At 61.3% G+C, this 57671-nt stretch carries 47 protein-coding genes and 1 riboswitch (1 of these 48 running past the window's edge); of the genes, 26 read left to right on the top strand and 21 right to left on the bottom strand.

Annotated elements, in window-relative coordinates:
- The 8 genes from RWT78_RS06525 to RWT78_RS06490 all read left to right on the top strand — a co-directional run.
- A protein-coding gene (locus tag RWT78_RS06525; RefSeq protein ID WP_314674784.1) for a CocE/NonD family hydrolase crosses the window boundary here: on the top strand, positions 1–1545 show its 3' portion. Its footprint begins 483 nt before the window's first position; 1545 of the gene's 2028 nt are visible here — the last part of the coding sequence; its start codon lies off the left edge, out of view; the stop codon is at positions 1543–1545.
- A 62-nt stretch (positions 1546–1607) separates the two neighbouring features.
- Positions 1608–2852 carry a DUF6986 family protein gene (locus RWT78_RS06520; protein WP_007733914.1) on the top strand — a complete coding sequence of 415 codons (1245 nt, stop codon included), beginning with the start codon at positions 1608–1610 and terminating at the stop codon, positions 2850–2852.
- A 3-nt stretch (positions 2853–2855) separates the two neighbouring features.
- Positions 2856–3842 (top strand): allantoicase, encoded by a 987-nt coding sequence (gene alc, locus RWT78_RS06515; RefSeq protein ID WP_064443813.1) that lies wholly within the window; start codon positions 2856–2858, stop codon positions 3840–3842.
- 16 nt (positions 3843–3858) lie between these two features.
- Positions 3859–4788, top strand: coding sequence for an allantoinase PuuE (gene puuE / locus RWT78_RS06510; protein WP_314674782.1), 930 nt, complete (start codon positions 3859–3861; stop codon positions 4786–4788).
- 169 nt (positions 4789–4957) lie between these two features.
- Positions 4958–5869: an SDR family NAD(P)-dependent oxidoreductase gene (locus RWT78_RS06505; RefSeq protein ID WP_075834235.1), complete on the top strand. Its 912-nt coding sequence runs from the start codon at positions 4958–4960 to the stop codon at positions 5867–5869.
- A gap of 1 nt (position 5870) precedes the next feature.
- Entirely contained in the window at positions 5871–6791 is a 921-nt protein-coding gene (locus tag RWT78_RS06500; RefSeq protein ID WP_030535274.1) for a hypothetical protein, read from the top strand.
- Entirely contained in the window at positions 6788–8275 is a 1488-nt protein-coding gene (locus RWT78_RS06495) for an NAD(P)/FAD-dependent oxidoreductase (protein ID WP_030535275.1), read from the top strand. Before RWT78_RS06500 ends, RWT78_RS06495 begins: the two co-directional genes overlap by 4 nt.
- A 75-nt stretch (positions 8276–8350) precedes the next feature.
- On the top strand, positions 8351–9103 hold the full coding sequence (locus RWT78_RS06490) for a MerR family transcriptional regulator (protein ID WP_030535276.1): 753 nt from the start codon (positions 8351–8353) through the stop codon (positions 9101–9103).
- 43 nt (positions 9104–9146) lie between these two features.
- Here the strand turns inward: RWT78_RS06490 and RWT78_RS06485 are convergent, their stop codons facing one another.
- Positions 9147–9902, bottom strand: a complete 756-nt coding sequence (locus RWT78_RS06485; RefSeq protein WP_314674793.1) for a class I SAM-dependent methyltransferase — start codon at positions 9900–9902, stop codon at positions 9147–9149.
- 82 nt (positions 9903–9984) lie between these two features.
- A complete protein-coding gene (locus tag RWT78_RS06480; RefSeq protein ID WP_399551409.1) occupies positions 9985–11235 on the bottom strand; it encodes an MCE family protein in 1251 nt (416 codons plus the stop codon).
- A 338-nt stretch (positions 11236–11573) separates the two neighbouring features.
- Between RWT78_RS06480 and RWT78_RS06475 the strand changes: the two genes are divergently transcribed.
- Both RWT78_RS06475 and RWT78_RS06470 read left to right on the top strand, forming a co-directional pair.
- Entirely contained in the window at positions 11574–11885 is a 312-nt protein-coding gene (locus tag RWT78_RS06475) for a helix-turn-helix transcriptional regulator (protein ID WP_007733929.1), read from the top strand.
- Between the two features lie 98 nt (positions 11886–11983).
- On the top strand, positions 11984–13159 hold the full coding sequence (locus tag RWT78_RS06470; RefSeq protein WP_003939751.1) for an MFS transporter: 1176 nt from the start codon (positions 11984–11986) through the stop codon (positions 13157–13159).
- Here RWT78_RS06470 and RWT78_RS06465 read toward each other — a convergent pair.
- The 3 genes from RWT78_RS06465 to RWT78_RS06455 form a co-directional block, all read right to left on the bottom strand.
- A complete protein-coding gene (locus RWT78_RS06465; protein ID WP_003940161.1) occupies positions 13126–13854 on the bottom strand; it encodes an aspartate/glutamate racemase family protein in 729 nt (242 codons plus the stop codon). The genes RWT78_RS06470 and RWT78_RS06465 overlap by 34 nt on opposite strands.
- Before the next feature lie 5 nt (positions 13855–13859).
- Positions 13860–15434, bottom strand: a complete 1575-nt coding sequence (locus RWT78_RS06460; protein WP_314674772.1) for an NCS1 family nucleobase:cation symporter-1 — start codon at positions 15432–15434, stop codon at positions 13860–13862.
- Positions 15435–15542: 108 nt separating this feature from the next.
- Positions 15543–16268, bottom strand: coding sequence for a GntR family transcriptional regulator (locus tag RWT78_RS06455; RefSeq protein WP_064114424.1), 726 nt, complete (start codon positions 16266–16268; stop codon positions 15543–15545).
- Between the two features lie 196 nt (positions 16269–16464).
- Here RWT78_RS06455 and RWT78_RS06450 point away from each other — a divergent pair, with 196 nt between their 5' ends.
- The gene (locus RWT78_RS06450; RefSeq protein WP_276116164.1) at positions 16465–18798 is read left to right on the top strand and encodes a LuxR C-terminal-related transcriptional regulator; all 2334 of its coding nucleotides are present in this window, start codon (positions 16465–16467) and stop codon (positions 18796–18798) included.
- An 88-nt stretch (positions 18799–18886) separates the two neighbouring features.
- Positions 18887–21247 (top strand): LuxR C-terminal-related transcriptional regulator, encoded by a 2361-nt coding sequence (locus tag RWT78_RS06445; protein ID WP_314674767.1) that lies wholly within the window; start codon positions 18887–18889, stop codon positions 21245–21247.
- On the opposite strand, the gene RWT78_RS06440 is transcribed toward RWT78_RS06445, so the two are convergent.
- Positions 21222–21458 (bottom strand): hypothetical protein, encoded by a 237-nt coding sequence (locus tag RWT78_RS06440; RefSeq protein WP_314674765.1) that lies wholly within the window; start codon positions 21456–21458, stop codon positions 21222–21224. The two genes, RWT78_RS06445 and RWT78_RS06440, sit on opposite strands and share 26 nt — an antisense overlap.
- Before the next feature lie 190 nt (positions 21459–21648).
- A complete protein-coding gene (locus RWT78_RS06435) occupies positions 21649–22188 on the bottom strand; it encodes a C40 family peptidase (RefSeq protein WP_003940018.1) in 540 nt (179 codons plus the stop codon).
- 919 nt (positions 22189–23107) lie between these two features.
- Here RWT78_RS06435 and RWT78_RS06430 point away from each other — a divergent pair.
- The 3 genes from RWT78_RS06430 (at position 23108) to RWT78_RS06420 (ending at position 25420) form a co-directional block, all read left to right on the top strand.
- Complete coding sequence (locus RWT78_RS06430) at positions 23108–23413, top strand: DUF6412 domain-containing protein (RefSeq protein ID WP_029256089.1); 306 nt, start codon at positions 23108–23110, stop codon at positions 23411–23413.
- Positions 23414–23525: 112 nt separating this feature from the next.
- Positions 23526–24494 (top strand): membrane protein insertase YidC, encoded by a 969-nt coding sequence (yidC, locus tag RWT78_RS06425; protein WP_314674758.1) that lies wholly within the window; start codon positions 23526–23528, stop codon positions 24492–24494.
- A gap of 50 nt (positions 24495–24544) precedes the next feature.
- The gene (locus tag RWT78_RS06420) at positions 24545–25420 is read left to right on the top strand and encodes an oxidoreductase (RefSeq protein WP_314674756.1); all 876 of its coding nucleotides are present in this window, start codon (positions 24545–24547) and stop codon (positions 25418–25420) included.
- A 78-nt stretch (positions 25421–25498) separates the two neighbouring features.
- Here RWT78_RS06420 and RWT78_RS06415 read toward each other — a convergent pair whose 3' ends face one another.
- The 6 genes from RWT78_RS06415 to RWT78_RS06390 all read right to left on the bottom strand — a co-directional run bounded on the left by RWT78_RS06415 (position 25499) and on the right by RWT78_RS06390 (position 31745).
- Positions 25499–26506 carry an NADP-dependent oxidoreductase gene (locus RWT78_RS06415; RefSeq protein ID WP_007733944.1) on the bottom strand — a complete coding sequence of 336 codons (1008 nt, stop codon included), beginning with the start codon at positions 26504–26506 and terminating at the stop codon, positions 25499–25501.
- Positions 26503–26931: an organic hydroperoxide resistance protein gene (locus RWT78_RS06410; RefSeq protein WP_003939720.1), complete on the bottom strand. Its 429-nt coding sequence runs from the start codon at positions 26929–26931 to the stop codon at positions 26503–26505. The genes RWT78_RS06415 and RWT78_RS06410 overlap by 4 nt, the downstream gene beginning before the upstream one ends.
- Positions 26928–27389 carry a MarR family winged helix-turn-helix transcriptional regulator gene (locus tag RWT78_RS06405; protein ID WP_003940568.1) on the bottom strand — a complete coding sequence of 154 codons (462 nt, stop codon included), beginning with the start codon at positions 27387–27389 and terminating at the stop codon, positions 26928–26930. Before RWT78_RS06405 ends, RWT78_RS06410 begins: the two co-directional genes overlap by 4 nt.
- A gap of 78 nt (positions 27390–27467) precedes the next feature.
- The gene (locus RWT78_RS06400) at positions 27468–28850 is read right to left on the bottom strand and encodes a condensation domain-containing protein (RefSeq protein WP_003940563.1); all 1383 of its coding nucleotides are present in this window, start codon (positions 28848–28850) and stop codon (positions 27468–27470) included.
- Complete coding sequence (locus RWT78_RS06395; RefSeq protein WP_314674750.1) at positions 28850–30316, bottom strand: condensation domain-containing protein; 1467 nt, start codon at positions 30314–30316, stop codon at positions 28850–28852. Before RWT78_RS06395 ends, RWT78_RS06400 begins: the two co-directional genes overlap by 1 nt.
- Positions 30249–31745, bottom strand: a complete 1497-nt coding sequence (locus RWT78_RS06390; protein WP_193594991.1) for a condensation domain-containing protein — start codon at positions 31743–31745, stop codon at positions 30249–30251. The genes RWT78_RS06395 and RWT78_RS06390 overlap by 68 nt, the downstream gene beginning before the upstream one ends.
- Before the next feature lie 470 nt (positions 31746–32215).
- Here RWT78_RS06390 and sthA point away from each other — a divergent pair, with 470 nt between their 5' ends.
- From sthA to RWT78_RS06375, 3 genes are all read left to right on the top strand, one after another.
- Positions 32216–33628, top strand: a complete 1413-nt coding sequence (gene sthA, locus RWT78_RS06385) for a Si-specific NAD(P)(+) transhydrogenase (RefSeq protein ID WP_151098153.1) — start codon at positions 32216–32218, stop codon at positions 33626–33628.
- 151 nt (positions 33629–33779) lie between these two features.
- Positions 33780–34682 carry a hypothetical protein gene (locus tag RWT78_RS06380; protein WP_054188915.1) on the top strand — a complete coding sequence of 301 codons (903 nt, stop codon included), beginning with the start codon at positions 33780–33782 and terminating at the stop codon, positions 34680–34682.
- A 93-nt stretch (positions 34683–34775) separates the two neighbouring features.
- Positions 34776–35639 (top strand): bifunctional 2-polyprenyl-6-hydroxyphenol methylase/3-demethylubiquinol 3-O-methyltransferase UbiG, encoded by an 864-nt coding sequence (locus RWT78_RS06375; RefSeq protein WP_054825522.1) that lies wholly within the window; start codon positions 34776–34778, stop codon positions 35637–35639.
- A 579-nt stretch (positions 35640–36218) separates the two neighbouring features.
- On the opposite strand, the gene RWT78_RS06370 is transcribed toward RWT78_RS06375, so the two are convergent.
- Positions 36219–36653: a hypothetical protein gene (locus tag RWT78_RS06370; protein ID WP_314674741.1), complete on the bottom strand. Its 435-nt coding sequence runs from the start codon at positions 36651–36653 to the stop codon at positions 36219–36221.
- Positions 36654–36703: 50 nt separating this feature from the next.
- Positions 36704–37705, bottom strand: a complete 1002-nt coding sequence (locus RWT78_RS06365; RefSeq protein ID WP_218960020.1) for a helix-turn-helix domain-containing protein — start codon at positions 37703–37705, stop codon at positions 36704–36706.
- Positions 37706–38069: 364 nt separating this feature from the next.
- On the opposite strand from RWT78_RS06365, the gene RWT78_RS06360 reads away from it, so the two are divergent.
- Positions 38070–40589, top strand: a complete 2520-nt coding sequence (locus RWT78_RS06360) for a LuxR C-terminal-related transcriptional regulator (RefSeq protein WP_064443817.1) — start codon at positions 38070–38072, stop codon at positions 40587–40589.
- Between the two features lie 6 nt (positions 40590–40595).
- On the opposite strand, the gene RWT78_RS06355 is transcribed toward RWT78_RS06360, so the two are convergent.
- The gene (locus RWT78_RS06355) at positions 40596–41351 is read right to left on the bottom strand and encodes a MerR family transcriptional regulator (RefSeq protein ID WP_030535291.1); all 756 of its coding nucleotides are present in this window, start codon (positions 41349–41351) and stop codon (positions 40596–40598) included.
- A 321-nt stretch (positions 41352–41672) separates the two neighbouring features.
- Here RWT78_RS06355 and RWT78_RS06350 point away from each other — a divergent pair, with 321 nt between their 5' ends.
- The gene (locus RWT78_RS06350) at positions 41673–45128 is read left to right on the top strand and encodes an indolepyruvate ferredoxin oxidoreductase family protein (RefSeq protein WP_042921773.1); all 3456 of its coding nucleotides are present in this window, start codon (positions 41673–41675) and stop codon (positions 45126–45128) included.
- A gap of 94 nt (positions 45129–45222) precedes the next feature.
- Here the strand turns inward: RWT78_RS06350 and RWT78_RS06345 are convergent, their stop codons facing one another.
- From RWT78_RS06345 to RWT78_RS06335, 3 genes are all read right to left on the bottom strand, one after another.
- On the bottom strand, positions 45223–45882 hold the full coding sequence (locus RWT78_RS06345; RefSeq protein WP_314674737.1) for an LppP/LprE family lipoprotein: 660 nt from the start codon (positions 45880–45882) through the stop codon (positions 45223–45225).
- A gap of 93 nt (positions 45883–45975) precedes the next feature.
- Positions 45976–47643 (bottom strand): amidohydrolase, encoded by a 1668-nt coding sequence (locus RWT78_RS06340; RefSeq protein ID WP_314674735.1) that lies wholly within the window; start codon positions 47641–47643, stop codon positions 45976–45978.
- A 16-nt stretch (positions 47644–47659) separates the two neighbouring features.
- Positions 47660–48910, bottom strand: coding sequence for an MFS transporter (locus RWT78_RS06335; protein WP_007733614.1), 1251 nt, complete (start codon positions 48908–48910; stop codon positions 47660–47662).
- A 216-nt stretch (positions 48911–49126) separates the two neighbouring features.
- Here RWT78_RS06335 and RWT78_RS06330 point away from each other — a divergent pair, with 216 nt between their 5' ends.
- A complete protein-coding gene (locus tag RWT78_RS06330; protein WP_003940262.1) occupies positions 49127–49756 on the top strand; it encodes a TMEM175 family protein in 630 nt (209 codons plus the stop codon).
- Here RWT78_RS06330 and RWT78_RS06325 read toward each other — a convergent pair.
- Positions 49753–50337, bottom strand: a complete 585-nt coding sequence (locus RWT78_RS06325) for an ABATE domain-containing protein (RefSeq protein ID WP_042451313.1) — start codon at positions 50335–50337, stop codon at positions 49753–49755. The two genes, RWT78_RS06330 and RWT78_RS06325, sit on opposite strands and share 4 nt — an antisense overlap.
- A 102-nt stretch (positions 50338–50439) precedes the next feature.
- Here RWT78_RS06325 and RWT78_RS06320 point away from each other — a divergent pair, with 102 nt between their 5' ends.
- The 5 genes from RWT78_RS06320 to RWT78_RS06300 all read left to right on the top strand — a co-directional run bounded on the left by RWT78_RS06320 (position 50440) and on the right by RWT78_RS06300 (position 55603).
- Complete coding sequence (locus RWT78_RS06320; protein ID WP_314674729.1) at positions 50440–51342, top strand: NAD(P)-dependent oxidoreductase; 903 nt, start codon at positions 50440–50442, stop codon at positions 51340–51342.
- Complete coding sequence (locus RWT78_RS06315; RefSeq protein WP_314674728.1) at positions 51339–52205, top strand: MFS transporter; 867 nt, start codon at positions 51339–51341, stop codon at positions 52203–52205. Before RWT78_RS06320 ends, RWT78_RS06315 begins: the two co-directional genes overlap by 4 nt.
- The gene (locus RWT78_RS06310) at positions 52199–52537 is read left to right on the top strand and encodes a hypothetical protein (RefSeq protein WP_314674726.1); all 339 of its coding nucleotides are present in this window, start codon (positions 52199–52201) and stop codon (positions 52535–52537) included. Before RWT78_RS06315 ends, RWT78_RS06310 begins: the two co-directional genes overlap by 7 nt.
- A 12-nt stretch (positions 52538–52549) precedes the next feature.
- A complete protein-coding gene (locus RWT78_RS06305) occupies positions 52550–53065 on the top strand; it encodes a hypothetical protein (protein ID WP_019745018.1) in 516 nt (171 codons plus the stop codon).
- Between the two features lie 114 nt (positions 53066–53179).
- Positions 53180–55603, top strand: coding sequence for an ATP-dependent Clp protease ATP-binding subunit (locus RWT78_RS06300; RefSeq protein WP_314674722.1), 2424 nt, complete (start codon positions 53180–53182; stop codon positions 55601–55603).
- A gap of 50 nt (positions 55604–55653) precedes the next feature.
- Here the strand turns inward: RWT78_RS06300 and RWT78_RS06295 are convergent, their stop codons facing one another.
- Positions 55654–57546, bottom strand: a complete 1893-nt coding sequence (locus RWT78_RS06295) for an FAD/NAD(P)-binding protein (protein ID WP_314674720.1) — start codon at positions 57544–57546, stop codon at positions 55654–55656.
- A gap of 4 nt (positions 57547–57550) precedes the next feature.
- A riboswitch (SAM riboswitch) is annotated at positions 57551–57644 on the bottom strand.
- Between the last annotated feature and the right edge of the window lie 27 nt (positions 57645–57671).

Genomic DNA, 57671 nt, shown 5'->3' with positions numbered 1-57671 from the left:
TACACGCAGGTAGTGGTCGACGCTCGTGGAACCGGCTTCTCCCAGGGTAATTGGGACGTGCTCGGTAAGCGCGAGCAACAGGATTCGGTCGAGGTCATCGACTGGATGAGCAAGCAGGGATGGTCCGACGGGAAAGTAGGGATGGCGGGCATCTCGTACTCCGCGATCAACTCGGTGCAGGCGGCGAGCAACAATCCATCTGCACTGAAGGCGATCTTCCCGGTCGAACCTGGCAACGATCTGCTGCGCGACATCGTCGGAACCGGTGGTGGCCTCGGAGTCGGGTTCATGCCGTTGTGGTTGACCGCGGTCAACGGGCTCAAACTCATCCCGAACGTTCAGGACATCCTGCAAGGAAACTTCGATCCCCTGTGGTTGGCGAGCCGCCTCGAGGATCCGGGAACGCTGATTCCCGAACTGGTGCAAGCGATGACGGCTCAGAGAATCGAGGACGTGTCACCGTCGACTCTGCAAGTCGCGCAAGACGGGCAGTTCTATCAGGACCGAGCCGCTGACGTCGGCAACATCGCCGTTCCGACGATGGTTTACGGCGGTTGGCACGACATCTTCGCCAACAGTGAGCCGCGGATCTACAACGGAATCGATCTGCCGCCCGGGCAGAAGCAGTTGATCATGGGGAACGGCTATCACGTCACTCCCGGTGGAGGATTCGGCAAGGACGGTGCGCCGCCGCGCCTCGACGTGCTCGAACGTGCGTGGTTCGACAAGTGGCTCAAGGGCATCGACAACGGAATCGATCGTTACGGTCCGGTGACGATGTTCCAGCAAGGCGGCGGATGGATCACGGACGATCAGTTCCCGCGAGCGGGCGCGAGCTACGAACGTATGTATCTGAACTCTGCGCCCAGCGGTACTGCCGCCCACGCATCGTATGACGGTTCGCTGACGAATGACCCGCCCAGTGCCGCAGCGCGATTGACAGTCGCACCAGGACTGCGAGGCTTCTGCTCCGGTGACGGAACTCAGGGAACTGCCGGGATCTCCGTGGTGCTCGGTGCGACGTGTTCCAAGGATTCCCGATTCCAGGAAGCGGAGGGCCTGACGTTCACCGGTGAGGCAGTGACGGAGCCGACCTCACTCTCGGGCCCGATCAACGTCCATCTCGAGACAGTCCTGGACGCGACGGACGGATTCTGGGCAGCGACGGTCAACGACGTAGCACCGGACGGAACATCGACACCGATCACGAACGGCGCTCTGACTGCGTCGCTGCGGGCAGTCGACGATTCGAAGAGCACTCGCTCGGCCAACGGTGACTACAGTGAACCGCACCACTATCTGACGATCGACACGCGTCAGCCGGTGGTTCCCGGTGAGGTCACCACCGTCGACATCAACATGCTCCCGACGGACGCAGTGCTGCAACCGGGGCACCGGCTCCGCGTCGACGTCTACGCTGCCAGCGTGCCGCGATACCTGGCGCTCGGCCCGATGCTCGCCGACAGCCAACTCAAACCGCAGCACATCGAGTTGGCTGCGGATCGGCCGAGCTTCGTCAACGTTCCGTTCGTCGGGGGCCGCTGACTCGGACTGGATCGGCGGTGTGAGAACCTGCGGGCTCGCGGACGTTCTGAGAAGATCGTCCGATGACAGAATCCCGACTCTCCGCCGCCGTCCACGATCGTCTGGACGGACTTCTGGATCCGGTGGACGAGCGGCTCGCGGCGCAGTACCCGGGAAACCGTGACGAGATCCAACCCGTGCACACGATTTACGTCAGTGCCGCGGATGCAACCGTCGACACCCCTCGACTCTGGGGTGAGCAGGCGATCGCGCTTCTCGATTCCCATGCTCATGTGTTCGCCGATCTCGACACGGAGAATGCGCTCGCTGATGTGCGAGTTCAACTCGGCCGCAAGCCGGTCCAAGACTTTCGGATCGATTTCGAGGACGGGTACGGACGCCGCAGCGACGAAGAAGAAGACGATGCAGCGACGTCGGCCGGACAGACGCTTGCCGCGCTCAGCGCTGATCCTGCCGGGCCGAACTGGAGTGGCATCAGGTTCAAGGGGTTGCCGGCCGGTGAGCGTCGGCGCTCGATCAGGACGCTCGAGCTTGTGCTCGACGCGGCCGGCGGAGTGCCGGACGGATTTGTCTTCACCGTTCCCAAACTGCGCGCGGTGGAGCAGGTCACGGCGACGGTGTTGCTCTGCGAAGAGCTGGAGAAGGCGCACGGACTCGAGCTCGGTTCGCTTCGGTTCGAGTTGCAGATCGAGAGCCCGCAGGCGGTCATCGCGGCCGACGGAACGGTGGCAGTTGCTCAGGCCATCCATCGCGGTGCCGGTCGTCTGACCGGTTTGCATTACGGCACTTACGATTACAGTGCAGCTTGCGGAATTGCATCGCGTCATCAGTCGCTCGAACATCCGGTGGCAGACCACGCAAAGGCTGTCATGTTGGCTGCTGCCGCGCAGACCGGCGTCTGGGTGTGCGACGGGTCGACTCAGGTCGCGCCCGTCGGGAGCGCCACGGCGATCCGCGACGCGATCACTCGGCACCATCGCCTCGTCACGCGGTCCCTGGAACGCGGTTACTACCAGGGGTGGGACATGCACCCCGGGCATCTGGTCACCCGCTGGCTCGCCACGTTCGGCTTCTATCGCAACGCGCTCGGCGCCGCTGCCCCACGCATCCAGTCGTACCTGGGGCGCCAAGGTGGCGACGTGATGGACGAACCTGCAACCGCCCAGGCGCTCGCAGCGGTGGTACTGCGCGGGCTCGACGCGGGGGCTTATCCGGAATCCGAAGTTCTCCGGCTCGCCCCGAGCGCCGACACCAACGCACTCCGTCACCTCGTAGGACGCACCACACCGATCACAGGAGAACACTGACCGATGAGCACCACCGAATTCACCTTGCTGCCCGATCTCGCACTGCGCACCCTCGGCGGAGCCGTCATCTGGGCGAACGACGAGGCGTTTGCCGAGCGTGAGGCCCTGATCCGCCCAGGCAAGGCCGGGTACCAGCCGGCGACGTTCGGTCACAAGGGGCAGGTGTACGACGGTTGGGAGACGCGTCGCCGCCGGGTGGCAGGCCATGACGAGGCGATCGTCCGACTCGGTGTTCCCGGAGTGGTGCGAGGCGTCGTGGTCGACACCGCGTGGTTCAAGGGCAATTACCCGCCCGAGATCTCGGTGGAAGCAATCTCGGTCGACGGGTATCCGGATCCCGCCGACCTGGCCGGATCCGGCGAGTGGACAACCATCGTCGAGCGCTCGACCGTGCGCGGTGACTCGGAGAATCCGTTCTCGGTGGCGTCGGAGCAGCGGTGGACGCACGTCAAGCTGACCATTTACCCGGACGGCGGCGTGGCAAGATTCCGTGTTCACGGCGAAGCGCGGCCGGACCCGCGTTTCCTCGATGCCGGGCCGTTGGACCTCGCAGCACTCGAAAACGGTGGCCGCGTGACCGATTGCTCCAACATGTTCTACAGCTCACCGCAGAACATCCTGTTTCCCGGACGCGCTGCTTCGATGGGTGACGGGTGGGAGACCGCCAGGCGCCGCGACAACGGAAACGACTGGGTGCAAGTACAACTCGCAGGTGAAGGCGTGCTGAGTTTCGTCGAGATCGACACCTCGTACTTCCTCGGAAACAGTCCAGGTGAGGGTGCTCTGACCGGGCGGACGTCGGAGGGGGAGTGGATCGAACTGTTGCCGCGCACGACGCTGCGTCCGGATACGCGCCATCGCTTTCCGATCGATTCCGAAGTCCAGGTCACCGATGTTCGTCTGGACATCTTCCCGGACGGTGGCCTGGCGCGGCTGAGAGTCTTCGGCGTACTCACCGACGCTGCTCGCGCTGTGATCTCCGGGCGCTGACGGTAAAGTTGTTGGCATGAGCGACTATCCGCGCGACGACTATCCCCGGGACATGGTGGGGTACGGCCCTCATCCGCCGCATCCGCACTGGCCCGGCGACGCGCGGATAGCGGTTCAGTTCGTGCTCAACTACGAAGAGGGAGCCGAGAACAACGTCCTGGACGGGGACGCGGCTTCGGAATCATTTCTGTCGGAAATGACTCCGGCAGAGGCATTTCCGAATCGACACATGAGCATGGAATCGCTGTACGAGTACGGCTCACGGGCCGGGTTGTGGCGTGTACTGCGAACCTTCGAGCGGCGAAACCTGCCTCTCACGGTCTTTGCGGTGGCGCGGGCGATGCAGCGTAACCCCGAAGCAGTCAGTGCTTTTCAGGAGTTGGGCCACGAGATCGCGTGCCACGGATTACGTTGGAAGTCTTACCAATCCGTGGACATCGAGCGCGAACGCGCTGACATGGCCGAGGCAGTGCAGATTCTGCGAGATCTGACGGGTTCGGCGCCTCTCGGTTGGTACACCGGACGCGATTCACCGAACACCCGCGAATTGGTCGTCGAGCACGGCGGCTTCGTCTACGACTCCGATTCGTACGCTGACGATCTGCCGTACTGGGTCGACGTTCCGCGTGGCGCAGAATCGGTGAAGCACCTGGTCGTTCCGTACACCCTTGACACCAACGACATGCGTTTCGCCTCTCCCGCAGGATTTCCCAGCGGTGATCAGTTCTTTGCGCACTTACGCGATGCCTTCGACGTGCTGTATGCGGAGGGGACGGCCGGATCGCCCAAGATGCTCTCGATCGGGTTGCACTGCCGAATAGTCGGCCGCCCTGCCCGTGCGGCCGCTCTCGAGCGATTTCTGGACCACGTGCAGTCACACGAGAAGGTCTGGATCGCGCGGCGCATCGACATCGCCGAGCATTGGAAGACCGCGCACCCCGTTTAGGTCACGGTCGGTCGACAAAAGACTTCATTCGAGCAGTCCGGGTACTGGTTCGACTGCCGCGTATTCCGCCATCGAATTCTAGGCCATTGACAACTGGCACGGTTGTGGATGACTCTTTGGAGATGGAGAAACACACAGCAGTCGAAGCGTCTTCAAGGTGAGCCGACCGGTGCCGACCAAGAAACCGACCAAGAACCGCGGATCGAAGTCGTCCCACAATGCCCGCGCAGTGGTGACCGGCGCCGGCAGCGGAATCGGCCGTGCCTTTTCGTTGGAGTTGGCGCGCAGAGGCGGTGAGGTGATCTGCGCGGATATCTCGCTGGAACGGGCCAAGGAAACAGTGGCACTCATCGATGAGATCGGTGGTACCGCGCACGCCGTCAAATGCGATGTGTCAATTCGTGAGCAGGTTCAGGACCTGGCGTTGTTCGCGGAACTCGAACTTGCGGGTCCGCTTTCGTTGGTGATCAACAATGCCGGGGTGGGTATCGGTGGAAAACCGGTGGGCCAGATCGGTTTCGACGATTGGGAGTGGGCACTCGGGATCAATCTGTGGGGTGTCGTGCACGGCTGTGAGATATTTGCTCCACAACTGCGTGCGAGCGGCGCCGGGGGATTCATCAACGTGGCCTCGGCTGCTGGGTTTGCGGCTGCGCCGCTGATGGCGCCCTACAACGTCGGTAAAGCCGCCGTGATGTCGCTCTCGGAGACCTTGTCCGCTGAACTTGCCGGTACGGGAGTGCGGGTGACGGTGCTGTGTCCGACCTTCGTCAAGACAAATGTTGCTCTCGACGGCCGAATCACCGCGGAAGCAACACAATTGGCGCAAGCGTTGATGCGGCGAACCGGCTTTTCGCCGGAGCGCATCGCCGTCACCACTCTCGACGCCTACGACAAGGGTCGACTCTACGTGGTGCCGCAGTTCGATGCGAAGGTGATCTGGCGACTCAAACGGTATCTGCCCGTTGCATACACGTGGGGCTGTGGAGTTCTCAATCGCTTTGCACCGAAACAGAAGTCGGGATCATCTGGAAATTCGGCGGCGCCGGAGACGAACTCGCCGAGCACGAAAGGAGCGTGACATGTCCTTCGATTTCGACGGCATGCTGCACAAGATCAAGGACCGCCAATGGGCTCTGGTGGACATCGACTGGGATGCTCCGGGCGCCGAGACGATCAGTCCAGAGCTTCATGCGAAGCTGAAACCGTTCATGTCGGACCTGATGTGGATCGAGAACGTCGGTGCCCGTGGCTTCGCTGCGATGGCTCTCAAGGCGCCGACTGAAACTCTCCGAGACATCTATCGGCATTTCCACGCCGAGGAACAGAAGCACGCCAACGCCGAACTCGCGCTGATGCGTCGGTGGGGAATGCTCGACGGCGACGAGATGCCCGAGCCCAACATCAACGTCAAGCTCGTCATCGACTGGCTGGACAAGCATTCCGACGGTTTGTCGCTCTCGATTCTCGGGACCGTCATACCGATGCTCGAGGTGGCGCTCGACGGAGCCCTGGTCAAGTTCATCATGGACGAGATCGAGGATCCGGTCTGTCAGGCTGTGTTCAAGAAGATCAATGCAGACGAGTCCAGGCATCTGGCGGTCGATTTTGCGGTGATCGAGATGCTCGGGCACTCGACGACGCGCAAGCTCGTTGTCGAAACCGTCGGCGCCTGGTTGAATCCGGCGTTGATCATCGGGACACTTCGCTACATCCCGCTGCTGAACAAGATGCGCGACAACATCGTCGACATGGGAGTGAACGAGGAACGGCTCTACACCGCTATGAAGCGATTCAGGAACGTAGGCGAACGGAGTCCGGCCGCGCTCCGCGTCCCGATGTATCGGGTGGTGAAGTGGCACGGCAACATGGTCATCAATCGCAACCATCCCTACCATCTGCTTGCCGATCGGATGGTCAAGGTCACTGGCCGACTTTCCGGCAGCAGGCTCAATTCCGAGCCGACCTGGGCCAAAGAACTTACGTACGAGCCACTCGCATGAGTACTGCCGAGCCACTGTCAGTGGCGATCATCGGTGGAGGTTTCGCAGGAATCGGAGCGGCGATTCGGTTGAAGCAGAACGGTATCGAGGACTTCGTCGTTCTCGAACGCGGCACGGAGGTCGGCGGGACGTGGCGCGACAACACGTATCCGGGAGCTGCGTGCGACATTCCGTCCCGTCTGTACTCGTACAGTTTCGCCCCGAACCCGGACTGGTCGCACACCTACTCGGCCAGCGCGGAGATCCTCGGCTACATCCGAACGATGGTGAAAGAGTTCGGCCTCGAGCCGAAGATTCGGTTTCGGTGCAACGTCACGGGCGTCGAGTGGGACGAGCAGACAGGTGTCTGGGCGATCGCGCTCGAGGGCCGTGAAGCGGTCATTGCCCGGACCGTCGTCATGGCGTCCGGTCCGCTGGCGAACGTCAGCTTTCCTGCTGTTCCGGGTTTGGAGAGCTACGAAGGACACAAGATTCACAGTGCTCGCTGGGACCATGACTACGACTTCACCGACAAGCGGGTCGCAGTGATCGGAACCGGGGCCAGTGGCGTCCAGATCGTCCCTGAACTCGTGAAAACTGCACGATCAGTGAAGGTTTTCCAACGAACACCGGGATGGGCATTGCCGCGAGCAAACCTACGCACCCGATCTCGCACGAAGGATCTGTACCGTCGTCATCCGGTCGTCCAGACTCTGGCGCGTCGGGCTTGGTACTGGGGACACGAATCGGTAGCTCTCGGGGTGGTGTGGGAATCCCCGTTGACGAGGGTGGTGGAAACAGTCGGGCGTCTTCATCTGCGCATGCAGGTGAAGGACCCGTGGTTGCGGCGACAACTCACTCCCGACTTTCGCGCAGGGTGCAAGCGGTTGCTGATGACCAGCGAGTATTACCCGGCTCTCCAGCAAGACAATTGCACACTCGTGACCTGGCCGATCGCGAGATTGGCGCCACATGGCATTCGCACGGTCGAAGGGATCGAGCATCAATTCGACTGCATCGTCTTCGCCACCGGCTTCGACGTTTGCAAGACCGGAACACCGGTCCCCATCATCGGCCGGGACGGACGTGTGCTCGCTCAGGAGTGGAAATCCGGGGCGCGTGCGTACAAGAGCATTGCGGTATCCGGTTATCCCAACCTGTATTTCACCTTCGGACCCAACTCGGGTCCGGGGCACAGTTCCGCCCTTGTGTACATGGAAGCGCAACTCGACTATCTCGCCCAAGCGATCAAGATCGTTCTCGAGCGCGACCTCAAGGCACTCGATGTTCGTCAAGATGTCGAAGATGCGTACAACGTCGAGTTGCAGCGTCGGCTGTCGAAGACCACGTGGAACTCGGGATGTTCGAGTTGGTATCTCACCGACGAAGGATTCAATGCCACTATGTTTCCCGGTTTCGCGACCCAGTACGTGAACCAATTGAAATCGGTGGATCTTCGGGACTACACGACCACGGTGCGCGAGAAAGACACCGCGCAGACCTGATCCCGGGTTCTGATCGGCCTGGTGTTGCCACTAAGTTGGAATCGTGACGACCGACGCGGCAGAGGAGACGAGGCGGTGACCGAGTACCGCATCGACGATCTAGCGCGCGCTGCGGGCACCACCTCGCGGAATGTACGGGCATATCAGGAACGTGGATTGCTTCCTCCGCCGGAGAAGCGTGGGCGGGTAGGCATCTACGGCGACGCGCACCTCGAACGCCTCAAGCTGATCGACACGCTTCTTCAACGAGGTTTCACCACTGCGCATATCGACGACTTCATCACCGGGTGGGAAAGCGGGAAAGACCTGACAGAGGTGCTGGGTCTGCAGCACGCGGTCACCGAACCATGGTCCCGCAGCGACACCGTGAGTATCGAGATGGCCGTCGTACGCGAGTTTCTCGGGGGAGATGCAGATGGTCAACTGGATCGTCTCGTAGATCTCGGACTGGTACAGATCGAAGGAGAGAACTGCGTTTTCACCGATCCTGCTTTGCTCAGCGGATTTTCGAGTCTCCTCGACTACGGTTTCACTCTCGATCAACTGGTCGATGTGCACGAAAAGCTTCACAACGCTGTGGACGGGATCGCCAAAGACCTGATTCAGGCGGCGAAGGATCGCATCGTCGATCAGCACGGGGTCGGTTGGCTCCCGGAGGGCGACGAGGTTGCCGGAACAGCCGAGATGCTCCAGACGATGCGTGAACTCGGTGTGGCGTCGGTACATTCGGCACTGGCCCGGGCACTCGACGCGAACCTTCAGCGTGAACTCGGCGACTATCTTGCCGCTGCGATCGGCTCGCGGAGCGACGCCGACGAGTCCGACTAGCAGCATCGATCACGTTCGGGATGTGCGGCCCGTCGCGGTGCGCTCAGCTCTTGCGTGCCTCGATCAGGAATCGACTCGAGTGCGCGACAAAAGATCCGTCGCGACGGATCTGCTGATCGAGTTCGCGGAGCCGGTCCCGATACTGCGCGACGGTGAATCCCGGAACCATCCAGATCACCTTGCGTAAGAAGTAGACAACGGCGCCGATGTCGAAGAATTCCATGCGCAGACGCTCGAAACGAAGGTCGACGACGGTGAGCCCGGCCTCAATCGCGTCGGCAGTTTCGTCCTCGTGGTGCCGTCCGCGACGAGCCTGCGGCTGAGGACCGAGAAAGTACTCGACCAGTTCGAACACGCTGGCGTGACCCACATGTTGAGCGAAGTACGTTCCTCCCGGTTCGAGTACCCGCGCGATTTCGGTCCACCACACCGTCGCTGGGTGTCGGCTGGTCACCAGGTCGAAAGCCGAATCGGCGAACGGTAGCGGCGGCTCGTCCGGATCGGCGACCACCACCACACCTCGAGGACGCAGAAGGGCGGTGGCCTTGGCGATGTTCGGTGGCCAGGATTCGGTTGCTGCCATCACCGGCGGGAGTGACGGTGCAGCGGCGAGGACTTCGCCGCCGCCGGTCTGGATGTCCAATGCGGCGCCGGCGCGGCCGAGACGTTCACCCATCAGCCATTGGTACCCCCACGACGGACGCTGCTCCGTGGCGCGTCCGTCGAGCCACGAGAAATCCCACCCGTCGACGGAGGCGGATTCCGCTTCGGCGACAAGTTCGTCGAAACCTCGTGACATGCTCTGTGACTCGCCTTCAGGCGTTCCTTCCGACATCACATCATCATCGTCGCGGAGGGTCGACGGTGCCAGTTGCTTACGGCTACTTCGGGGTGGCGCCGAGCATCGGTGCGAGTTGAGTGGCAATCGGGTTCAGGTTGAGCTTGTCCGGGTCCACCTTGGGCTTGCTGTCCCACGGTTGCGAGGTGTTCGGGTCGGCGAACGCGATGCGGTTGGCGCTACGAACTCCCGTTTCGCTGCCTTGAGGTGCCTGGCAGTTGGCGGCAGTGTTCAACGGGAAGTTCTGCGTCGTGTCGTCGAAGTTCGGGTCCTTGCGCTTCATCTCGTCGAGGATCGCCATGGTCCCTTCGTAACCGACGGTGCACGAGAGCGGGTTGTTGGTCTCGAGTACCAAGCCCAGATGTACTGTGCCGTCTCCCGGTGCAACGGTGGGCGCCGCCCCGGCGAGCGCAGGCAGGAAGAGCAGGAAGGGCTGCAGCGAGGGCAGTGTCGGTGCGGCTGCCGCTGCAACGGCGGAGAGGTTGGAGAGGTTGGTCGTGAGCGCGGGGCCGGCTTCGGTGACGAGAGAGCCGACTTGTTCGCTGGCCGGTATGCCGTTGTCGATCACGCGTCGGATGTCGGGGTCGCTGGTGCGCAATTGCGCCGTCAGTGCGTCGAGGTCGGTGCTGAACTGCTTGATCGCCGACGATTGATCGGACTGGGTCGTGAGCACCGTCTGGCTGTCGCGGATCAGTCCGAGGGTCTGGGGAAGGGTGTCGAGGCCCGACTGGGAGATCCCCGACAGCGAGTCGGCAAGTATCTGCAGATCTTCGCCCTTGCCGTTGAATGCCGCGCCGAGTTCTTTCGCGACGGTGTGGAGTGCGTCGACCGGAACGGAGTGCACCAGACCGTTGGCGCTGGTCAAGACATTCTCGATCGGGATCGGCGTGGTTGTGTCGCCCACGGCGATCACCGAGCCGTCTTCGAGGAACGGGCCCTGGTCGGTATCGGGCTGAAGGTCGACGTACTGCTCGCCGATGGCTGAGCGATTGGCCACCACGGCCCGCGCGGATGCGGGAATCTGCGGAGCACTGCTGTCGATCAACAGGTCGACTTCGATTCCGTCGGACGTGAGCGACATGTCACCGACGCGTCCGACGGGTACACCGCGATAGGTCACTTCGGCGTTGGTGAAGATGCCACCGGACGTCGCCAGTTCGGTTTTGACCGTGTATTGGCCGAATCCCAGAAGGTTGTCCAGCCGTACGTATTTCGCTCCGACATAGATCAAACCCAGGAGTGCAACCACGACGAGGGCGACCAGCTGCCATTTGGCGAGCTTCGACATCACCATGAGGTGACGACCCTGAACTGATGCGGTGTGTTCATGGTTCGACTCCCGAATGACAAGCCGGGTACGGCTGGTGTTGAGCGAATTGTGTTCACCCACGGACGTTCTGAGGTGAACCGGAAACTTCCGGCAATTCGTTGTTGGCGATAACTATAAACAAGTCGTCACAGATAGAAAGTCGGCGCTGAGATTTCCGCAGGTCGTCGAAACGTAAGTGTCACAGCTCACTTCGAATGCGTCGATGTGACGCAGACGGCTTTCGGTCTGGATCGGACTTGACTTCGCCAAACATATCCACAAAAGTAGATGCGTTCCGGTTGTCGTGCAGAGGGGTGTGGTCCATGGATGCTTTGGCGATCTTCAAGGCGCTGTCCAACCCGACTCGCCTGCAGATCATGGAGTGGCTCGCGCACCCGGCGAAGTATTTCGACGAGGACTCGTATACGCAGCAGGATCTCGGGTTTCACATCGGAGTCTGTGTCGGTGACATCCAGGGGCGATCGGGACTTGCCCAGTCGGTGATCTCGGGGTACCTGCAGGGCATGAAAGATGTGGGTCTGCTCGAGTCCGAGCGCATCGGGAAGTGGACGTATTACCGACGAAACGAATCCGTGATCGGCGAGTTCAGGGAATTCGTTCGCGAAAAGCTGTAGCGGCCGAATTGCCCTCGTCGGCCGGTTTGTTCAACCAAATATATCTACATATCTAGATATGTAACTGTCTTGTGTGACGTAGTAGTGAGGAGTGTGTCGTGAAGTCGAAATTGTTGATACCGGTTCTGGCGTTGGGTGTATTCGGAATCATCACTACGGAGATGGGCATTATCGGGGTTCTGCCTCAGATCAGCGAAAAGTTCGGTATCACCGCGTCGACTGCCGGATGGTTGGTCGGTGTGTTTGCACTCGTCGTGGCGGTGACCGGTCCGTTCACAACGCTGATCACCTCGGGAATCAACAGGAGAACCGTTCTGTTGGTAGCGATTGCAGTCTTTGCGGTCTCCAATGTGGTGTATGCGACCACATCGAGTTTCGAGGTGATGTTTGCATTTCGGATCATCCCCGCCGTGGTTCATCCGGTCTTCTTCGCTGTCGCGCTTGCAAGTGCGGTTCGTCTGGTATCGCCGGAACAGGCGACCGCCGCGGTGACCAAGGTATTTGCAGGCGTCACAGTCGGATTCGCGTTCGGCGTGCCCTTGACGTCCTATTTGGCCGAGAACTTTTCGGTGTCGACAGCATTCGTGTTCGGCGCCGTGGTCAACGTTCTCGCGTTTCTCGGGATTGTCGTACTTCTGCCCTCGGCTCCTGTGACACAACGCCTGTCGTACGGTGCACAGGTCGGGATACTTCGCCGGCCGCGCGTGTGGTTGACCATTCTTTCCGTCACCTTCGTCTTCGCAGCCATGTTCTCGGTGTACGGATACTTTGCCGAATACCTCGGCGAAGTGACCGGCATGAGCGGATCGTGGATCAGCGCGATGCTCTTGGCTTTCGGTGTCGTGATGATCTTCGGCAACTTCGTCTTCGGGGCTCTGCTCGCCAAGGGGGTGGTGCGCACGGTTGTGGCATTTCCCTTGCTGTACATCGTCGTCTACGTGATGCTCTATCTGGCGGGCCCGTACTTCGGCGCGATGGTTGTAGCCGTGTTGGTTTGGGGTGTAGTGCATTCCGGTGGACTGGTGGTTTCGCAGAGCTGGATGGGGCGAGACGCAGTCGACGCGCCTGAATTCGGCAACAGCCTTTTCATCTCGTTCTCCAACCTGGGGATCACGCTCGGCACTGCGGTCGGTGGACTGTTTCTCGCGCATTTCGAAACCCGCCAATTAGTCTGGGCTGGAGTATTGTTCGCGATCCTGGCGCTGCTGGTGACAGGTGTTCGACTCTCGCTCAGGCACGCTCACAGCGAGAACGGTGTCAGTGTACCGGTGTAGTTCTTGGGAAGTGGCCGTGCGAACTCGCCGCGCGAACTGGTCGACAGTCCGAGGGTGACCAACGACTGAACCATCGTGACCCCAGCGGCAACGCCGTCGACTACCGGGACACCCAGTTCGTCGGACAAGTCCTGGCACAGGTCCGCCATGCCGGCGCAACCCAGCACGAGGACGTCCGAGTCGTCTTGCTCCAATGCGTCGAAACAGGCTTCCAAGATCACCTTTCGCGCGTCGGGATCACGATCGAGTTCCAGAACCGGAATCTCGCAGGAGTGGATACCCCGGCACCGAGCCTGCATGCCGTACCGGTCCACCAGATCGGCTGCGCGGCCGCGGGTTCGACCGAGAGTGGTCACGATGCTGAATCCGCGACCCAGGAAACTTGCGTAGTTCATTGCCGCTTCGGCAACAGCTACGACGGGGCCCTTGGCCAACTCTCGGGCTGCATCAAGACCTGGGTCACCGAAGCAAGCGATGACGTAGCCGTCGACTTCGTTCTTTTCTCCGGCGGCGATCTCGGTCAGGATTCCGGGGACGCTGAGAACTTCGTCGTAGTGGCTTTCGATCGACGCGGGACCCATGGCAGGGCTGACGGCCTCGACGAATGTGCCCGAGCCTGCGACGGTCCGGGCACATTCCTCGATCTTGGCGGTCATCGCCCACGTGGTGTTGGGGTTGATCACCTTGATTCTCATGACGATCAGTCGACCGTCACAGTGTCGGGAGAGGAAGCATTCCGGACAGCTGAGGAAGAGCGCGCGGCGAGTAGGTAATAGACGGTGAATCCGAGCCCACAACCGATGAACCAGCTGTACTGCGCTGCGGTGTACATCCCGGTGAGGTCCTTGCCCAGGACCGGGACCATCGCGACGACGGCTCCCACCACGGTGGCGATCACTGCAGCAGGGTTGTATCCCTTGCTGTACCAGTAGGTTCCGGTCGGCGACATGCTGAACAGTTCGTCGACGCTCACCTTCTGCTTGCGCACGAGGTAGTAGTCGGCAATCAGAATTCCGAACAGCGGACCGATGAAGGCTCCGAGGGTTTCGAGTGTGTAGTGAATGACGTCCGGATTGTTGTACAAGTTCCACGGCGTGATGAGGATCGAGCCGATCGCTGCGATCATTCCGCCGGCGCGCCAGCTGATCTTCTGCGGACTCACGTTGGAGAAGTCGAAGGCCGGGGAAATGAAGTTGGCCACGATGTTGATGCCGATCGTGGCGATGGTGAAGGTGAGCGCGCCGAGAACGATGGCGAAGGTGCTGTCGATTCGTGCAACGGTCGCAACGGGATCGGTGATCAGTTCGCCGTACACCGGCAGCGTCAACGATGCAGTGACGACGACCAACACCGAGAATACGAGGAAGTTCAACGGCAAACCGAGGAAGTTGCCCTTCTTGACGGCAGCGAACGACTTTCCGTAGCGGGAGAAGTCGCCGAAGTTGAGCATCGGTCCGGAGAAGTACGAGACAACCAGAGCGATCGCACCGAGCATGACCGGCACGGCGTCGAAACCCGAGTACTTGACGTCGCCGAGCGTGAGATCGACGGCGCTCCAGCCTGCCTTGTAGATCAGGTAGCCGCACAGCATGAACATCACGACATACACAGCCGGCCCGCAGAAGTCGATGAAGCGGCGGATCGATTCCATGCCTCGCCAGAAGACACAGGCCTGAAGTACCCACAGGAGCATGAAACTTCCCCAGCCCAGTGCGGAGAGTCCGGCGAATCCGTAGTCTTCGACGACGGCATAGGGCGCGAGTGACGGAAAGAGTTTGATCAGTACGACATCGAGGGCTGCTGAAGCGAGGAAGGTTTGAATTCCATACCAAGCCACGGCAATCAGGCCACGAATGATTGCCGGGATGTTCGCGCCGAGGACGCCGAACACGCTGCGGCAGATCACCGGATACGGCACGCCGGTAACTTGGCTGGGCTTGGCGACGAGATTGCAGAAGAAGTAGACGATCGTGATACCGACCAGCAGGGCGACGAGTACTTGCCAGCTGGCCAATCCCAGTGCGAAAAGACTACCGGCAGTGACATATCCGCCGACGCTGTGTACGTCGGACATCCAGAAGGCGAAGATGTTGTACGACGACCAGGTCTGCTGGCGAAGCGGCGCCAAGTCCTCGTTGGTCAAACGAGGGTCGTAGCCCGGCTTGATCAGGCCGCTTCCGACAGGGTGACCCGCGGCTTCGACAAGGTCACCCGATCCGCTTTCCTTTGGGGGAGTGGGGGTAGTGGTCGTTCGGGACGGAAGAATGTCGGTCATGACAGCTCCTGTGCATCAGTGCAGGAAATCAGCGGACGGTGCCACGAGCTCTCAGCGTCAGTGATGAAAACTGTGTTGAGAGAAAGGTATCGATGCTGTGTTGCACGACTATTGCGCGATCGGTATATCTTTTTCGGCCAATAGACCGGTGTCTGTCGGTAGAGTCGCGATCACGGTATCGAGTCGGCGATGATGGATTTCGGAAGCGCTCAGAAGTGCGGATGCGTCCCGACGCAGGAATGCGTCCAGCATCGCGGTGTGATCCGAGTGCAGAACCCGGCGATCGACGCCGGCAACATGGACCATCGGCTGTACTGGTTCGGTGATATTCCAGGCAGCTTCGAACATGTGCAGAAGTCGAAGCATCTGAGACGGTCGGGTCAGTGCGAGATGAAAGTTTCGGCTCTCGCAGTGATAGGACTGAGAGTCGTCGTAGCGCAATGCGATCTCCAAACGGGAGTTCACCTCGACGGCGTGTTCGTGATCCTCTTCGGTTGCCTGCTCGACGGCGACGGCCAATGCAGCTGATTCGAGAGTTTCGCGGACGATGTACATCTCTCGCAGTTCTGCCGGCGTCAGCTGAGCAACGGTGTAGCCGAATTGATGTCGATGGTCGACCAAGGACTCTCCGACCAGTGTTTTCAGTGATTCCCGCACAGGTATTCGACTGACACCGAACACATCAGCCACGTCGCCGAGAGGAATCGGGGTACCCGGAGGCGCCGAACCCGACAGAATCACTCGCCGCAGTTCGTCGAGGATCGTTTGTTGTGGACTTCCGGGAGCATCGATTACCAGTTGCGTCAGCAGTACCGATCTACGGCGCGGCGGCATGTCGCTCTCCCTTCGTCTGTCTGCCAGAGTAGGAATACGTTGTTTCGTCTGCGTGACACCGGTGTGGCCGTCGTGCATCTCGCACTCGGGGGAGAACAAGTGGGCTCCGATCACATGCTCGCGTGAGTGCTGCTCGGGAGACCGATCGTGGGGGTAGCGTTGTTGTGTAGTGGTATGGCAGAAAGCGAGTCGGTCGATGGCATCCGCTGTGCGCTCAGAAGCCGACCAGCGAGTTGTCGGCAACCTGCCCTTGGAGCTGACGAGTTTCGTCGGTCGTCGGCGTGAGTTGGCCGACGCCAGAAGATTGTTCGAGACGTCCCGTTTGTTGACACTCACCGGGATCGGTGGCGTGGGCAAGACACGGCTCGCGATCCGACTTGCGGGCGCGTTGCAACGGGTGTTTCGAGATGGTGCCTGGTTGGTGGAACTGGGGGAGCAGACAGATTCGGATCTCCTCGAAGATCATGTCGCCGTGACCCTTGGTGTCCGGTCGGTCTCGTCGGCGGACCCGCTGCAGGCATTGATCGACTACTGCGCCGATCGGAGTCTGCTGTTGGTGCTCGACAACTGTGAACATCTGGTCGATGCCGTCGCTGTGTTCGTAGGCGCGATCCTACGGCGATGTGCCGGCGTCAAGATCCTGGCGACGAGCCGCGAATCGCTGGGCCTGGGCGGTGAGGTGACGATGCGCGTTCCCTCACTCACCACACCGCAGCAACAGCCGCCCGAATTCGAGGGAATTGCCCAGTACGAATCGGTGTCGTTGTTCACCGAGCGTGCGGCTTCCGTCGTACCTGGTTTCACCCTCACCGAGGAGAACAAGCGCGCCGTTGCGCATATCTGTCATGACTTGGATGGACTCCCACTTCCGATCGAGCTGGCGGCAGCTCGCCTGCGTGGTATGTCTGCTGAGCAGATCATGAACAGGCTCTCGGATCGATACCGACTTCTTACAACGGGTGGACGCGACGTTCCGAGTCGTCAACAGACGCTGCGATTGTCGATCGATTGGAGTTACGACCTCTGCTCGCCAACCGAACAGCAGTTGTGGGGGAGGTTGTCGGTGTTCTCGGGTGGGTTCGATCTCGACGCCGCTGAGGGCGTGTGTGGGCAGGACATGAATTCGACCGAAGTGCTCGATCTCGTCACCGCGCTGGTCGAGAAGTCCATCCTGATTCGTGAGGAAACCGACGGGGATGTTCGGTACCACCTCCTCGACCTACTCCGGGAGTACGGACATGAAAAGTTGGAGTCCGCCGGTGAGTATTCCGCTCTGCGTCGAAGCCATCGTGATTGGTTCGAGGCACTGGTCGTTCATGCGGAAGCCGAGTGGATCAGTGGCCGGCAAGCTGCCTGGATCGCAAGGCTCGGTCGTGAACAGCGCAACGTCAACGATGCGTTGGAGTACTCGATTTCCACTGCCGGAGAGGCGCGATCTGCAACGCGAATGGTCGGTGCGTTGTACAGATTCTGGCTTGCAGGTGGATTACTTGTGCAGGCGCGTTATTGGACGGATCGAGCCTTGAATGCAGAGGATCGAGAGCTGGATCCGTTCCGAGTGGATGTCTTGGCCATCGACGCCGTGAATCACGCGATGCAGGGGGAACTCGAACGGGCAGAAGAGTTGGTCGACGAGAGTTGGCGCCTGGCAAACGACTTGGCGGATGTGCGCTCGCGCGGCTTGGCGGCGTGGGGAGACGGATACGTCGATACCTTCAGAGGTAACTTCGATACCGCTACAGCCAAGCTGGAATCCGCGTTGACGCTGTTTCGACTCGACAAGAATCTGCTGCATGTGGTGATCGGCCTGGACACCTTGGGAGTCGCGTACTTCCTGTCCGGAGCCCTTGATCGCTCGGTGGAGTGCAACGAAGAGACTCTCGCGATCACCGTGCCCGCTGACGAGATGATGTTCCATGCATTTGCGCTGGGAACCCTCGGGCTCGTGAGCTGGCTTCGAGGTGAATTGGATGGCGCAAGTGATTATTTGACTCGAAGTCTGAGAATTCTCGATGCCCCGATGAACTCGGCGTGGTGTATCGAACCGTTGGCTTGGATTGCTGCAGCGCAACGTGATTGGAAGCATGCAGCGGTTCTGCTCGGTGCGGCAGCCATGTATTGGCAGAAGGTCGGGGGACGGCTGGCGGGCCTGCCGGGTTTGTCAGCTCATCACGAGGCTGCTGCAGAGACTGCTCGCAAAGCCATGGGTGACGATGCTTTCGACAAGTCGTTTCGCAGCGGATTTGCGATGTCCGAGGGTGAAGCTGTCGCATATGCGCTCGACAAGCGCTCCAGTGTCACGACTGCGTCGTCGGCTGAAGGGCCTCACCTCACTCCTCGTGAGCAGCAAGTTGCGGAACTGGTTGCCCAGGGACTGACAAATCGCGCTATCGCAAACCATCTCGTCATCTCGCTTCGCACGGCTCAGGGGCATGTGGAGCACGTGCTGACCAAATTGGGTTTCACCTCCAGAGCACAGATCGCGGCGTGGTTCGTGTCGACCGAGCAGGAGACGGACTCCCGAGGCTGATACCGCGGGCAGTGGTGAGCGCTTCTCCGGGTGCAGTGCGCGGGGGTAACGTTGATTTGTAGTGGAATCGCAGAAAGCGAGTCGGTCGATGGCATCCGCTGTGCGCGCAGAAGCCGATAATCGGATTGTCGGCAACCTGCCGCTGGAGCTGACGAGTTTCGTCGGCCGGCGGCGTGAGTTGGCCGACGCCAGAAGATTGTTCGAGTCGTCCCGTTTGTTGACGCTGACCGGCGTCGGGGGCGTGGGCAAGACGCGGCTCGCGATCCGGCTTGCGGGTGCGCTGCAGCGGGTGTTCAGCAACGGTACCTGGTTGGTGGAGTTGGGGGAGCTGTCGGATCCGGATCTGCTCGAAGAGCATGTCGCCGTTACGCTGGGGGTGCGGCCGGTTTCGTCGTCCGATCCGCTGCTGGCACTGATCGACTATTGCATCGATCGGAGTCTGCTGTTGGTGTTCGATAACTGTGAACACCTGGTCGATGCCGTCGCCAGGCTTGCCGGGGCGATCTTGCGTCGATGTGCCGGCGTGAAGATTCTGGCGACGTCGCGGGAGTCTCTCGGTGTGGGCGGCGAGGTGACGATGCGGGTTCCTTCTCTCACAACGCCGGAACTGCGGGGGCCGCGCGCTTACGACGGGCTGGCTCGGTACGAGTCTGTTTTGTTGTTCGCAGAACGAGCTGCGACTGTGGTGCCGGGTTTCGTGCTGACCGAGGACAACAGGAGTGCCGTTGCCCGTATCTGCCACGATCTGGACGGATTGCCGCTGCCGATCGAGTTGGCGGCTGCTCGCCTACGGGGTATGTCCGTGGAGCAGATCATGGATCGGCTCTCGGATCGATACCGCCTTTTGACGTCTGGTGGACGCGACGTACCCAGTCGGCAGCAGACTCTCCGATTGTCGATCGATTGGAGCTACGACTTGTGTTCACCTCCGGAGCAGCAGCTGTGGGGTCGGTTGACCGTATTCTCCGGTGGGTTCGAGCTTGACGCGGCAGAAGGAGTGTGCGGGCAGGATTCGAGTTCGACGGAAGTGCTCGATCTCGTCACTGCGTTGGTCGAGAAGTCCATCCTGATTCGGGAGGAGATCGACGGCACTGTTCGCTATCACCTGCTCGACCTTCTGCGGGAGTACGGACGAGAGAAGGCCGAGTTCTCGAACGACTACGTGGAACTTCGACGGCGCCACCGTGATTGGTTCGAGTCGCTGGTCGTTCGTGCGGAAGTCGAGTGGATCAGCGACCGGCAAGCGGTGTGGATTGCACGGCTGGGTCGTGAACAGCACAACGTCTACGACGCGCTGGAGTTTTCGATCTCGACGCCGGGCCAGACCCGATCAGCGACACGAATGGTAGCGGCGCTGTACCGATTCTGGGTTCTCGGCGGTCGAATCGGTTCGGCGCGGCATTGGGCGGATCGAACCCTGAGAGCTTCCGATGGGGAGCCGGACACGTATCGCGTGGAAATTTTGTGTATCGACGCCGTAGCGCATGGGATGCAAGGTGATCTCGCCCAAGCGCGCGGACAGGTCGAGGAGAGTTGGCGCCTTGCCGAAATCATCGGAGACGTACGTTCTCGAGGCTTGGCTGGATGGGCGGACGGATATGTCGACACGTTCAACGGCGAATTCGGCAGTGCTGCAGGAAAGTTGGAGTCTGCCGTTACGCTGTTCCGGACCGCTGAGAATCTGGAGCACAAAGTAGCCGGTTTGGTCACCCTCGGGCTCGCTTGCATCTTTACCGGCGCCCTGGAGCGGTCGGTGGAGTGTTTCGACGAGTCTCTTGCAATCACCGGTGCGTTGCACGAAACGATGTATCAGGCGTCGGCGTTGAGCAACCTAGGGCTTGTGTATTGGTATCGCGGTGATCTCGAGCGCGCGCGTGACCATTTGGCGAGAAGTTTGCGGACCACGGATGCTTCAATGAACTCGGCGTGGTCTATCGAACAGTTGGCGTGGATTGCTGCAGCGCAACGTGATTGGAAGAATTCTGCGGTTCTGCTCGGCGCTGCAGCCATGTACTGGAAGCAAGTCGGGAGTAGGCTCGCGGGGCTTCCGATCTTGTCACCCCACCATGACAAGGCTGCAAACGATGCTCAAAAGGCATTGGGTAAGAGTGCTTTCGACAAGGAGTTTCACCGGGGACTTGTGATGACCGAGGGTGAAGCTGTCGCGTACGCGCTCGACGAGCATTGCGGAGTCCCGAACACATCGTCGACCGAGGCGATTCGACTTACTCGGCGTGAGCAGCAAGTTGCGGAACTGGTTGCTCAGGGACTGACCAACCGCGCAATCGCAGAAAACCTTGTCATCTCGGTACGCACGGCCCAGGGGCATGTGGAGCATGTACTCACCAAAATGGGTTTCACCTCGCGCGCGCAGATCGCGGCGTGGGTGGTATCGACTGCGCAGGAGCGTGACTCGCGCGAGGTCAATAGTTCAGCAGGCCGGAACTGATGTCTGATTGCAGTGCTCCGCCGACGTCGCCGCATAGGCAGAACACCGGGTAGCGCTTGCCGTGTTCTCGCCGTTGAAACGACACTCGCAGCGGTCCAGTCGCATCCACGCGCGGGGATTCCGTGAGCAAGGTGTACAGCCACGGCCCTTCGTCCAATTCGACGATGGCGAGAACGGTAGTAGGGTCGCCGTGAACCGTTCGCCAGGACACGACAGTGCCGTCTCCGCAACACCGCGTTACGTCCAACCGTGCCCCACGACACCTGGTGCAGACCGCGCTCGCTGGGGAGAGGATTGCATCACATTCCGGGCAATGGGGGAGTGTCAAGCATTCGGATCGTGATGAGTGCCCCGAATGTCGTTGCAATACAAGACGTTTTGTCAAGCTGACGCGATACATGTCAGTAGCGCCGGGCGAGATAGTATGGCATCGAGTCCACGGGTGCGCGTTTGACCGACTCCCCGGACGTCGGGGCGTGAACGACCTCACCGCCTCCGGCATAGATCCCCACATGTTCCCCGCCGTAGTACAGGACCACGTCACCCGGCTGGAGGTCGTCCCGGGAAACCGGAGCTCCGCCGACAGCCTGGTCGTAGGTAGTTCGCGGAATCGAAACGCCCGCTTGTGCATAGGCCCATCGAACGAGGCCGGAGCAGTCGAACGAGTCCGGTCCGGTCGCGCCCCAGACGTACGGGGCGCCGATCTTGGACTCCGCGGCTGCCAATGCGCGGCCTCCATCCGAGGAAGCGAAAGCTGACACTTTCGCCGGATTCGTCACGACGGAAACTCCGGCGGTGTTCCAGTCCGGATGCAAGGGGGCCTGAGCGTTCGCGGTGTCGATACTGACGGCAAGGGTTGTCAGTGAAAGAGCGCCGATGACAAGCGCCCTTCCGAGTGCATTTTTCGTCGTGCGGGGGTTGGTAAATCGGTGGTGCGACATTTCTCGTGTTGCCTTCGCGTCGGTGCGTCCCGAAGCAGGTATCCGGCTGGGCGTGATCGGGCTTCGGCTTGTGACACACAGCCTGGTTTCGCCTCGACGTGTTCGCGCCGGTCAGTTGGACGGGATGCATACCTGTTTTCGAGTGGCATGTCGGCAATCGTGACGTCTCGCGAAGTGGCAGAAGAAAGAAGTAGGTAACGATGCAGGTACTACGGTCGTCGCCGCACCTGCGGTGGACGGCAAGATCGAGTGCACCAGTGATCGTGTCATCCCGCGCGCAAGGTCTGATGTTGTCTGCGCTGCTTTGGGTGACCCCGAGGTCCGTGACGTTCGCGGCAATCACAATTGTGGCTGATCGACGTCGCGGAGCTGTTGGCCAGGTTCGGACGGAATCACTTGCCGGACGATCTGTCGGTCAGTGCGGCACCTGTTCTGTTTTGAACTGTGTCTACTGCAAGAATTATGGATCTCAATATCTCGAGAGTGTTCGACACATTGATGGCGCAGGGCAGCGTCACCGGCGCGGCCGAGCGATCGAACTTGTCGATACCGGCTACCGGTAGGGCATTGCGCGTCTCCGGCGTGCGATGGGTGACCCGATCTTTGTTCGTGCCGGCGTGGGTTGGTGCCGACATCCTTTGCTGTGCGCGCAGCGCCTCAGGTTCGATCGCTCCGGGAAGGGTCGCAAGGCCTGTTGATCGATCGCGAGAACTTCGACGGACTTTCGTGATCCGAATCAAGGAGGGCACGGCGGCCGGCCTCACCCCGGCTCCGGTCAGGCGATTCGCAGCGGGAGCGCCGAACGCTCAACAGTGGCACGGTCGGATGGACCACGATCCTGCGCACAAATGGCTGCGCGAACAAGTACGTGAGGCAAGCGTCTGGCTGGATTCGGCAGACGTTCTGTACTCTCGCAGTCATGCAACAGCGGAGCACAGGAACGGTGACACGGTCACTGTTGCTGCTTCTGCTGCCGTTCATCGCTCTTCTCGCAGTGCCTCCGCTTGGTTCCTCGGGTAGCGCCGCGGTGCTGGGAACTGCGATTGCCGTCTTCGTGGTCGCTGCGCTCGCAACTTCCTCGAAGTACGAACTTCTGCAACTGTGCGCGGTTTCGGCCACTGGCCCGTCTGATGACGAACGCTGCCTGCGTGGTGCTTTCCGCAGGCAGAGCAGCCCGGACGCGCCCGGTCGTCCGCAACCTCGAGCTCCGGGAATCGGTCTGTAGATCGGCAGTCGGCGGGTGTGAACTCGTCGTAGGTCGGTCAGACGTCTTGCGTCCACGACCATTCCCGCGCTCTCATCTCTCTGAGCGTGCCTTTCGGTGAGGTTCATTCGTCATGCTCGATTTTGTCTACTACCCCGTGTCCGGAATCCTCTGGTTCTGGCACAAGGTCTTCTCACTGGTCTCCGGATCACCCGACAACGGCGTCGTGTGGGCGTTGTCGGTCGTATTTCTCGTCTTCACGCTCAAAGCCCTGCTGTTCAAACCCTTCGTCAAGCAGGTCCGCACTCAACTGGTGATGCAGAAGCTGCAACCTCAGATCAAGGCGTTGCAGAAGAAGTATTCGGGTGACCGGCAGAAACTCACTGTAGAGATGGCCAAGCTGCAGAAAGAACATAATTACAGTCCGTTGCTCGGCTGTCTGCCGATGCTGGTTCAGGCACCGGTGTTCATTGGTCTTTATCACGTCCTGCGATCGTTCAATCGGACCGGAGCGGCATCGCACGTCCCGTTTCTGAGCCCGACCGAACCGATGTCGGTGGCGGACAACGCGAACACGGCCAACTACTTCTTCAGTGCCTCGGACGTGCAGTCTTTTCTCGACGCCAAACTGTTCGGCGCACCGTTGTCCGCCATGATTTCGAGCCCGGCAGCACAACTGGAAGCATTCGGCGACGTCAGCCGTATCTCCATCATTCTGGTAGCGGTACCGCTGATGATATTTGCCGCCGTCGCTACACATTTCACATCGCGGGCATCCATCGCGCGCCAAGTGGACACCGGAACCGTCAACCCTCAAACAGCGATCATGAACAAGCTCGCATTGTGGGTGTTTCCGGTGGGGGTGATCGCTTTCGGTGCGTTCGCGCCCGTGGCGATCCTGCTGTATTTCGTGAGTAACAACTGCTGGACGCTGGGACAACAGCATTTTGTGTACGGACGCATCGCTGCGGAGCAGAAGGAAGCCGAATCGTCGCCGACTCCCGGAATGACCGCGCCCCCGTCGCCCAGAGTGGCTGCACCGCCGCTGCCGGGCGCCAAGCCCATCCGCGCCAAGCCCATCCGCGCCAAGCGCAGGCGATGACGGAAAGCGACCCCTCCCTACCGGCGAGTAAGGCACGTACGCTGGAAAGCATGACCAAATGGACCGCAGAAGACGTAGTCGATCAGACCGGCCGCACATTTGTCGTCACGGGGGCGAACAGCGGACTGGGTGAGGTAGTCGCACGAGCGCTGGGCAAAGCCGGGGCCGACGTCGTCCTTGCCTGTCGTGACACCACGAAGGCCGACGCCGTAGCCGCCGACATCGGGCCCAACGCGGTTGTCCGCAAATTGGACCTCTCGGATCTGTCGTCGGTACGAGCCTTTGCCGACGCAACGGAGAAGGTCGACGTCCTGGTGAACAACGCCGGCGTGATGGCGGTTCCGTTCCGCCGGACGGTCGACGGATTCGAAATGCAGATCGGCACAAACCATCTCGGACACTTCGCGTTGACCGGATTGCTGAAGGACAAGCTCACCGATCGTGTCGTGACGATGTCCAGTGCCCTGCATCAGCTCGGAACTGTCGATCTGGACGATCTCAATTTCGAGCGTCGGAAGTACAACCGATGGTTGGCCTACGGGCAGTCGAAGCTTGCCAATCTGTTGTTCACGTACGAACTTCAACGCAGGCTCGCGGCGTCGGGATCTTCGCTCAAAGCGCTCGCTTCGCATCCGGGGTACGCGTCGACGAACCTGCAGGGGCACACCGAGTCGATCCAGGACAAGCTGATGGGAATCGGCAATTCGATCTTCGCGCAGTCCGCGGAGATGGGCGCCCTTCCCGAACTGTGGGCGGCAACCGCGCCGGATGCCTTCGGCGGCAGTTACATCGGACCGGACGGTCCGTTCGAGCAGCGAGGGTATCCGAAGGTCGTGGGGTCGAACAAGAAGTCACACGATACGAAGACAGCCTCGGGTTTGTGGACACTGTCGGAGAAGTTGACCGGAGTCTCGTTCGGGATTTGATTCAGATATGAAGGTGGCCGCGAACTTCGAGAAGTTCGCGGCCACCTTCATATCCGTTCGAGCTAGATGTTGTTCGGGTTACAGCGTGACAACCATCTTGCCGGTGTTCGCGCCGCGCATCAGGTCGATGAACGCTTGCGGTGCATTCTCCAGGCCTTCGACGATGGTCTCGTCCCACTGAATCTTGTTGTCGGCGAGCCACCCTGCCATGTGGGTGCGGAATTCGCCACCGAGGTGACGGTAGCCGCCCACGAGGAATCCGCGCAGTGTGAGCTGCTTGCCGATCACCAGTGCCAGGTTGTGGGGAGCGGTGGGCTTCTCGGTGGTGTTGTACTGAGCGATGGCTCCGCACAGGGCAATCCGGCCACCCTGGTTCATGGCATCGATTGCGGCTTCGAGATGCTCGCCACCGACGTTGTCGAAGTACACGTCGATGCCGTCAGGGGCGGCAGCGGCGAGTAGTTCGGTGATCGGGCCGTCGTGATAGTCGAATGCCGCATCGAATCCGAGTTCGAGAAGTCGGGCAACCTTCGCCGGTGAACCGGCGCTACCGATTACTCGCTTCGCTCCGAGCAACTTGGCGATCTGACCGACGAGCGATCCGACGGCACCTGCTGCGCCGGAGACGAATACGGTATCGCCTTCCTTGAACTCCGCAACCGCGGTGAGGCCGGCATACGCGGTGAGGCCAGTCATGCCGAGGGCACCCAGGTAGGCCGTCGCCGGCGCGATGGACGTGTCGGCCGGAGTCACTGCGGATCCGTCGAGGATGGCGTATTCACGCCATCCGAGGCCGTGGACGACGACGTCGCCCACGGCGCGATCAGTCGACTTGGATTCGACGACCTCGCCGACAGCACCACCGTCGAGCGGCGCACCGACCTGGAACGGCGGAAGGTAGGACTTCACGTCGTTCATTCGGCCGCGCATGTACGGGTCGACAGAGATGGCGATGTTGCGGACCAGGATCTGGCCGTCTTCGAGTTCGGGGAGTTCTACTTCGGCGGTGGCGAAGTTCTCCGACGTGGGCCATCCGTTCGGGCGTGAAGCGAGACGGATTTCCCGGCTGACAGTGGTAGTGCTCATTCGTCGTCCTTACTTACTTCGAGGGTGACCTCGATGTTGCCGCGAGTTGCATTGGAGTACGGGCACACCTGGTGTGCCTTCTCCGTCAGCTCGACGGCCTGATCATGGGGTAGATGGGGGAGTGAAACCTCCAGCGTCACAGCGAGTCCGAAGCCTCCTGCACCGTTGGGGCCGATGCCGACCCGCGCGCCGACTGCGGAATCAGCCACGTTGGCCTTCTCGGCACGGGCGACCATCTGCAGAGCGGAGTGGAAGCATGCTGCGTATCCGGCGGCAAAGAGTTGCTCGGGGTTGGTGCCTTCGCCGCTGCCACCCATTTCCTTGGGAATGGCGAGGCCGAGATCGAGGCGTCCGTCCGAGGTGCGAGCGTGACCGTTGCGGCCTTCGCCGGTGGCAAGTGCTTCTGCGGTGTAGACGATGTTCATGACTTCTTCTTTCCGTCGGAGTGGGCGTTGGATGCTTGAAGTGACTCACCGAGACGAGTGAGAACGTCTCGGAGTTCGGTGAGTTCGTCGTTACTCAGACCAGTGGCGCCTGCGAGCTTGGCCGGGATGTCCTCGGCCTTGCTACGCAAGGTGGAACCCGCCTCGGTCAGGTGAATCTCGACGCGACGCTCGTCCGTGGTGAGGCGTCGGCGCTCGATGAATCCCAGACCCTCCAGCCTCTTGAGCAGCGGCGACAGAGTTCCGGTGTCGAGATCGAGTGCCTCACAGATCTCACGCACGCCCCGGCCGTCTCGTTCCCAGAGCGTCAACAAGACGAGGTACTGGGGATACGTGATTCCCAGGTCGTCGAGCATTGCCCGGTACGCGGCCGTAGTGGCCCGCGACGCCGAATAGAGGGCGAAGCAGACCTGGCGTTCGAGAGCGAGTGGGTTGGTCACGAGAACAACTGTAGTGCACAGTTAAGTTGTGCACAACAAAGAAGTGTCAAATAGATCTACGGATAGGCGGCCGTTCGTCTACGGCGTCGACAGGATCTCGGAGACATGCGAGAGGAAGGTGTGCACTGTCCGGGCAGCGGGCGCAGGAAACCTGGTCCGCACTGCCAATCCGTCGTGAGTTCGTGAGAACCAGAACTGAACGTCGTCGGCGTTCGAGACGCGACTGAGTTGCTGCGGATTGATCGGCGCAGGCTGTGATTCGCTGGACTTTGATTTACGGGGGCGAGATCCACCGGGCATGGTTCGGTAGTCGGCGTAGGACACCGAGAAGATGTCTCTGCGAGTGGGCGAAACCTCGGGCCCCAAGCTCCGCAACACCTGCCTCGACGACACGGACGACAGTGAAAGTGACTCGTGGAAAGCGAGATTGACTGCCCGGGCAGTGCTGTGAAGATTGTCCATGCTCGTCACGGTGATGGGCGCATTGGCTACCAGCCATCCGAAGGTGTGGTTGTGTCGCGGTTCCCGACGCGTGTGAACAGGGAACAGTAGGTGCGTGTCCCTCTTGCCGGTCAATTGTGTTGTGGCCAAACCGATCGACGCAAGAATTGCACCGAACGACGAGTGCCGATGATCGGCGCAGTTCTGGTCGAACAGCTCTGCTTCGTCGGCGTCGAGGAGCATTCGGGTGTCTGTGCCCTGGGGCGACATCGCCCCGGCGGGCAGTCCCAGATCTACGGGAAAATGGGGAGTGTCACCCCCGCATGCTCGGAGGAAGGACCGCCAACCCGCAATCCGGTGGTCGCCGGGCTCTGGATCCGCGGTTGCCGATTCCCGGAAGCAGTAGTTGAGGAAACTCCCGGGCTCCGGAAGGAGATCAGACGCGATCGGATCACGGTCCGCCCGCGTGTATTCGCGATACAGAGTGCTGATCTCGGTAATTGCGATGCTCATGGACCAGCCGTCGCAGATGGCATGGTCGAACCCGCAGACCACTGTCGACTGGTCCTCGCGGGTGATGGCACCGAGAAAGTACGCGGGAAACGCGAAAGGATTGCACCATCGATCCAAGCGCTCGCCCAAGAGTTCTCGCACCTGCTCCGGTGTTCGCGCGTCAGCCACTGTTTCCTCACGCAGGCGCAGATCGCCGACGTCGGCGACGTCGACGAACAGTGCCGAGGATTCACCCGATTCTTCGGCCTGGGAGAACGAGCACGACAGGGCGTCGTGACGGGACGTCCATTCCTCGAAGCTGGCCTTGAGTGCGTCCGTGTCGATGGGACCGGGAACGTCGAAAGTAGCAGCGAGCCAAGTCGTATCGCCGCGGCTGCCGGCAAGATGCAGCTGCTGATTGGAGGTCGGGGGAACCGGATACGTCGTTCCGGTGGAGATTTCGCTCGGCGTCCACTGCAGAATGCGGCCCGGCCGTGCCTCGAACCTGTCGAGAAACGTGATGTGCATCAGGCGGTCTCCACTTCCTGACGTGCATCCGCCTGACGCACGACACGGTAGTCGCCGGTATCAGCGACCGTTCTCAGGACGTTGCGAAGGTGTCGTAGGTACCGATTCACCGATGTGTGCGCCTGCTCGGTGTCCGGAAAACTGACCATCACGTACGTACGGTCTTCCTTCCGGTTGATCCACATCGACAGATCACCCGTCGTTCCTGGCCCACCCAGTGCCCGCGCTTCGAGTTCGTCATGGTGCTCGGCACCTGGAATCAGGCGCATGTCGATGTACGACACCATCGGCGGGACCGAGGTTCCACCGATGTCGGATCCGGTCAACTTCGACACCTGGGCGATCACCGAGTGAATGGACACGTCCGCGAGTCCCTTCACCGCAGCGCGAGCAGCGTGGGCAAGGGGGAGTGCATCGGTAAAGTTCGTGACACCGCTCAGCGTGAACGAGACCGGGACGAGATTGATGAACCAGCCTTGGGAATAGAGGTATCTCGGATCGGAGCGAGTGCCGACTGCGTTGAGCGCGAAGTAGTTCGCTCGATCCGCAACTTCGATCTCGGTGAGGGCGAGGGCTGCGAAGATCCCCGTGGAGAAGCCGACGCCATTGGACTTGCACAGCGCTGCGAACGCGGCTGACTCGTCGCTGTCGAGAACGTCGATGTGTGTGCGGGTCGACCGGGTCTGTTCGTCCCGCGCGACGCCGAGGTCGAGGGGGAACGTCGGGAGTTGGCCGGCGTTGGCGGCGAGAATCGAAATCCACTGCTGCACAGGCGCTGCGGCCAGGTCGAGGTTCCCCGCGGATGTCCGTTCCTCGCCGCTGTACTCGACGTAGCTGCCGGGAGAGGGAAGTTGAGCGTCGATGCCGGCGCTTTCGGCGATGTACAGCGCACGAAGTTCTTCGACGCCCAGCATCAACGACAGGCCGTCGGTGTGCGAGTGATCGACGCCGTAGTAGACGGTGAAGCCGGCGCCGTGCTCGACGACGCCACTGATGAACGAGGGCCATTGCAATGGGCTGGTATCGCCGGCGAAACTTCGGCTCACATGCTCGCGAACCGCATCTGTCGTGTTCAGAGAACCGACGCTGTGCGGCGTGAGTTCGATCGTCGACGCATCCACCACGTGACGGTCGATGACCCCGCTACCGTCGGGATCTTCGGATGATCTCACCTCGAACCAACTGTGCAGTGTGTTGTGCCGCAGGACAAACGCCTGGACCGCCCGACGCAGTGCCTCCCGATCGAGATCACCGGGCAGAGTGAACGTGAATCCGATCCACGGTGACCAGTCGACGCCTTGTGCGCGCTTGTGATCGGCGGTACGAATGTGTCCTTCCTGTAGGAACGAGAGCGGTTGGTCGCTCCGCGGAGCCCCGGATGCCGCCGCCAGGGATTGTTCAGTAGGCCTGAACTCGGTGAGCGTCCCGGCTTTCGGTGCCCAGAGATCGATGGGTGTCATTTCCATGAGAGTTCTCCTCGATCGGTGCAGCGGTTTTGGTCGGAGGTGCGAAAGTGTCGGTCGAGAAGGCAAAGTCCTCCATTTCGCGGCGTAGGAGTCCCGCGAACTGATGGATGTGGCGGCTCGTGCGCGCGTTGCCCGGGTGGCGTATGGCCAGATTGAGCCCTTCGGGAGTCCGCGTGAGCCAGATGTAGACGTCGGTTCCCGAATGATCTCGACTACGAAGGCCCCTGGTCTGCCAGCTCGTCCATTGCTCGGCACCAGGAACGTGACGAACGTCCATGTACGAGAGCACGAACGGCAGGTGCTGCGGGGAGTCGATCAGCTCGCACACTTTCGAATACGGCAGTGCCGCGGCGGGGCGGACGCGCCGTATCTCCGTGCCGGCAACCTTGGCCAGATCGCTCAGGGTTGCGGCGGGGGCAATCGGAATCCTCACCGGCACAACACCGATGAACCATCCCAGCGACGCGGCCCATCGAAGCTCCGAACGGGTGTGTTGCGGCACGACGACGCGGAATTCGTCTGCACCGGTGAGATCGCCGGTCACCTTGGCCGCGCACGCGAGTATCGCGGCCAGGAATCCTTGGTTGCTGCGCTTGCTCGCTTCTGCCAGGCGTTCGGCTCCCCGGGCGCTCAGAAGCCAGGCGGACAGGCTCTGCTGAGGGACTCGGCGTCCGGTGACCGGTTCGGGTAGCGCTGGAAAGTACGGAGCCTCGCCCTGCGCGTAGAACTCGCGCCACGTCTGCACTGCCGGGTGAGAGCGGTCCGCGTGTCCCACGAGATCTCGTTCCTTGGTGCCGAAGTCGATGTAGCTTCCGGTCTCCGGCGGCGAGGGAGGGCTTCCCTCGCTCAACGATCGGTAGATCGTCTGCAGTTCGTGCGCGGTCAACGCCACCGAATATCCGTCCAGCAGAGCATGATCAGCGGCAAAAACCACGGTGAAGTGGTTGGGGCCTTCGATCGTCGCGAACTGATACGCAGGCCAGACAAGTGGATCGGTCGATCGGTCGAGCAGTTGCTGCAGATGCGTGAAGACAGACATCGAGGACGCAAGGTGTCCGACCTCGGTGCCCAGAATCCGGACGTCTCCAGACGCCGCGGTGCGTCGGACTATCGTTTCGCCCTCCACGGCGACGTGTGTTCGGAGCACTTCGTGGCGATCGATCCAGTGATCGAGAGCGGCCGCCCAGATTCTTCGGTCGAGTCGGTCGTGGATGCGAAACGAGGTACCCAGCCACGACGGAGTGCACACGTCGGTCTGATGGTGCACCTGCCGTTTCGCCTGCTCGGCATGTTTCAAGTGTGCCTCGTGTATGTAGCTGGCGGGACGCTGGTCGACAGGCCACAGCTCGGGCGGATTCACCGCGGCGGGAGTCCACTCGGTGACGGTCCCTGGAGGTAGGGGATAGTCGGCAAGTTCCGTGAATTCCATTGGGAAACCTGATCTCTCGAGATGGCGAAAGGTGGGGATCGTGAAGGGGGCGGATGTTTGTAACCGAGAGTGACAGATGATTAGTCAAGGCAAGTAGAACGCGGCCCGAGGCTCCGCGCAACTGCTTCGGTGCGGGATGTGACGAGGAACATTCCGCTCGTTATTTCGGACAATTCGAATACTGGACATCCGGTTTACGGCCCTGGTCACCTGTCAGTTGATCGATCAATCACTCTGTGGTGAAACAAATTTCAACAGACCGTTGTGAATTCCGCCGGCGACGAAGCATGTGCGCATGCGAACGTCGGAATATGTTTATGTGTAGCAAGTTTCGTATGGATTCGGCTGTATCTCTTTTAATTGCAACAGGGTTCGTGTACTGCCGTCGTGTCGTTTCGGCGCGCGGATTGTTCACCGAGTATTGACATGCTCGGCATCTGCCGGTCGTATGCAGACGGTATTTGTAAGCGATGACTGATCCGATGGAATACGACCTGGTTGTGATCGGCTCCGGCCCTGGTGGGCAGAAGGCTGCCATCGCGGCGGCCAAGCTGGGTAAACGGGTAGCGATGGTCGAGAAAGGCAACATGCTCGGGGGAGTGTGCGTCAACACCGGCACCATTCCGTCGAAGACGTTGCGTGAGGCGGTTCTCTACCTCACCGGGATGAACCAACGCGAACTGTACGGCGCGAGTTACCGCGTCAAGGAGAACATCACTCCGGCCGACCTGCTGGCGCGAACCCAGCATGTCATCACCAAAGAAATCGAAGTCGTTCGATCTCAGCTCCTGCGCAACCGCGTCGAATTGTTGGTAGGGGTCGGCTCGTTCGTCGACGAGCACACCATCCTCGTCGAGGACGCCTCGCGCGGAGACAAGATGACGATCACGGCGAGGTTCGTCGTGATCGCGACCGGAACGTTGCCTGCTCGCCCGGCGGGGGTGTCCTTCGACAGTCACCGGGTGCTCGACTCCGACGGAATCCTCGATCTGACCTCCATCCCGACCACCATGGTCGTCGTGGGCGCGGGAGTGATCGGTATCGAGTACGCATCGATGTTCGCGGCACTCGGCACCAAGGTCACCGTCGTCGAGAAGAGGACGTCGATGCTGGACTTCTGCGACCCCGAGGTCATCGAATCGCTTCGATTCCATCTACGCGATCTGGCGGTCACTTTCCGATTCGGTGAAGAAGTGACGGCCGTCGACGTCGGAGCGAACGGAACGCTTACGACGCTGCGCAGCGGCAAGCAGATTCCCGCCGAGACCGTGATGTACTCGGCTGGACGGCAAGGCCTCACGGCGCCACTCGCGCTGGAGAACGCCGGGCTCGAAGCCGACGAACGTGGCCGTATCTACGTCGACGACAATTTCCGCACCAAGGTCGAACACATCTACGCCGTCGGTGACGTCATCGGATTCCCGGCGTTGGCGGCGACGTCGATGGATCAAGGTCGACTCGCGGCCTATCATGCCTTCGACGAACCAGGCGCGAAGCTGATGGATCTGCAGCCGATCGGCATCTACTCGATTCCCGAGGTGTCGTACGTGGGCGCCACCGAGGTCGATTTGACCAAGGAATCGGTGCCGTACGAGGTCGGGGTTTCCCGGTACCGCGAACTCGCGCGCGGGCAGATCGCAGGCGACACCTACGGGATGCTCAAGATCCTGGTGTCGACGGATGACCTGAAACTGCTCGGTGTTCATATCTTCGGCTCGGGTGCAACGGATCTCGTGCATATCGGCCAAGCGGTGATGGGGTGCGGCGGGACCGTCGAATACCTTGTCGACGCCGTCTTCAACTATCCGACACTGTCCGAGGCGTACAAGGTGGCGGCGCTCGACGTCATGAACAAGATCAGGGCTCTCAAGCAATTCCACTAGGGGTCGGGGTGTCCCCAGGTACCGGTCAGGGTCGGTCGGTGTACTTCTCGGGTAGCACTTGTTCGAATACCTGAGGGTGATGTCAGGCCTGGGGAAATAGGGCAGGGTCTATCTCCATGACCATTGCCCAGGAACTTCGTGTGGAATTTCGATGCTGATCGGACTGATTGCCGCGATCGTGGCATGCGTCGGGTACGGCGTTGCATCCGTGCTGCAAGCCTACGGCGCGCGCAAGTCGGCAGCTGCCGCCGAGCAGCGTGGCGAGGCCGGACACGTGACGGCGTCGGGTGGCCCGACCTTGCGTTCGACGTTCGCGGCCGCGCTGACGGCGTCGTTCATCCTGGGCACCGTGCTCGATGCGGTCGGATTCGCCGGTAGTGCCATCTCCGCGCGGCTCATTCCACTGTTCTTGTCGCAGACAGTGGTCAGTGCCAATCTCGTCATCACGGCAGTACTGGGGACCGTGGTCCTCGGCATCCAGTTGCATCGTCGCGACTGGTTCGCGATCGCCGCTGTGATCGGATCGCTCCTGCTGCTCGGATTGTCGTCAGGTCACGCGGGCGGTGGGAGTTCCAACGACGTCGTCCACTGGGGTGTCCTCGTGGGCTCGGCGTTGATCTTGCTGATCGGCATAGGTTTGATCCGATGGTTGGGCTCACGCGCAGCAGTAGTCGCCGGGTTGATCTCGGGTGTGCTGTTCGGCTGTCTGGCCATTGCCGTACGCGTGGTCTACGGAATCGATCCGTTCGAAATCGGCACGATGCTCCGCGATCCGGCCGGCTGGGCGATCCTCGTCTCGGGCCTGGGCGGTTTCTATCTGCACACGGTGGCGCTGCAACTGGGATCCGTCAACGGAGCGACAGCGGCTCTGGTTGTCGGCGAGACGGTGGTTCCGGGAATCGTCGGCGTCGTGGTGCTCGGCGACGCGTCGAGACCTGGCCTGGAATGGCTTGCCGTCGTCGGCTTCGTCGGGGCAATCGCGGGTGCCGTCGCCGTGGCCGTCTTCGGCGCGGCGAGCCACGAGGAGAAACCGGTCGAAGAAGTTACCTTCTGATCCGGTAGACGAAAGTGTCCTCGAAGACACGACGGCGAACACGACTACAGACGTGTTAGAAAGGCAGTTCAGGCCGATCTCGGAGGGGTAGTCATGCACGGGGCAGCAGCGAAGCACGAGGCCGAAGCCATCGCCGGAAACAAGGCAAATTGGGACGATCGCGCCGATGTGCATGTGCGCTCCGAAATGTATGACGTCGGCGGGTTTCTCGCCAACAGAGCGACCATTTCCACAGTTGTGCAGAACGACTTGTCGATTCTGGCCCCGCATCTGCCACAGTCAGGAGTGCAAGGTCACTCGCTCCTGCATTTGCAGTGCCACATCGGGATCGACACGATCTCCTGGGCGCGTCTTGGTGCGATCGACGTGCACGGGCTTGATCTGTCACCCAACTCTCTGCACCACGCTGCTCGTATCGCAAAGGCAGACAACCGCGAGATCACCTGGGTGGAAGGTGATGCGCGATTCGCCTCGACGCTGATCGACCGACGTTTCGACGCGATCGTCACCAGTGCCGGAACAATCGTCTGGTTGCCGGAACTCACCGCTTGGGCTCAGTCGATCCACGACCTCCTCGAGCCTGGTGGGGTGTTTCAGATCCGAGACGATCATCCGATCCTCGGCGCAATGGCGTTCGAGCCGTGGATGATCACCGACGACTACCTCTCCGGGGGCGGCATGCGATCGTACGAAGACTCGGCGACTTACACCGGGACCTCCGATGGGCAGATAGCGCACACCGCCAACCACGAATGGCGCCACGACCTAGGCGAGGTCATTGGTTCCTTGCTGGATGCGGGTCTTCATATCGAATCAGTTTCGGAACTTCCCTATATGGACTGGCCGGCCTTCCCCGAACTCGTTCCATGCGCCAACGGATGGACTCTGCCGAGCCACTCTCCGCGGATACCTTTGAACTTCGCCATCGTCGCCAGGCGAAATCAGCGAAGTGAGTGAGCAGAGCCGATCCCTTGGAAGACTTCGAATTATTCCTCGAGCGGCGTGGCCGTATTTCGTGCATGATCGTCGTATGGCTTTGTCCCGGTTGTTGCCTGCCAGCTCGCCCTTTTCGCAAGTCGGCGCGTCTGGTGTGGTGCGTCCAGGAATCGAGTTAATCGTAGTTCTTTCGAGCTAATACTTCTGGTGGATAGTGCTTTTCGCTCGAACTCTGCTCGGCGTTGTTGCAACCGTTCGGCGAAGTTGCAATATCAGGTTCGAATGAACCTGCGTCGCTGTTCGATCGGTCAATTGGTAACGGAAACCGCGTTCTCGCAGATAGTTCCAGTGCGCCCCAATGTCCCGCATACGTTGTGCGTCACGGGCAGCGGGACGAAGAACGGAGGAAAGTGATGAGCAGCTTGGATATTCAACGCTGGTCGAACGACTTCACCGCGCTGACCAAGGTCATATCGGAAGGCATCGAGCAGTTTGTTCTCCGGTTCATTTCCAGCTGAAGTGATCTGAGCTCGTTGCCCGTCGTGGAATTATTGATCTCCACCGCGATTCGGAGGACGAATCGTGATGAAGCAGAGGTTCTTACGAGGTCTGGGAGGCCTGGGCGGGGGCGAGCAGGTAGGAGAACACGTACGTAACTGCGGCGATGACCGCCAGTACGATCAAGGACATCGGGAATCCTCCGGCATCTCGCACCGGGTCACCAGTAGCGACGACAGCCGCCATGGACACTCCGATTACCAGCAATGTCACCGCCAAGGCAGAGCACGCAGCGAACCGATGCTTCCAGCAGCAGACTGTGCGCGCCGGCCATGTATGGCTTGTTCTCAGGGCGCAGCGCCCGCCTGCAACAGCGCTCGAGCCGACAATCAGCCCTGCCAGCGCTCCGATGAAGGCGGGTATGAACAGTCCTACCCAGGACCAGGCTCCATCGCCGACTATCGGGATCATCACGGCGACACCTGTGACCGCACCTGTGAGCGCAGCCAGACTCAGTTCCTTGTCGACCCAGCTCATGGATCAACTAGAACACAGGCACGCTCCCGAGGCTGTGGAGTATCTCGGATTCAGGGGCTGAAGAACTCGAGTCGGCGGCGCAGGCGTGCGATCGACGGGTCCCCGATCGTGCGTCTGCCGTCGGTTCGGGCTTGGCTCGGGGTCATCCCGTAGAAGTCCTTGAACGCTCGCGCCAACTGGGATTTCGAGGTGAAGCCGCATCGCAGGGCCAACGCTTCGATCGTTTCGTTCGGCATCTCGGTTCTGGTCAATTCGCGGTAGACGAGTTCGAGACGCTTCCGCCGAATGACAAGAGCTATTCCGCCGTCGGATGCGAATGCGCGATAGAGCTGTGCCCGGGAGACGGACAATGCTGCGCACATGCTCGTCGGGCCGAGCCAGGTCTCCGAGAGATGCTCGGCGATGTAGGCGTACGCACGATCGCGGAGAGAGTGATCGGGCCGCGGCGACAGATCAGGTTCGGCGATACCCAAACTGACACGAAGGAGGGAAGCGACGACGTCCTCGTAGCCGGCCGCAGCATCGGGATCGAGATGCGGTAGCGCGAGTACGACCGATTGCATGCACTGAGCGAGCACGACGGCAGGAACTCCGCGCAGTACCGTCCCGTGTAGAGAACGACCCTTCGACTCGGCCTCGACGAGGGAACGCGGTGCGAGGAGCGTGATGGTGCGCCCTGTCGATTCCGCCTCCGCGTCGGCGGTCCAGGTACGCCCGAGGTCGAAGAATGTGACATCGCCTGGACGTGCGACGAAATCGACTCCGTCGGCGTTGCCGCTCAACTGCCCGTCGAGGACGACCTGGACCATGTATTCATCGTCGAGTCCGCTCTCGGCGATCAGCCGATTGTTTCGGGTGTACTTCTGTGCATTGAAGGTAGTTTGACCGATCAACGAGGTTCCGATGGAAAGCGCTGTGATCGAGCCTTCGAGAGATGTGTCAGGGTCAATTCGGTCGGTGACGAAGAACGGACGTGTGGCACTGCGCCAGAAGTCGTCGGCGTCCGCAGGATCGACCGATCGGGTCGACACGCGGATGCGGGCGGAATTCATCGACACGCGGGCATGATATGTCAGATCCCGCAGGTCGCAGTCACTCTCCCGCAAATAGACGTCAATAGTGACCGAGCCCACATAATGAGACAAATCGGGCGTATTTGTGAGACGGCCAGTGCTCGCGTGTCGCGGCGAAGCTGTCTATGTTGTTCGTTATGGGTGGACAGGTTGGGAGTTCGATGCTCGAACGAAATCTCGAGTTCGGCGGGGATCGACTGCTCGTTTGTCGGCCATCATGACGTCCACTTCGAATCGATCGCAGCTATCTCGAGCAAAGCGAAATCCTCGAGGAAGGGGCACGCTGCAAAGGCGGCTTGCCGGGCGTGGAGCCACGGCGATTCGTCCCCGCCTCCTCGGATTGATGGAACGCTCGGCGGGATTGACTGTCATCGATTCGCCGCTTGGGTTCGGCAAGACGGAACTCGCCGCGTTGTGGCTCACGACTCTCGGGCAGGTGCCGAGCAGACCGGTAGTCTGGGTGCCGGCGCCATCGCATCGGATGACCCCCCTCGAGTACTGGAACACCGCGCTCGCAGTAATTCAGGATTCCCTGGAATCACTCGAGGCCCCGCCACGAATGCGCGAGGATCCAGTGGGCGCGATCGAATCACTCCTCGACTCGTCGCCCGCACCATTCGTGTTGGTGTTCAACCGCATCGACCTGGTTGAGGGTGACGAGGTGGGACGCCGAATCGTGGATCTGATCGTGCGGCTTCCCGGATTGAAAGTAATCGTCACGCTGCAGGATCGGTCTGCGACGGACTTGCTCGAAGACGTCCGCGTGGACGAGTACCTGTGCGCGAACGACCTCAGATACACGCTCGACGAGTCCACCGTTCTGTTCGCGGAGGCAGGGATTCACCTTCCCTCGGGCATCGTCCATTCGATCTGTGAACGCGTCGCCGGCGTTCCCGTGCTGATGAAGGTTGCTCTGAGTGCGGTTGCGGGGCTGAGTGAACCGAGCCGTGGACGCGAACGCGTTCAGCAGCGAGTGGACCAGGCGATCCACGCGTACGTCAGTCGGACCGCTCCTCGGTCGGGCAAGTCGCTCGAGTTGTTCGACTTCGCGACTACGATCGCCGCTGCCCGCACGGTGACACCAGAGATCGCTCGTGTCCTGTCCGACGATCTTGACGTGGAGGGCAAACTGGACTTGCTCGAGTCTTTCGGTCTGATCTTCCGGAATGGTTTCGAGGGAGAACCGTCCTGGTACTTCGCGCCGTCAGTTCGACTGGCATTCATACAGATACGGGCCGAACAAGGGGATGGATTCGAAGATCCCTTCCAGGTACTCGTCGATCACGCTCTCGGGACTTCGGATATAGCCGGTGCCGTTCACTACGCCTTGGACGGACGCAAGTGGACCAGGGTGCTCGACATACTCGAGCGCCACTGGGCTGATCTTCTGGTCGATCACACCGGATTGGTCCGGACTGCGTTGCAATCCATACCCGGTGACGTACTCAGTTCGAACCCTTCGATTCTGGTGGGTCGTGACCTGCTCGAATCACGTCTGCGGCCGCAGTTGATCAACGGCGATTCATTACCGACGGAACCGGCGGAATTGCGTGCGATAGGTGGTAGTCCGCATGCGCACAGCTTGTTGAACGTCGGAACTGTCCAATCGGTGGTGCTGAGAACATCCGGTAAGTACCAACGCTCTACCGAGATCACGCGCAAATTGGCGCACGTCGTGTACGGACTCGGCGACGAGTCGTTGGGCGCGTTGGGGTCTCAACTGCCCGCCCTGCGGCTGATCTGGGGGGTCTCGCATCAATTGACCGGTGACCTCGGTGATGCCGCGGTGGAATTGCGACTCGCCTATCAAGGTGCGGTGCAACATGGTCCGGAGTTCGTCCTGCGTCACGCCGCAGGCAATGCCGCGCTCAACTCCGCGCTGATCGGGGACGTCGCGCACGCGACGGACTGGCTGCACCTGGAAAGCACACACCCGGACGTTTCGGGATGGTTGGGACCGCCCTCGCACATGGGGGGAGCGATCGCGCGGGCACTGGTGGCGTGCGACAGCGTGGACCTGCACGCCGGAGCTGCCGCGATGGACGCACTCGCCGAGGTCACACCGCCGGGCGACCTGTGGGCGTTCGCGGCCTACACTTACACCAGATTTGCACTGCTGCAATCGGACCCGTTCTCGGGGCTGATTTCCCTCCAGCGCGCAGTGGCAACGCACGGGCACGTGAATCCGTGTGAACGATCGCTCGGTGACGCGCTTCTCACCGCGGCACGTATCGATCTTCTGTTGGCGTCCGGGGAGGGTACCAAGGCGCTGGAAGAATCAGTCGCTGCGCCACATACGTTTGCAGTTGTCACGGTCTCCGTGGCGCGGGCGCATCTCCTGACCGGGTCGCCGTCCCAGGCATTGGAATTGTGCCGCGAAATCGACTGGAGCGGGCAGTATCTCACGAGGTTTCGGCTCGAATCCCTGCTGATCGAATGCGCTGCTCTGTGTGAACTGGGCAGGATCCCCGCTGCCGCGAGTACATGGGAGGAAGCTCGCGGACTGCTCGAAACCTCCGGTGTCCTGTCGGCCCTGGCGACGATACCGCGTGATCTGATCAGGCAACTCGAAGATCGGGCCGAGGGCTCGAGCAGTGCCGTCGCGACCTTTCTCGAATCCGAAGCGGCGCAGATGTATCCGGCGACCATCGTTCGGGTCCAATTGACGAAACGGGAGATGGACGTTCTCGTGGAACTGGGTCTCGGCATTCCGATCGGTGAGATCGCGCGGCGGTTGTTCGTATCCAACAACACGCTGAAGAGTCACCTCCGAGCCTTGTATCGCAAACTCGGTGCGCATTCCCGGGAAGAGGCTGTCGCCTCAGCGCACCGACACAACCTCCTCGGCAGTGGGCAGGACTGATCGGCGTCAGTGCAGATTGCGCTCGGCGTAGACCTTCATCGCGTCACGGACCAGCGAAGCGGTGCCTTCTCCGTACTTGTCGTAGTTTGCAGTGAAGCGGGGATCGTCGACGTACATCTGGCCGAGCCCGGTGAAGGCGTCGGCGCTGGGAGTCCTTCCCTGCCAACCGATCTTTATCCACTCGAACTGTCTTCGGGTAATCGTCTGGACGTCGTCACTTTCCGCGGACAGCCCCGCTGTCAGTGCTTTTCCGAATGCCGCTGCGATGTCGGCTTGAGCTTGCAGATGAGCTTTACGGTCCTGCTCCGACATCGACCGCCACCAGTTGTCGCCGCTGGTGTAGGCGTCCTTGCCCCAACGCTCGATGACCTCGTCCTTGTATCGGGTGTGGTCGAACCCGTCGAAAACATCTTCCGGCATGAGTGATTCACCATTCTTCGTCTTGTTCAAGGTCCTGTTGACCGATTCGATCTGTCTCGAGATCCGCGTGCGCTCTTGCTCGAGGAGTTCGAGGTGCGTACGCAGTGCGGCGGCCGTATCGCGTTCGCCGGTGAGGACTTCGGCGATGGCCGGCAATCCGAGTCCGAGTTCCCGAAGTAGAAGGATGCGTTGCAGTCGCACCAGGGCGTCTTCGTCGTAGAAGCGGTAGCCGTTGGCGCCGATGCGACTCGGTTCCAGGAGTCCCAAATCGCCGTAGTGACGCAGCGTTCTGCTGGTGGTACCTGCGGATTTGGCGAGTTCTTGGATGGACCATTCGCTCACGTGGAGTTCCTACTCTCGGATCGGTTGTGCTCATTCAGCATGCAAGTTGACGTTGCGTCAATGTCAAGAAAGTTCTCGGTGTGCATTGTCGGGAACGTTTTATGTCCGTTTCGCCGTATCGCCACGAACGGGTCTCCAACTGATTGATTCGATGACCTAGGTCACGTGATTTGGCTCACAAATTGTCAATTTGAATAGTTGAACAAGCCTCTGTTGACGCTTTCACATACCTCGACCACGATCATCTGAACAGATCGAGTTACGCGGTTGTTGAAAATGCACGGTAGTTGAAATGCACTGCAGACGGAACGGTGGTCCACGATGACTGAACTGGTGTCGGGCGTAGCCCAGGCCAAGCCCTATGACCTCGATGATCGGTACCGGTCGGGATCGGGACCGGTGTTGCTGACCGGTGTTCAGGCAATTGCACGCGGCTTCGTCGAGCAGCACGTTCGCGACATTCGGGCAGGTAAGCGTATTGCCACCTTCGTCTCCGGTTACCAGGGCAGCCCCCTCGGTGGCGTCGACAAGATGCTTCACGGCATGCCCAAGGTTCTCGCCGAGCACGACATCACCTTCATCCCTGGCTTCAACGAGGAGCTCGCCGCCACGGCGGTATGGGGAAGCCAGACGGATCTCCCCGCCGGAACCGCGACCCACGACGGCGTGACCGGCGTCTGGTACGGCAAGGGCCCCGGCGTCGACCGCGCTACCGACACCATTCGCCACGCCAACATGTACGGCGTGAACCCCAAGGGCGGCGTCGTCCTCCTGGTGGGCGACGACCCCGCGTCGAAGTCCTCCACGGTTCCGGCCGTCAGCGAGCGCTCGCTTGCCGCGATGGGCGTACCGGTTCTCTTCCCACGCAATGCCGAAGAGATCATCACGATGGGTATGCACGCCGTTGCTCTCTCGCGTGTCTCCGGTTGCGTCGTAGCGCTGAAGATCGTCGCCGACGTCGCAGACGGTGCCTGGACGATCGACGGCAGCATCGCGGACTTCGACATCGTGGTTCCGGAAGTGCAGTTCGAGGGCAAGCCCTTCGTCTACAAGCAGCGTCAGATGGCCGCGCCGCCGGACAGTGTCATCGCCGAGGCCGATCTGTACGGCCCGCGATGGGATCTTGTGCACGCGTACGGAACTGCCAACAACCTCGATGTGATCGAGGTCAACCCCTCCGGTGCGAAGATCGGTATAGCCGCCACCGGTACAACTTTCGACTCCGTCCGTCAAGCTTTGGCAGACCTCGGCGTCGATGATGCCGCGCTGCACCGCGCCGGGATCCGTCTCCTTCGCATCGGAATGTGCTACCCCGTCGTGGGCGAGAAGATCAAGGAGTTCGCCGAAGGCCTCGAGCAGATCGTCGTGGTCGAGGACAAGACCGCGTTCATCGAAGCTCAGATCCGGGAAGTCCTGTACGGCACCGACGATGCTCCTCGCATCATCGGCAAGCGTGACGGCCAGGGCCGTCTGCTCATGCCTGCCAGTGGTGAACTGACCGCAGGCCGGTTGCTCGCCCCGTTGCGCCGCGTACTGAAGCCGCACGTCGAGCTCAAGCGCACCCTCCCGGCCCCGCTGTCGCTGAACGTGCTCTCCGCCAAGCGAACCGCGTACTTCTGCAGCGGGTGCCCCCACAACCGTTCCACCGCTATTCCCGAGGGTTCCATCGGCGGCGGCGGAATCGGTTGCCACACACTCGTCACCATGTCCGGCCGTGAGGACAGCGCTGTCACCGGCCTGACGCAAATGGGCGGCGAGGGCAGCCAGTGGATCGGGCAGGCACCGTTCACCGACGTGCCTCACCTGTTCCAGAACATCGGCGACGGCACCTTCTTCCACTCCGGTCAGTTGGCTGTCCAGGCATGCATCGCCGCAGGCGTGAACATCACCTACAAGTTGCTCTACAACGAAGTAGTGGCGATGACCGGTGCACAGGACGCGGAAGGTGCCCTCTCCGTTGCTCAGCTCAGCCACAAGCTGACCACCGAGGGCGTCAAGCAGATCATCATCTGCGCCGACGAGCCTTCGCGTCACAACAAGCGCGCTCTGGCCAAGGGCACCAAGCTCTGGCACCGCGATCGCCTCGACGAGGCCCAGAAGGAGCTTCGCGAGATCAAGGGCGTCACAGTGTTGATCTACGACCAGCACTGTGCGGCCGACGCTCGTCGCCAGCGCAAGCGTGGCACGCTGCCCACTCGCAACACTCGCGTCGTCATCAACGAGGCAGTGTGCGAAGGCTGCGGTGACTGCGGTGTGAAGTCGAACTGCCTCTCGGTCCAGCCCGTGGACACCGAGTACGGCCGCAAGACGAAGATCGACCAGACGTCCTGCAACACCGATTACACCTGCATGGACGGCGATTGCCCGTCGTTCGTGACCGTCGAACTGGTACCGGGCAAGAAGGCTCCCAAGGCCGCACGTCCCGTCCCGCCCGTCGTCGCAGACCCCGATTTCGGACCGCTCACCAGCACGCAGAACGTTTTCCTCGCGGGCATCGGCGGCACCGGCATCGTGACCGTCAACCAGGTGCTCGCAACGGCTGCACTGCGCGCCGGCCTCGAAGTGGAGAGCCTTGACCAGATCGGACTGAGCCAGAAGGCCGGACCGGTTGTCTCGCACCTGCGTTTCAGCTCCAGCGCGCTCGAGCCGTCCAACCGCCTCACCCCGGGCAGCGCGGATTGCATCGTCGCCTTCGACCTGCTGACCGCGACGGACAACAAGAACCTCGACTACGGCAACGCCGAGAAGACGGTCTCCATCGCCTCGACGTCGCAGACGCCGACCGGAGACATGGTCTACGACAAGGCTGTTCGCTACCCCGAGGAGACGTCACTCCTCGCCCGTCTCGACAAGGTGTCGCGCACCCTGCGTTCGTTCGACGCACTCGCCGCGGCACAGGAGTTGTTCGGTAACACCGCAGCAGCCAACTTCCTGCTGATCGGTGCGGCCTACCAGAGCGGCGGACTTCGTCTGCCGGCAGAGGCCATCGAAGAAGCGATCGGCATCAACGGCGTTGCCGTGGACGCGAACATCGCGGCATTCCGTTGGGGTCGTGCAGCAATTGCCGACACCGCAGCGTTCTCGGCCGTCACCACGCCGGCCAAGTCCGTCCGCGAACCCGTTGTCGCACCGGCTCACATGTTCGCCGGAACCACCTTCACCGGTGAAACCCTGCGACTGGTGGAACTGCGTGCAGCGCAGCTCATCGAGTTCCAGTCCGTCAAGATCGCCCAGCGTTACATCGATCAGGTTCAGGCAGTCTGGACCGCAGAACGTGCCGCAACCGAGCGGACCGATTTCAGCGAGGCTGTTGCCCGCGGCCTGTTCAAGTTCACCGCGTACAAGGACGAGTACGAAGTTGCTCGTATGCTGGTCGACCCCGCATTCATCGAGGACGTCAAGTCTCAGGTGCCGGCCGGGGAGAACCTGACCTACAAGCTCCACCCGCCGATCCTTCGAGTGATGGGCCGCAAGAAGAAGATCGGTCTCGGACCCAAGTCGCATGTTGCACTGAAGGTTCTGGCCAAGGGTAAGAAGCTTCGCGGTACCAAGCTCGACCCCTTCGGCTACATGCACGTCCGCAAGGTCGAGCGTGAACTGCTCGCCGAGTACGAGGCCATGATCGCTGACCTCTCTCGTACGCTCGCAACCGACGGATACGATCGCGCCGTCGAGATCGCGGCACTGCCGGACGTGGTTCGCGGTTACGAAGACATCAAGCTCGGCAACATCGAGCTGTACAAGACTCGCCTGCGCGAACTCGGTGTCGGTGAGTAGGAGCGCCGGCGAGTAGATCGAACAAGACTGTGCCCCAGTGACCGTCGTCGCTGGGGCACAGTTGCATTCAGGGCCTTCTCGGACCCAGGCAGGTTCAGGAGGGCGGGAACTGGCCGTCGGCAACCACGGCGCTGCCGTTCCACGTGAAGTTCACTATGTTCGGTCCGCCTTGGGGACAGCAGAATGCATCGTCGTCCAGCAGCCAACGGTATTGGACGGATACCGAATCCTTGTTGCTGTCGATGACGTGTGTGTACGAGTACGGCTCACTGGTAGCCGTGCCCAGGTATGTTCCGTCGTGGAAGAACAGGACGTGTGACTGGTAAGTCGCATCGCCGACGCCGTCGCCGTCCACCGAAACCCAGAGCAGGTCAGGACAATTCCCGATCTGGTCTTCGCTCGCGGATCTCGGTATCCAATTGCCCCCGTTGATGTCGGTGCCCAGCGTGCCGATGGCGTCGGTGACGAGCGAGGAGCCGACGTCGAGACAGGGACCCGAAGCGGGGATTGCTGTCGTAGTCGCCGTCGTGGATGCATTTGTGCGGGTGTTCGATTGTGGCGGGGGAGAGCTCGCTACCGTCGTCTCGGTTTCGTTTGCCGTCGATGTCGCCGACGCCGTTGAACTGGCTGCCGTGGAACTCGCCGCCGCTTCAGGTGTTCCTTCGGTCGACCCACAACCGGCGACCGTCAGGGCAGTGGCCGTCACCAGTGCAGCGGCTGCGACGGCGGCCGAAATCGGAGCTTTCCTGCGCATGCGTCCTCCAGAGTGTATGGGTTCACGTGTTCAAGTCCCTCCTTCGTTCTGTCGCCGGGCCGCATGCGTGCGTTATCGAACAACCGGTAACGATCAGCTATCGGACTCGGTGTTCCGTGCTTCGGTGCTCTTGGCCCCGGCCGCGTCGTATCGCACGGATCCAGCAACGACGGTCATCGCAATCTCCGTGGTCAGGAGAGAATCGACCCCTTCGGTGAACGGATCTTGTTTCAGTACGACAAAATCGGCTGCTTTACCCCGAACCAGCTGGCCGGTCACATCTTCCCACCGGCACGAGTAGGCAGCGTCGCGAGTTGCGTGAGCCAGCGCGTCCGCGAGGGGGAGTGCGTACTTCGGCAGGTTGGGTGCCAGTGACGGATCGATTGCGGATCGACGGGTGGTGGCGATGAACATGTTCGGCAGCGGCGGGTGGGGAGCGGTCGGAGCGTCCGAACCCAACGCCAGAACCGCTCCGGCCTCGGTGAATTCGGGCCAGGGGTACGCGCGATTGACCCGGTAGTCGCCGAGCATCGCCTGCCAGTTCTCCTGGATTGCAGGGTCAGCGTGAACCGGTTGCATCGAGGCGATGATTCCCAGGAGGGCAAGCCTTTCGACGTTGTCCCGGGTGATGGACTCCAAGTGTTCCATTCGGTGCCTGCGGGGAATGTCTCCGTTGGCGGCGATCGCGTACTCGAGTGCCGTCAATCCGATCTCCGACGCCTCGTCGCCGATCGCGTGCATCGCGATCTGCAGGCCTGCGGCGTCAGCGGCTGTCACGACGGGGATCAAGGACTCGAGATCCCAGATGGGCTCGGCGTTGGTGCCGTCCGAGTACGGCTCTTTCATTGCGGCAGTGCAGCTGTCGATCACACCGTCGATGATGATCTTGATTCCGGCGATACGGAGCCACGGACCTTGGACGCGCTCGTGGAGTTCGATCACGTCGTGAACTTGTCCGACGTTGTCGGCCTCGTTGTCCTCGCGGGTCATCAGCCAGTGAGCCGCGACACGCAGCGGCAGTGTTCCGTCTCCCGCGTCCAATGCTCTTTCCAGCGAGGCTAATTCGTCCGCGCCGAGTGCCATGTCGACCGCACCGGTCACGCCGTCCTCGAGATAGTGGCGGAAGGCGAGAGCGAGGGCGGCGTCCCGGTCTTCGTCGGATGCGAGCTCCGCCAGTTTCGGCCAGACGTAGAGCATCATGGCGGTCTCGTACAGCATTCCGGTGGCTTCTCCGGTGTCCGGATCCCGGCCGATACGACCGCCGATCGGATCGGGAGTGTCCGCGTCGATGCCGAGTTCTCGCAGTGCTGCAGTGTTCACCCAGACCGAATGTACGTCGTTGGCGTCGAGGTACACCGGGCGATCGGGTACGACGGCGTCGATCATCTCTCGCGTCGGGTGCCCTCCATCCAGCGCGGAGAACAACCAACTGCGACCCAGCAGTCGTGGTGCGTCCGGGTTCGATTCCGCGAATTGCTTGATGCTGGACTGAATGTCGGCGAGATCGGCGGCATCACGCAGATCCAACTTCTGCAGCGCGAATCCCATCATCACCAAATGCGTATGGGCGTCGACGAAACCGGGTAGCACGACGGCACCTTCGAGGTCGATCACCTCGGCGTCTGGAGCCAGGATATCGGCATAGACGGTTTCGCCCACGAATCTGAGCTTGTGGTCCTCGACGACTATCGACTCGGCCCATCCGTCGTCGGCAGCCGTGAAGATCTTTCCGTTGCGGTAGTGAGTGATGCTGTCATTCATGACTTCTACGTGATCCTTACGCGATGACGGTAGTAGTGATGGCGGCGCTGTGGTGACGATACGCACCTTCGGTACGTGCGGAGAGTCGGGAAACCAAGGCGAACGGGACCAGTAGAACGAAGCTGATCCCCGAGATGATCACTCCGAAGGTCGGATACCCGAGGCCGGCCGTCACCGAAGTTCCGAACAGCGGCGCGAACGCGGAGCCGATGAGGTAGGTGCCCAGTAGTGGCGCCGACCATCGGCCGGCCGCGTCGAGCGCGGCCGAGATGGCAACCAGGACGATGAACGTGGCTGCGTAGATCGTGTTCCAAGCGATGACCACTACCAGGTAGATCGTGGGATCGGTGGTGAGGCCGGCAGACAGCTTCAGAATTGCCCCGAGTATCAGTAGCACGGAGATCGATACTGTCCGACTGACCCGAGAACCCAACGCGGTCAAGGTAACAGCCGCGAGCACACCACCCGCCGTTGATGCGCTCAGTGCGAGACTCATTTGTTGATCCGAGAGCCCGGCGTGCTCGGAACCCATGATGCCGAGTACTGCCCACAACGAGTCCTCGCTGATCGCCCAGACTGCAAGCATCGCGAGAAATGCGGTTCCGGCAAAAGTGAGTCGTTTCGCGCTGACCCCGGCGGGGAGAGCTGTGGTCGTATTGGCGGACTTCGCCGTCTCCGGCGACTCTTTCACCGGGGACGACGGCAACCAGGTGACCGTTGCTGCGGTAGCCAGTGCCAGGACTGCGACGATGCCGAATGCGTTGGTCATGTGTGTGCCGAGGATGGGTATGAGAGCGAGGACGGCCGTGACGACGACACGGTTCACGAGGCCGCTGATGCTTGACGCCCGGTCCGGGTTCGTGAGCGCGGCCAGTGCCGCTCCACCAACGGATGCGGATCCACCAGCGCCGATACCGCCGACGATGATCGCGGCGCATGCGATCGTCGTGGACGGTGCGATGGCCGCAACGCCGAATGCGGCTGCCATCGCGATCAGGCTGACGCGGCCGAGGAGATGGCGATGCCGGCCCGAGGCGATTCGGGTGGTGGCGAGGCAGGTGACGGCGCAGACCAGCAGCGATGCGGTCAGAACGGCACCGGCAGCGGATTCGGTGACACCGAGGTCCTCGACCATTGCCACAATCATCAGGGGGATGAGGTTCGCGGTAATGAACCCCATGACGCCGATACTGAAGACGGCAATACCGCGGTTGGCGGTGAGTGGAACCCGGTCGGACTGCGTATTCGTCGAAGCGTTGATCGGCACTAGGGCAACCCCATGTCCTGAAGGGGGTGGCTGAACCGACCCCTGGTGTCGTGATGTGAGTCACTTAATGAATGTGATTCGTTAAGTATGGGGATGAGCTCCGCCACGGTCAAGAGATCTAACGAATTTGATTCGTTAATTGTATGTTTCCGGATACCTGCTTCCGGAAAGTGGCGTCGCCGGTCTGTTTCCTGTTGTGAGGCTTATGCTTCCGCAATGGCTGAGATTGCGGAACGCACCCGCTACTTCGAGCGCTACGTCACTTTCATCGACGCGATTGTCGCCATTGCGATCACGCTGCTCGTCCTGCCGCTGGTCGAACTCACCAGTGACCACCACGGCACCACGTCGGAACTCCTGCGCGATCACGCTGCGCAGTTCTATTCGTTCGCCCTGAGCTTTCTGGTGATCTTCCGTCTCTGGTGGTCGCAGCATCGGTTGCTTCGTTTTGTGGTCGACGGAGACAAGGTGGTCGTTCGCGGGCTGGGGTTGTGGGTGATGACCATCGTGTTCCTGCCCTTCCCGACAGCGCTCGTTGCGGCGCCGTCGCAGGATCTCGGAACCAGGGCTCTCTACATCGGGACAATGGCAGCCAGTGCTGCGTGCCTGGCGGTGGTCGCGTGGGGTCTGGTTCGCAACCCTTCGTTGAGTGAAGAGAATGCGAAGCCGCATTTCACCGCTGAAATCGTCACTTTCCTGATCATGGTGGTGGCGCTGCTCGTCAGTGTGCTCGTTCCGGTGACGTCGTACTTCCCGCTGTTTCTTCTCCTGCTGTCGACGCCGATCGAGAAGCTGTGGAACCGAGTGGCGGCGAAATGGAGTCGCGGTGAAGGTGAGATGAGCTAGTCGGCGCGAGCGGTCATCGCGGATTTCTTGGCTTTGTTTCCGCAGATGTTCATCGAGCACCAGCGTCGGTTGTTGCCGCGACTGGTGTCGACGTAGAGGCCGGTGCACCCGTCGCCCTGGCAGGCTTTGACGCGGTCGTGGTCGGGTCCACCGAGCACCGCGATCGCGTCGGCAGCCACTATCGACAAAGCGTCGCGGATCGGATTGTCTCCGGCTGATTTCCAGAGGGCCCGGCCACTCTCGAGGACGAGGTGGGCATCACCGAGTTCGGATGCGGTGTTGACGATCCCGACATCGGCGCGTGAGACGCGGCGGTCCTCGCATACGGCGGTTCCGATGCGATGAATGGCCTCACGTAAATCCTGCGCGCCGCGGAGGTCGTCTTCTGTCGCGGTTGCGGGGGCGTCCATCAGATCGTTGGCGCGTAACCATAATTCGAGTCGCTGCGGGCTCGTGAGTCGTTCGAACCTCGAGCCGTTCCGATTGGTGAGGGTGGCGGTGAAGCGGAAGGCGAGCGTGTCGTTGTCGAGTCGAAACACGTCCCGAGCGGATTGATCAGCTCCTGTTTCGTTCACTTTCATCCTCCTTCGTGGCGAACCATCTCAACCGGTTCGACAGCAACTGTACCCGTGTGAGAGTCTTGAACCGTCTTAGATGGTTCAGCACTTTCGAGAGGGAAATCCATGACTTCTGTTTCCGTGGTCGGCTTGGGCGCGATGGGTCGTCCCATCGCTCGAAATCTACTGGGCGCAGGCTTCGACGTGACGGTGTGGAATCGCAGCCCTGAAGCGGTAGCCGAACTGGTTGAGGAAGGGGCGATCGGCGCGAAAACCGTTGCCGAGGCATTCCAGTCCGGTGTTGTGCTGTCGATGTTGGCAGATGATTCGGCCGTGTCTTCGGCCATTCTGGATCCCGCCGTCCTCGCATCCGTTCCGAGTGGAACCGTGCACGTCAACATGGCCACCGTCAGCGTCGACCTTGCCAAGCGCGCCGCCGCACTGCACGCCGAGTACGGTATCGGGTACATCGCGGCGCCGGTGTTCGGACGCGTTTCTGTTGCTCAGGCTGGTCAGTTGAACATCATCGCCGCCGGCGACAGTTCCCTCATCGAGCGAGTGCAGCCCTTTCTCGACGTCATCGGTGCTCGCACGTGGCCACAAGGTGAGCGTCCGGAGCAGGCCAACATCGTCAAGATCATCGGCAATTACCTCATCCTCGCCGCGATTCAATCCTTGGGCGAGGCAATCACATTGGGGGAGAGGTCCGGTGTGGACGGAAGCCAACTCGTAGAACTGCTGACCTCGACGATCTTCCCGGGGCCGGTCTACTCCAGCTACGGAAACCTCGTCGCGACGCGTCAGTACGAGCCTGCAGGATTCACCACAGCTCTGGGCCTCAAGGATTTGAGGCTTGCGCTCGACGCCGCTGACAGCGTCGATCTGGATTTGCCGTTCGGTGGCGTACTTCGAGGCGTGCTCGCTCAGGCTCTGGCGAACGGTCAGGGCGAGATGGACTGGGCGTCTATTGCAGAACTGGTCCGTTCCGGCCAGTCGGGTGAAGGCAGTCCCGAAACACCGACGAGGTGAGCTCGAACTCGGACGGGACGGCGACTTCGGCACTGGCGGAGACCGATTCCGTCCGGACACTACCGCTGGCCGGGTTGTCGGCACTCGCAATGGCAGGCTTCATAGCGATCACAACCGAAACCATGCCGGCCGGACTACTGGTGCAGATCGGGTCAGGGTTGTCCGTATCAGTCTCCGGCGCAGGGCAATTGGTCACCGCATACGCATTGGGTTCCGTCGTCGGGGCGGTACCACTGATCGCATTGACCCGAGGATTGCGACGGCGTGCTGTCCTGGTGTCGGCGATTCTGGGGTTCGGTGTCTTCAATCTGGTGACAGCGCTTTCGTCGAATCTTGTTCTCACCTTGGGTGTTCGGTTTCTGGCCGGTATGGCGGCAGGTGTGGTGTGGGGGTTGCTTGCCGGGTACGCACGCAGGATGTCGCCCCCTCACCTGCAGGGGCGGGCCGTTGCGGTTGCCTCCGTCGGACAGCCGATCGCGTTGGCAATCGGCGTTCCGATGGGGGCGTGGCTCGGGACCCTGGCCGATTGGCGCGTCGTCTTCGCCGTGATGTCGGTTGCTGCGCTACTTCTGGTCGCGTGGATACTCACGGTGATGCCGGACTTTCCCGGGCAACAAACGGATCGGCAGCTGCCGGTGCGGAAAGTCCTGGTCCTGCCTGGCGTACGACCGATTCTGTTTGTCGCGTTCTTGTGGATCCTCGCGCACAACATCGTGTACACGTATCTGGCGGCGTTTCTGGATCGCATCGGTTTCGGCGATCGGTTGGAATCGTCTTGTTCGTGTTCGGACTTTTCGCCTTCGTGGGCATCGGTGTGGTCGGGGTGTTTGTCGACCGGGCCCTTCGAAGTCTCACCGTGCTGAGCTTGGTGGTCTTTGCCGCAGCTTTGACGGCGTTGGGCGTCGGCGGTGACAGCTTCGCAGTGATCGCACTCAGCGTTGCGGCATGGGGCGTGGCATTTGGAGGCGCTCCCACTCTCCTTCAGACTGCGCTCGCGGATACGACGGGCGACGCTGTGGACACGGCGCAATCGGTTTTCGTGACGATCTTCAATGCGGCGATCGCAGCGGGCGGCGTCGTGGGCGGGCTGATCTTGGCGGACAGGGGTGCGGGAGCGTTGCCGTTGGTTTCGCTGGTGCTGATCGTCGTCGGTGTTCTTGTGGTCAGTATCCGACAATTCGGACATAGCTTGTGATTCACTTCACGCATGCGGAAGTCATTGTTGGTGGTTGCTCTCGTTGCTACGTGGTTTGTCGCCGGAGCGATGCCCGCGGGGGCTGCGGATGCGAATTGGTCCGGTGATTACTCGCTCAAGCGTTTCGCCGCGACCAAGACGGGCACAAGTCTGGCCGCCAGCCAGTGGGAGCCGGATTTCTCCGATACATACACGTTCGAGACGGATTGCTCGAGCGGAGTCTGTATCGCCACAGTGGTCGGCGGTCCGGCTCCCGCCAATCCGACGTTGCCGCAGCCTGCGCGATACACCTGGGACGGAACCAGTTGGGTGCACCCCTATGACTGGGAGTGGGATTGCTACCAGGGGGAAGGCGTGCCCAAGGTATGGGCACCGGCGCACTCCGAGGCGTATTACACACCTCAGCCCGATGGCAGTCTGAAAGGTTCGTGGCGTACCGACATCGCGAGTGGTCCCTGCGAGGGATCGGTGATCATGCACGTCGAGGCGTACCCGGTCGGTCGATCTACCGGATCCTTCGGTAGTTGAGAACGATCTGTGGCCCGAAGGTGTTGAAACAAATCTGAGCCCGCGGGAATTGATCGAGCCCCATGCACGTTAATTGAGTCAGTAACGCTCAACTTTCTGCAAGGAGGCTTCGGAATGCCAGCATTCTTCGGGCCCGAGGGTCCCGGTCGCATCGATATTTCCCGGCTCATGAGCAGGGCCACCCAGCAACTCATGGCTGACGCTGCACGTGTAGCGGCTGCTCGCGGTGATTCGGATCTCGATGCACTGCACGTTCTCCGCGTCATGGCGGAGCAGGATCCGGTCCGCACGCTCATGCAGCGCGCCGGAGCCGACCCGAAATCCGTGGTCGACGCCGTCGACCTGCGGCTGCCACAAGGCCGTGAGCAGGGGGCCTACTCTGCTCCTGCGCTCAGCAGCGCCGTCAAAACTGCACTACTCGAGGCTCATCAACTGGCCCGAGCCCTGGGATCGACGTACATCGACCCCGAACATCTCTTCATCGCCCTGGCCGGTGACCCCGATCATGTTCCGGGTCGTCTGCTCGCTTCGGCAGGCATCACGCCGGAAAAGCTGCAGGCAGCGGTTCAGAATCCTGCAGCCGGTCCAGTCGAAGACGAGTCCACCACACCGACGCTCGACAAGTACGGCGTCGATCTCACCGATCGCGCCCGCAACGGCGGCGTCGATCCGGTGATCGGCCGCGCCGACGAGATCGAACAGACCATCGAGATCCTCTCCCGCCGCACCAAGAACAACCCGGTCCTGGTGGGTGAGGCCGGCGTCGGCAAGACTGCCATCGTCGAAGGTCTCGCCCAGCGCATCGTCGACGGGGATGTCCCGGAATCGTTGGTGGGCAAGAAGATCGTCCAGCTCGAACTCTCGAGCATGGTCTCGGGTACCCGTTACCGCGGAGACTTCGAGGAACGGCTGACCAAGGTGATCGACGAGATCACCGCACACAAGGACGAGCTGATCGTCTTCATCGACGAGATGCACACCATCGCCGGTGCCGGAGGCGGCGCAGACGGTGCGATGGATGCCGGAAACATCCTCAAGCCCAAGCTCGCTCGCGGTGAACTGCACATCGTCGGCGCCACCACGCTCGACGAATACCGCAAGAACATCGAGAAGGATCCCGCGCTCGAGCGGCGCTTCCAGCCCGTACAGGTCGGAGAGCCGTCGATCGAGGACGCAATCGCGATTTTGAGCGGACTGCGCAGTCGGTACGAGGATCACCACAAGGTGCACTACACCGACGAGGCGATCACCGCTGCGGTAGAGCTGTCGGCACGTTACATCGGCGACAGGTTCTTGCCGGACAAGGCAATCGACCTGATCGACCAGGCCGGCGCCAGGCTTCGCTTGAAGACGGCCACGGTAGACACCGCTGCGCTGCAGCAGCGTCTCGAGCAGCTCGAGAGCGACAAGGAAAAAGCCGTCGCCGACGAGTTGTACGAGAAGGCGTCGACCCTGCGTGACGAGATCAACGGCGTCGCAAAGCGTCTCGAGAAGGCAGGATCCTCGGTTCCTTCCGAGGAAACTCCGGACGTGACCGCTGAACAAATCGCCGAAGTTGTCGCCCGTGCCACGGGTATTCCGGCCAGCCAGATGACTCAAGCAGAGAAAGATCGCCTGCGCCGTCTGGAAGAGGAACTGCACGGTCGTGTCATCGGGCAAGATGACGCCGTTCGCGCCATCGCGCGTGCGGTGCGTCGTAGCCGGACCGGTATGAGCGATCCGGATCGTCCCGTCGGTAGCTTTCTGTTCCTCGGACCCACTGGCGTCGGCAAGACGGAGCTCGCAAAAGCTCTGGCTGCCACACTCTTCGGAGACGAGAACAAGATGCTGCGCTTCGACATGAGTGAGTTCGGTGAGAGGCACACGGTCAGCCGATTGGTCGGTGCTCCTCCCGGATACGTCGGCTACGGCGAGGCCGGGCAGCTCACGGAACAGGTGCGTCGTAACCCGTACTCGGTGATCCTGCTCGACGAGATCGAGAAGGCACACCCGGACGTGTTCAACACCTTGCTCCAGGTGCTCGACGACGGGCGTCTGACCGACGGTCAGGGTCGGACGGTGGACTTCAAGAACACCGTCGTGATCATGACCAGCAACCTCGGCTCGGACATCATCTCGAGCAAGTCCGGTGGACTCGGCTTCACCACAGGCGATGCAGAGTCGGCGGAGAAGCCACTGCGCGTCCGCGTGATGGCCAGGTTGCGCGAATCGATGCGGCCGGAGTTCCTCAACCGTATCGACGAGATCGTGATCTTCCGCAAGCTCGACACCGAGCAACTGCACCGGATTACTGATCTGCTGCTCGACGACAGCCGGAAGCGGCTGCAGTCCAAGGGCATCGAGATCGAGTTCACTGCCGACGCGGTGGACTGGATCGCCGAGCACGGGCATCAACCCGAGTTCGGGGCTCGCCCGTTGCGTCGTTCGATTCAGCGTGTGGTCGACGACAAGATCGCCGACATGCTGCTCGACGATCTCCTCGAAGAGGGCGGCAGTATCACCGTCGCGGTTGACGAGGGTGAGTTGGTGTTCAGCTAGGGGCACAGCCCCCTGTGAGCGGTTAGGGAGTCCCAGGACTCCCTAACCGCTCACAGGCGCGCAGCGCCCAAAATCTCCGCCGCCAGGGCATCGTTATGCCGGAAGAACCCTGCATTGGTACGGGGACGAGGGAAAGCCGCCGACCAGTTGTGGCCTGCAACCCACGGCCCTGCGGCGAAGCGGCGGGGATGAGCAGTGTTGTCCTGAAGAAGAATTCGTGACGTGCCGTCGACGGCGAGCTTCGCCGAACTGTCGGCGGTGGCACGTAGTTCGACTGCCTCGCCCCGACCGTGAAGCGTCCGCAGGAGCAAGTCACCGCTCGCGCTGATGGAAGCAACCGGCAAGCGTGCTTCGACGAGGGTGTTCGCGGCCACGATGTCGGTGTGCGACGCACTGCGCGCGACAAAGATCCCAGCCCCCGTTGCCGGGTCGATCTCGGTGGAGAACACCGAATCCGGCCCGAGGAACTGGACGATGCCCGCCTCGTTGAGGGCGATCAACTGTTCCAGTCGCTCGGGTGGCGGACCACTGGCGATGAAGCTGAAGAACGAATGAAGCCAACCCTCGACGTCCTTGGCGACGGATTCGGCCGGGATTCTGCCGCGCCGCAACAATTCTCCGACGGTCATGTACGTCGACAGCAGCGCTGAGAAGACAGCCGCGTCGGCGCTGAAATACGGGTCCGACCTCCGCGCGACATCTGCCGAGATGTATTCGGTGATCCGGGATTGGACCTCGGCAAGCCCGTCGTAGCGCTCACCGCCGAGTGGGCGGTTCAGCCGCTCGAGATCGATACGGTCTTCCGGCTTCGGGACTGCGTTCTCGACCAGTTCATGCAATCGAGGCGATCCCCAGGCCAGCGAGGCGAATTCGGCGTCGAACTCCTCCCAGGTGCCCACTGTCCGATCCGGGTGAGATGCGAACAGCTCGTGATAGTGGGCGCCTGCCAGTTCTTTCGACGCCAAGGGCCAGATGTCGTTTCGGAAATCCAACGGTCCGTCGCCGGGAACGAGATCAGCGGTGAAGAACCGCGGTAGCGGTGGCCGCGCGTCAGCGATCGAGTACGAAATCTTGGAGTGATACGGCACTCCGCGACGAGATCCGGCATACAACAGGGGTTCCCGACCCGAGGGAGCGTAAGTGAGGACGCCGTCTTCACCGCGTTCGAAGATGCCGCCACGGCTCTCGGCGAGGAGAACCATCCAGTCGATGAAAGCCAGCCCGAGTCCGGCGATCAGAACCGGTTCGCCTTCGGGAATGACATCGGCGTCGAGGTCGGCAGTGTAGCCCGGACCCACATACGTCAACCCGTGATCTGACGCGAAGCTGGTCAGCCTGATTTCACGTGGGGCAGGCAACGCATCGGGATGCCCTTGTGCGAGAAAGACGGTCGTCGCGTCGATGACAGCTCCGTCGTCCAGATGAACCGTCTGTGTCTCGCCGACGTTCACGATGTCGACCACGGATCGTCGATGAACTCGAACGTCGACGTGCGCTGGCGCAGAGTCGACTGCAGTCTCGAACACCCAGTTCAGGTATCTGCTCTGCAGTGACCTCGATGCAAACGACGACGGGGTGATCGTCGGAACTTCTGCTGCGATTTCGGGGAATTCGGCAAGCTCAGCCGAGCGCTCGGCGACCCATTCCGCGAGGGTCGGACCCGGCAGCACCGGGCCGATCACGGCGGTGGTCTCGTCGGTGAACATCGTGACGTCCGCTGTTGTCGAATTCATCCACAGAAGCGGCGCCTGGCTGCCTCGCCAAATACGGCCGGCACCTGCCGGATACGGGTCGACAACGTGAATGTCGATCGGTGTGGGATCGGCGTTCACCGATTCGTGAGCGAGGATCCGCTCGAGTACGCCGGTCCCGCGGGGTCCACCACCCACGATCACGATGACAGCTGCTGTCCCCACTGAGGTACGGGGTCGATCGCCTGGCACGAGTCCTCCATCGGACCTGGCAGAAAGCACCCGCACCTCAGCAGAGGGGGTTGCTGCGACGTCACGGAGCCAGGTCTCTCGGTCGCTCTGGATGGTTAGTCCAGCTTATCTTCGGAGAATCGTGA

The sequence above is a fragment of the uncultured Rhodococcus sp. genome (assembly GCF_963525155.1).
GTDB lineage: Bacteria > Actinomycetota > Actinomycetes > Mycobacteriales > Mycobacteriaceae > Rhodococcus_F > Rhodococcus_F qingshengii.
The sequence above is the reverse complement of the archived record's forward strand: the minus strand, read 5'-3'. Positions and strand labels throughout refer to the sequence as shown.

What these genes read in the sequence shown, in the direction of transcription:
- RWT78_RS06350 (WP_042921773.1), top strand. Translation starts at nt 41,673, where the DNA reads ATGACTGAACTGGTGTCGGGCGTAGCCCAGGCCAAGCCCTATGACCTC.
- RWT78_RS06520 (WP_007733914.1), top strand. Translation starts at nt 1,608, where the DNA reads ATGACAGAATCCCGACTCTCCGCCGCCGTCCACGATCGTCTGGACGGA.
- RWT78_RS06445 (WP_314674767.1), top strand. Translation starts at nt 18,887, where the DNA reads ATGGCATCCGCTGTGCGCGCAGAAGCCGATAATCGGATTGTCGGCAAC.
- RWT78_RS06495 (WP_030535275.1), top strand. Translation starts at nt 6,788, where the DNA reads ATGAGTACTGCCGAGCCACTGTCAGTGGCGATCATCGGTGGAGGTTTC.
- RWT78_RS06340 (WP_314674735.1), bottom strand. Translation starts at nt 47,643, where the DNA reads ATGAATGACAGCATCACTCACTACCGCAACGGAAAGATCTTCACGGCT.
- RWT78_RS06325 (WP_042451313.1), bottom strand. Translation starts at nt 50,337, where the DNA reads ATGAAAGTGAACGAAACAGGAGCTGATCAATCCGCTCGGGACGTGTTT.
- RWT78_RS06480 (WP_399551409.1), bottom strand. Translation starts at nt 11,235, where the DNA reads ATGGTGATGTCGAAGCTCGCCAAATGGCAGCTGGTCGCCCTCGTCGTG.
- RWT78_RS06330 (WP_003940262.1), top strand. Translation starts at nt 49,127, where the DNA reads ATGGCTGAGATTGCGGAACGCACCCGCTACTTCGAGCGCTACGTCACT.
- RWT78_RS06465 (WP_003940161.1), bottom strand. Translation starts at nt 13,854, where the DNA reads ATGAGAATCAAGGTGATCAACCCCAACACCACGTGGGCGATGACCGCC.
- RWT78_RS06455 (WP_064114424.1), bottom strand. Translation starts at nt 16,268, where the DNA reads ATGCCGCCGCGCCGTAGATCGGTACTGCTGACGCAACTGGTAATCGAT.
- RWT78_RS06475 (WP_007733929.1), top strand. Translation starts at nt 11,574, where the DNA reads ATGGATGCTTTGGCGATCTTCAAGGCGCTGTCCAACCCGACTCGCCTG.
- alc (WP_064443813.1), top strand. Translation starts at nt 2,856, where the DNA reads ATGAGCACCACCGAATTCACCTTGCTGCCCGATCTCGCACTGCGCACC.
- yidC (WP_314674758.1), top strand. Translation starts at nt 23,526, where the DNA reads ATGCTCGATTTTGTCTACTACCCCGTGTCCGGAATCCTCTGGTTCTGG.
- puuE (WP_314674782.1), top strand. Translation starts at nt 3,859, where the DNA reads ATGAGCGACTATCCGCGCGACGACTATCCCCGGGACATGGTGGGGTAC.
- RWT78_RS06370 (WP_314674741.1), bottom strand. Translation starts at nt 36,653, where the DNA reads ATGAGCTGGGTCGACAAGGAACTGAGTCTGGCTGCGCTCACAGGTGCG.
- RWT78_RS06390 (WP_193594991.1), bottom strand. Translation starts at nt 31,745, where the DNA reads ATGGAATTCACGGAACTTGCCGACTATCCCCTACCTCCAGGGACCGTC.
- RWT78_RS06460 (WP_314674772.1), bottom strand. Translation starts at nt 15,434, where the DNA reads ATGACCGACATTCTTCCGTCCCGAACGACCACTACCCCCACTCCCCCA.
- RWT78_RS06300 (WP_314674722.1), top strand. Translation starts at nt 53,180, where the DNA reads ATGCCAGCATTCTTCGGGCCCGAGGGTCCCGGTCGCATCGATATTTCC.
- RWT78_RS06415 (WP_007733944.1), bottom strand. Translation starts at nt 26,506, where the DNA reads ATGAGCACTACCACTGTCAGCCGGGAAATCCGTCTCGCTTCACGCCCG.
- RWT78_RS06430 (WP_029256089.1), top strand. Translation starts at nt 23,108, where the DNA reads ATGCAACAGCGGAGCACAGGAACGGTGACACGGTCACTGTTGCTGCTT.
- RWT78_RS06365 (WP_218960020.1), bottom strand. Translation starts at nt 37,705, where the DNA reads ATGAATTCCGCCCGCATCCGCGTGTCGACCCGATCGGTCGATCCTGCG.
- RWT78_RS06305 (WP_019745018.1), top strand. Translation starts at nt 52,550, where the DNA reads ATGCGGAAGTCATTGTTGGTGGTTGCTCTCGTTGCTACGTGGTTTGTC.
- RWT78_RS06320 (WP_314674729.1), top strand. Translation starts at nt 50,440, where the DNA reads ATGACTTCTGTTTCCGTGGTCGGCTTGGGCGCGATGGGTCGTCCCATC.
- RWT78_RS06450 (WP_276116164.1), top strand. Translation starts at nt 16,465, where the DNA reads ATGGCATCCGCTGTGCGCTCAGAAGCCGACCAGCGAGTTGTCGGCAAC.
- RWT78_RS06380 (WP_054188915.1), top strand. Translation starts at nt 33,780, where the DNA reads ATGCTGATCGGACTGATTGCCGCGATCGTGGCATGCGTCGGGTACGGC.
- sthA (WP_151098153.1), top strand. Translation starts at nt 32,216, where the DNA reads ATGACTGATCCGATGGAATACGACCTGGTTGTGATCGGCTCCGGCCCT.
- RWT78_RS06345 (WP_314674737.1), bottom strand. Translation starts at nt 45,882, where the DNA reads ATGCGCAGGAAAGCTCCGATTTCGGCCGCCGTCGCAGCCGCTGCACTG.
- RWT78_RS06485 (WP_314674793.1), bottom strand. Translation starts at nt 9,902, where the DNA reads ATGTCACGAGGTTTCGACGAACTTGTCGCCGAAGCGGAATCCGCCTCC.
- RWT78_RS06375 (WP_054825522.1), top strand. Translation starts at nt 34,776, where the DNA reads ATGCACGGGGCAGCAGCGAAGCACGAGGCCGAAGCCATCGCCGGAAAC.
- RWT78_RS06420 (WP_314674756.1), top strand. Translation starts at nt 24,545, where the DNA reads ATGACCAAATGGACCGCAGAAGACGTAGTCGATCAGACCGGCCGCACA.
- RWT78_RS06410 (WP_003939720.1), bottom strand. Translation starts at nt 26,931, where the DNA reads ATGAACATCGTCTACACCGCAGAAGCACTTGCCACCGGCGAAGGCCGC.
- RWT78_RS06435 (WP_003940018.1), bottom strand. Translation starts at nt 22,188, where the DNA reads ATGTCGCACCACCGATTTACCAACCCCCGCACGACGAAAAATGCACTC.
- RWT78_RS06500 (WP_030535274.1), top strand. Translation starts at nt 5,871, where the DNA reads ATGTCCTTCGATTTCGACGGCATGCTGCACAAGATCAAGGACCGCCAA.
- RWT78_RS06360 (WP_064443817.1), top strand. Translation starts at nt 38,070, where the DNA reads ATGGAACGCTCGGCGGGATTGACTGTCATCGATTCGCCGCTTGGGTTC.
- RWT78_RS06395 (WP_314674750.1), bottom strand. Translation starts at nt 30,316, where the DNA reads ATGGAAATGACACCCATCGATCTCTGGGCACCGAAAGCCGGGACGCTC.
- RWT78_RS06400 (WP_003940563.1), bottom strand. Translation starts at nt 28,850, where the DNA reads ATGCACATCACGTTTCTCGACAGGTTCGAGGCACGGCCGGGCCGCATT.